This window comes from Acidaminobacter sp. JC074 (genome assembly GCF_022496765.1).
Classification (GTDB): Bacteria; Bacillota; Clostridia; order Peptostreptococcales; family Acidaminobacteraceae; genus JABXKX01.
The window spans coordinates 1-57,671 of sequence record NZ_VANV01000011.1 but is presented as its reverse complement, the minus strand read 5'-3'; the positions used below and the strand labels follow the sequence as shown (position 1 = coordinate 57,671).

General features: G+C 35.1%; 50 protein-coding genes and 1 riboswitch (1 of these 51 running past the window's edge). Of the genes, 10 read left to right on the top strand and 40 right to left on the bottom strand.

Translation table 11 applies throughout. The features are described 5' to 3' along the window. Window positions 1-304: the end of an elongation factor G gene (fusA, locus tag EZV73_RS13480; protein WP_240840859.1), read on the top strand. 1,751 nt of this gene lie to the left of the window's left edge; 304 of the gene's 2,055 nt are visible here — the last part of the coding sequence; its start codon lies off the left edge, out of view; the stop codon is at window positions 302-304. Between the two features lie 68 nt (window positions 305-372). Here fusA and EZV73_RS13475 read toward each other — a convergent pair whose 3' ends face one another. The 9 genes from EZV73_RS13475 to EZV73_RS13435 form a co-directional block, all read right to left on the bottom strand. Continuing rightward, the gene (locus EZV73_RS13475; RefSeq protein ID WP_240840858.1) at window positions 373-792 is read right to left on the bottom strand and encodes a YecA family protein; all 420 of its coding nucleotides are present in this window, start codon (window positions 790-792) and stop codon (window positions 373-375) included. Window positions 793-808: 16 nt separating this feature from the next. Further along, window positions 809-1,912 (bottom strand): plasmid pRiA4b ORF-3 family protein, encoded by a 1,104-nt coding sequence (locus tag EZV73_RS13470; RefSeq protein ID WP_240840857.1) that lies wholly within the window; start codon window positions 1,910-1,912, stop codon window positions 809-811. Window positions 1,913-2,069: 157 nt separating this feature from the next. Further along, window positions 2,070-3,128 carry a galactose/methyl galactoside ABC transporter permease MglC gene (gene mglC / locus EZV73_RS13465; protein ID WP_240840856.1) on the bottom strand — a complete coding sequence of 353 codons (1,059 nt, stop codon included), beginning with the start codon at window positions 3,126-3,128 and terminating at the stop codon, window positions 2,070-2,072. A gap of 12 nt (window positions 3,129-3,140) precedes the next feature. Beyond that, window positions 3,141-4,637, bottom strand: coding sequence for a galactose/methyl galactoside ABC transporter ATP-binding protein MglA (mglA, locus tag EZV73_RS13460; RefSeq protein WP_240840855.1), 1,497 nt, complete (start codon window positions 4,635-4,637; stop codon window positions 3,141-3,143). A gap of 57 nt (window positions 4,638-4,694) precedes the next feature. Then, window positions 4,695-5,741 (bottom strand): galactose/glucose ABC transporter substrate-binding protein MglB, encoded by a 1,047-nt coding sequence (gene mglB, locus EZV73_RS13455; RefSeq protein WP_240840854.1) that lies wholly within the window; start codon window positions 5,739-5,741, stop codon window positions 4,695-4,697. Window positions 5,742-5,983: 242 nt separating this feature from the next. Beyond that, window positions 5,984-6,865: an Rpn family recombination-promoting nuclease/putative transposase gene (locus EZV73_RS13450; RefSeq protein ID WP_240840853.1), complete on the bottom strand. Its 882-nt coding sequence runs from the start codon at window positions 6,863-6,865 to the stop codon at window positions 5,984-5,986. A gap of 71 nt (window positions 6,866-6,936) precedes the next feature. Beyond that, window positions 6,937-7,899 (bottom strand): substrate-binding domain-containing protein, encoded by a 963-nt coding sequence (locus EZV73_RS13445; RefSeq protein ID WP_240840852.1) that lies wholly within the window; start codon window positions 7,897-7,899, stop codon window positions 6,937-6,939. Continuing rightward, window positions 7,896-9,629 carry a sensor histidine kinase gene (locus EZV73_RS13440; RefSeq protein WP_240840851.1) on the bottom strand — a complete coding sequence of 578 codons (1,734 nt, stop codon included), beginning with the start codon at window positions 9,627-9,629 and terminating at the stop codon, window positions 7,896-7,898. The genes EZV73_RS13445 and EZV73_RS13440 overlap by 4 nt, the downstream gene beginning before the upstream one ends. After that, complete coding sequence (locus tag EZV73_RS13435) at window positions 9,626-11,209, bottom strand: response regulator (protein ID WP_240840850.1); 1,584 nt, start codon at window positions 11,207-11,209, stop codon at window positions 9,626-9,628. The genes EZV73_RS13440 and EZV73_RS13435 overlap by 4 nt, the downstream gene beginning before the upstream one ends. A gap of 153 nt (window positions 11,210-11,362) precedes the next feature. Then, window positions 11,363-11,464, top strand: a riboswitch (purine riboswitch). On the opposite strand from EZV73_RS13435, the gene EZV73_RS13430 reads away from it, so the two are divergent. Then, window positions 11,464-12,858 carry an NAD(P)/FAD-dependent oxidoreductase gene (locus EZV73_RS13430; protein ID WP_240840849.1) on the top strand — a complete coding sequence of 465 codons (1,395 nt, stop codon included), beginning with the start codon at window positions 11,464-11,466 and terminating at the stop codon, window positions 12,856-12,858. It overlaps the preceding riboswitch by 1 nt. Window positions 12,859-12,865: 7 nt before the next feature. Then, a complete protein-coding gene (locus tag EZV73_RS13425) occupies window positions 12,866-13,564 on the top strand; it encodes an alpha/beta hydrolase (protein ID WP_240840848.1) in 699 nt (232 codons plus the stop codon). On the opposite strand, the gene EZV73_RS13420 is transcribed toward EZV73_RS13425, so the two are convergent. Further along, a complete protein-coding gene (locus tag EZV73_RS13420) occupies window positions 13,561-14,418 on the bottom strand; it encodes an AraC family transcriptional regulator (protein ID WP_240840847.1) in 858 nt (285 codons plus the stop codon). The genes EZV73_RS13425 and EZV73_RS13420 overlap by 4 nt on opposite strands. Before the next feature lie 124 nt (window positions 14,419-14,542). On the opposite strand from EZV73_RS13420, the gene deoC reads away from it, so the two are divergent. Together deoC and EZV73_RS13410 are read left to right on the top strand one after the other, a co-directional pair. Next, window positions 14,543-15,190: a deoxyribose-phosphate aldolase gene (gene deoC / locus EZV73_RS13415; protein ID WP_240840846.1), complete on the top strand. Its 648-nt coding sequence runs from the start codon at window positions 14,543-14,545 to the stop codon at window positions 15,188-15,190. Next, entirely contained in the window at window positions 15,177-15,713 is a 537-nt protein-coding gene (locus EZV73_RS13410; RefSeq protein ID WP_240840845.1) for a chromate transporter, read from the top strand. Before deoC ends, EZV73_RS13410 begins: the two co-directional genes overlap by 14 nt. Window positions 15,714-15,730: 17 nt before the next feature. Here the strand turns inward: EZV73_RS13410 and EZV73_RS13405 are convergent, their stop codons facing one another. From EZV73_RS13405 to EZV73_RS13390, 4 genes are all read right to left on the bottom strand, one after another. Continuing rightward, on the bottom strand, window positions 15,731-15,925 hold the full coding sequence (locus EZV73_RS13405) for a hypothetical protein (RefSeq protein WP_240840844.1): 195 nt from the start codon (window positions 15,923-15,925) through the stop codon (window positions 15,731-15,733). Window positions 15,926-15,979: 54 nt separating this feature from the next. Next, window positions 15,980-16,843 (bottom strand): ATP-binding protein, encoded by an 864-nt coding sequence (locus tag EZV73_RS13400; protein WP_240840843.1) that lies wholly within the window; start codon window positions 16,841-16,843, stop codon window positions 15,980-15,982. Window positions 16,844-16,924: 81 nt separating this feature from the next. Further along, window positions 16,925-18,898 (bottom strand): methyl-accepting chemotaxis protein, encoded by a 1,974-nt coding sequence (locus EZV73_RS13395; protein ID WP_240840842.1) that lies wholly within the window; start codon window positions 18,896-18,898, stop codon window positions 16,925-16,927. Between the two features lie 110 nt (window positions 18,899-19,008). Continuing rightward, complete coding sequence (locus tag EZV73_RS13390) at window positions 19,009-19,842, bottom strand: DegV family protein (RefSeq protein ID WP_240840841.1); 834 nt, start codon at window positions 19,840-19,842, stop codon at window positions 19,009-19,011. Between the two features lie 127 nt (window positions 19,843-19,969). On the opposite strand from EZV73_RS13390, the gene EZV73_RS13385 reads away from it, so the two are divergent. From EZV73_RS13385 to EZV73_RS13375, 3 genes are read left to right on the top strand one after another with little or no spacing between them, the layout of a single operon-like run. After that, complete coding sequence (locus tag EZV73_RS13385) at window positions 19,970-21,214, top strand: hypothetical protein (RefSeq protein WP_240840840.1); 1,245 nt, start codon at window positions 19,970-19,972, stop codon at window positions 21,212-21,214. 7 nt (window positions 21,215-21,221) lie between these two features. After that, entirely contained in the window at window positions 21,222-21,557 is a 336-nt protein-coding gene (locus EZV73_RS13380; RefSeq protein WP_240840839.1) for a type II secretion system protein J, read from the top strand. A gap of 11 nt (window positions 21,558-21,568) precedes the next feature. Further along, window positions 21,569-22,114: a hypothetical protein gene (locus tag EZV73_RS13375; RefSeq protein ID WP_240840838.1), complete on the top strand. Its 546-nt coding sequence runs from the start codon at window positions 21,569-21,571 to the stop codon at window positions 22,112-22,114. A 133-nt stretch (window positions 22,115-22,247) separates the two neighbouring features. On the opposite strand, the gene EZV73_RS13370 is transcribed toward EZV73_RS13375, so the two are convergent. From EZV73_RS13370 to EZV73_RS13290, 17 genes are all read right to left on the bottom strand, one after another. Continuing rightward, on the bottom strand, window positions 22,248-22,661 hold the full coding sequence (locus EZV73_RS13370) for an Hsp20 family protein (protein WP_240840837.1): 414 nt from the start codon (window positions 22,659-22,661) through the stop codon (window positions 22,248-22,250). Between the two features lie 180 nt (window positions 22,662-22,841). Then, the gene (locus EZV73_RS13365) at window positions 22,842-24,065 is read right to left on the bottom strand and encodes an S-layer homology domain-containing protein (RefSeq protein ID WP_240840836.1); all 1,224 of its coding nucleotides are present in this window, start codon (window positions 24,063-24,065) and stop codon (window positions 22,842-22,844) included. Then, window positions 24,055-24,645 (bottom strand): PilN domain-containing protein, encoded by a 591-nt coding sequence (locus EZV73_RS13360; protein WP_240840835.1) that lies wholly within the window; start codon window positions 24,643-24,645, stop codon window positions 24,055-24,057. The genes EZV73_RS13365 and EZV73_RS13360 overlap by 11 nt, the downstream gene beginning before the upstream one ends. An 11-nt stretch (window positions 24,646-24,656) precedes the next feature. Further along, window positions 24,657-25,694 (bottom strand): type IV pilus assembly protein PilM, encoded by a 1,038-nt coding sequence (pilM, locus tag EZV73_RS13355; RefSeq protein ID WP_240840834.1) that lies wholly within the window; start codon window positions 25,692-25,694, stop codon window positions 24,657-24,659. 630 nt (window positions 25,695-26,324) lie between these two features. Beyond that, window positions 26,325-26,765, bottom strand: coding sequence for a prepilin-type N-terminal cleavage/methylation domain-containing protein (locus tag EZV73_RS13350; protein ID WP_240840833.1), 441 nt, complete (start codon window positions 26,763-26,765; stop codon window positions 26,325-26,327). Between the two features lie 15 nt (window positions 26,766-26,780). Then, a complete protein-coding gene (locus EZV73_RS13345; RefSeq protein ID WP_240840832.1) occupies window positions 26,781-27,983 on the bottom strand; it encodes a type II secretion system F family protein in 1,203 nt (400 codons plus the stop codon). 10 nt (window positions 27,984-27,993) lie between these two features. Continuing rightward, window positions 27,994-29,676, bottom strand: coding sequence for a GspE/PulE family protein (locus tag EZV73_RS13340; RefSeq protein ID WP_240840831.1), 1,683 nt, complete (start codon window positions 29,674-29,676; stop codon window positions 27,994-27,996). A gap of 162 nt (window positions 29,677-29,838) precedes the next feature. After that, the gene (mnmA, locus tag EZV73_RS13335) at window positions 29,839-30,924 is read right to left on the bottom strand and encodes a tRNA 2-thiouridine(34) synthase MnmA (protein ID WP_240840830.1); all 1,086 of its coding nucleotides are present in this window, start codon (window positions 30,922-30,924) and stop codon (window positions 29,839-29,841) included. 2 nt (window positions 30,925-30,926) lie between these two features. Then, window positions 30,927-32,051, bottom strand: a complete 1,125-nt coding sequence (locus tag EZV73_RS13330; protein WP_240840829.1) for a cysteine desulfurase family protein — start codon at window positions 32,049-32,051, stop codon at window positions 30,927-30,929. Window positions 32,052-32,543: 492 nt separating this feature from the next. Then, window positions 32,544-33,725, bottom strand: coding sequence for a sugar ABC transporter permease (locus tag EZV73_RS13325; protein ID WP_240840828.1), 1,182 nt, complete (start codon window positions 33,723-33,725; stop codon window positions 32,544-32,546). Between the two features lie 8 nt (window positions 33,726-33,733). Further along, entirely contained in the window at window positions 33,734-35,251 is a 1,518-nt protein-coding gene (locus tag EZV73_RS13320) for an ATP-binding cassette domain-containing protein (protein ID WP_255813363.1), read from the bottom strand. Between the two features lie 61 nt (window positions 35,252-35,312). Continuing rightward, the gene (locus EZV73_RS13315) at window positions 35,313-36,422 is read right to left on the bottom strand and encodes a sugar ABC transporter substrate-binding protein (RefSeq protein WP_240840827.1); all 1,110 of its coding nucleotides are present in this window, start codon (window positions 36,420-36,422) and stop codon (window positions 35,313-35,315) included. 169 nt (window positions 36,423-36,591) lie between these two features. Next, window positions 36,592-37,086: a nitroreductase family protein gene (locus EZV73_RS13310; protein ID WP_240840826.1), complete on the bottom strand. Its 495-nt coding sequence runs from the start codon at window positions 37,084-37,086 to the stop codon at window positions 36,592-36,594. A gap of 65 nt (window positions 37,087-37,151) precedes the next feature. Continuing rightward, window positions 37,152-38,171, bottom strand: coding sequence for a sugar ABC transporter substrate-binding protein (locus tag EZV73_RS13305; protein WP_240840825.1), 1,020 nt, complete (start codon window positions 38,169-38,171; stop codon window positions 37,152-37,154). A gap of 11 nt (window positions 38,172-38,182) precedes the next feature. Next, window positions 38,183-39,739, bottom strand: coding sequence for a response regulator (locus tag EZV73_RS13300; RefSeq protein WP_240840824.1), 1,557 nt, complete (start codon window positions 39,737-39,739; stop codon window positions 38,183-38,185). Further along, window positions 39,732-41,180 (bottom strand): sensor histidine kinase, encoded by a 1,449-nt coding sequence (locus EZV73_RS13295; RefSeq protein WP_240840823.1) that lies wholly within the window; start codon window positions 41,178-41,180, stop codon window positions 39,732-39,734. Before EZV73_RS13295 ends, EZV73_RS13300 begins: the two co-directional genes overlap by 8 nt. Continuing rightward, window positions 41,170-42,192, bottom strand: coding sequence for a substrate-binding domain-containing protein (locus EZV73_RS13290; protein WP_240840822.1), 1,023 nt, complete (start codon window positions 42,190-42,192; stop codon window positions 41,170-41,172). Before EZV73_RS13290 ends, EZV73_RS13295 begins: the two co-directional genes overlap by 11 nt. 227 nt (window positions 42,193-42,419) lie before the next feature. Here EZV73_RS13290 and EZV73_RS13285 point away from each other — a divergent pair, with 227 nt between their 5' ends. Continuing rightward, complete coding sequence (locus tag EZV73_RS13285; protein ID WP_240840821.1) at window positions 42,420-43,697, top strand: bifunctional diguanylate cyclase/phosphodiesterase; 1,278 nt, start codon at window positions 42,420-42,422, stop codon at window positions 43,695-43,697. Between the two features lie 46 nt (window positions 43,698-43,743). Here EZV73_RS13285 and EZV73_RS13280 read toward each other — a convergent pair whose 3' ends face one another. Further along, window positions 43,744-44,427, bottom strand: a complete 684-nt coding sequence (locus EZV73_RS13280; protein WP_240840820.1) for a GTP pyrophosphokinase family protein — start codon at window positions 44,425-44,427, stop codon at window positions 43,744-43,746. A 79-nt stretch (window positions 44,428-44,506) separates the two neighbouring features. Further along, window positions 44,507-46,099 (bottom strand): tetratricopeptide repeat-containing diguanylate cyclase, encoded by a 1,593-nt coding sequence (locus EZV73_RS13275; protein WP_240840819.1) that lies wholly within the window; start codon window positions 46,097-46,099, stop codon window positions 44,507-44,509. Between the two features lie 259 nt (window positions 46,100-46,358). Between EZV73_RS13275 and EZV73_RS13270 the strand changes: the two genes are divergently transcribed. Further along, window positions 46,359-47,474: an Ig domain-containing protein gene (locus EZV73_RS13270; RefSeq protein WP_240840818.1), complete on the top strand. Its 1,116-nt coding sequence runs from the start codon at window positions 46,359-46,361 to the stop codon at window positions 47,472-47,474. A gap of 196 nt (window positions 47,475-47,670) precedes the next feature. Here the strand turns inward: EZV73_RS13270 and EZV73_RS13265 are convergent, their stop codons facing one another. The 7 genes from EZV73_RS13265 to EZV73_RS13235 form a co-directional block, all read right to left on the bottom strand. After that, the gene (locus EZV73_RS13265) at window positions 47,671-50,403 is read right to left on the bottom strand and encodes an S-layer homology domain-containing protein (RefSeq protein ID WP_240840817.1); all 2,733 of its coding nucleotides are present in this window, start codon (window positions 50,401-50,403) and stop codon (window positions 47,671-47,673) included. Window positions 50,404-50,552: 149 nt separating this feature from the next. After that, window positions 50,553-51,377, bottom strand: a complete 825-nt coding sequence (locus EZV73_RS13260; RefSeq protein WP_240840816.1) for an NPCBM/NEW2 domain-containing protein — start codon at window positions 51,375-51,377, stop codon at window positions 50,553-50,555. Window positions 51,378-51,591: 214 nt separating this feature from the next. Further along, window positions 51,592-52,458, bottom strand: a complete 867-nt coding sequence (locus EZV73_RS13255; RefSeq protein WP_240840815.1) for a helix-turn-helix transcriptional regulator — start codon at window positions 52,456-52,458, stop codon at window positions 51,592-51,594. A gap of 709 nt (window positions 52,459-53,167) precedes the next feature. Next, window positions 53,168-54,268 carry a hypothetical protein gene (locus EZV73_RS13250; protein WP_240840814.1) on the bottom strand — a complete coding sequence of 367 codons (1,101 nt, stop codon included), beginning with the start codon at window positions 54,266-54,268 and terminating at the stop codon, window positions 53,168-53,170. A 40-nt stretch (window positions 54,269-54,308) separates the two neighbouring features. Further along, a complete protein-coding gene (grdB, locus tag EZV73_RS13245) occupies window positions 54,309-55,619 on the bottom strand; it encodes a glycine reductase complex selenoprotein B (RefSeq protein ID WP_240840813.1) in 1,311 nt (436 codons plus the stop codon). Window positions 55,620-55,629: 10 nt separating this feature from the next. Continuing rightward, window positions 55,630-56,919, bottom strand: a complete 1,290-nt coding sequence (locus EZV73_RS13240) for a glycine/sarcosine/betaine reductase component B subunit (RefSeq protein WP_240840812.1) — start codon at window positions 56,917-56,919, stop codon at window positions 55,630-55,632. Window positions 56,920-56,930: 11 nt separating this feature from the next. Then, complete coding sequence (locus EZV73_RS13235) at window positions 56,931-57,293, bottom strand: GrdX family protein (RefSeq protein ID WP_330637117.1); 363 nt, start codon at window positions 57,291-57,293, stop codon at window positions 56,931-56,933. Window positions 57,294-57,671: the final 378 nt, after the last annotated feature.

Sequence of the window (57,671 nt, the reverse complement as noted above, 5' to 3'; positions counted from 1 at the left end):
CTTACTAGAAGCCTTAAAAACTGGTCACTCTATTTTGCTAGAACCAATCTTCAAGGTAGAAATTGTCGTTCCTGAAGAATACGTTGGTGATGTCATCGGTGACATAGCATCAAGAAATGGATCGTTAGACGGTATGGAGTTAGTCTCTGGTAAAAACCTTCTAAGAGCAACCATTCCTTTATCTAATATGTTTGGCTATGCGACAGATCTTAGGTCTAAAACTCAAGGACGAGGCTATTACAGCATGATTTTTGATCACTTCAGTCAAGTACCACAGTCTGTACTCGATAAATTTATTTACTAAAAAACTTCCTGGCAATTACTATTGCTGGGAAGTTTTCAACTTTATTTCCTACTTATTATTATAATATGCTATAAGTTCAGACAACACTTCTTATATTTTTTCCCACTTCCACAAAGACATGGATCATTCCTGCCAACTTTAACTTCTTTAGGAAGTTCAACTTCAGAACCAACAACATCTAAATGTAAACCACCATCAACAGCTCCCTTAACAATTGTATCCATAATCATCCTGTTGTCATTTTTATGATACATAAGTTTCATATCTCTAAACTTGTTAATTAAGTAAGTCAATTCTTCCTTATCATCATTTCCTTCTTCTAGCTCAAGATCCTCCAATACTTTATTAAAACTATCTGTATGGCCTGTTTGCTCCATAATAGCTGCGTTCCATCCAATTGCCGCTTGTTTAACAAGCGCTTCAACCTCGCTTAAATCATTATAATAAGGATCAATCATTTCCAGTATAATCTCAGACATTTTTCTCATAGCTACTCGCTTTCTTTTACCAGAGGTGGATAACCTTCTCCTTTTTATGCCATTCACTCAGTTCTATACGCCATAATGGTGCCCATCTCTTATAGCCTTTATGATCTGGATGTTTATCATCTAACATAACTTTTCTAAACTCAATAAAACCACCTACACCGCCTACATTTTCTGGTGGTGTTTGTCCTGAAGCTTCAAGGAGATAAGGAAGTTCTTTATCATAAGCTTCTAATACGTTAGTAAGTTCAATTTTATGTTGCCAACAATCCCCCAAATCATAGGTATAAATAACTTCCTTATTATTAGAAAAAATCTCTGACAACTTATGTCTTTTGTGTATATTCATGAGTTCATAATAACCCAGTTCATATTGGTCTTCTTTATCCACGAAAAGCATTGGAGGATAGAATTCTCCATTCGCAATGGCAAACTCAAATAGATGTTCGTCATTCCACTTATACACATTTTGTATAACTTGATGTAAAGTAAAGAAATCCATCTCAGCAGGTACAATAATTTTTCTTATAGCTTTATACACTTCTAGGTCAAGGGTCACTGTCAACTCATAAGCTTTATTCTTATATGGCTTATGACCTGTCAACTCCGATAATGCATCGGCCATGGCTTTGTAAGGCATAAACTCACCGCTTCCTGAAGTAAAATTAACATACATATAATTGTTGTTTCTTGCAATCATATCATCATAAACATTATCTACGCCATTATAAGTTCTGCCGATATATGCAGTTAACTCTTGTCCAGATTTACTCACCCAAGATGAAGCTTTTCTATCACTGTTTTTAACGAAAGTGATTTGACCGGCTTGATCCATATACTTATCAACCATATCCGGATTAAAACTCATACTCAAAAGAGTGTTTTTAATGGCCTTCATGATTATTGCTTCTACATCTTTTAAGTTTTTTCTTTTAACTTCATACACTGCTACTGTAAAGCGTGTTTTATTGTTTACAAGAACCAGCATATCATTTGCTGATCTATTTGACCAAACACATATCCAGTTAGCTGTCCATGTAAAAATCGGATCAATAGTTTCATCTGCTGCTGGAGGTTTTAACTTTAAACCATCAGCCAGTTTCTTTGTTAAAGCTATTTGCATATCTTTTCTCCTAATATAAATAATTGAACTAACCTCAATCCTCTAATACCATAAATCCATTATACATGAACCTTGCATTATTGATAAGCTTTTCACCATTTTAACGTTTAATCAAAACAAAGAAAAGAGCATGCTTTCGCATACTCATAGGTGGGGACTATTTCTTTTTAATGAATTTTCTATTATCGATTGCTACTGCAGAGATGATAATTAAACCTTTGATGATGAACTGCCAATATGGGTTGACACCAATAAAAGTTAAACCATATGCAATAACTTGGAATATTAAAACACCTGTTACAATGCCTGGTACTGTACCTCTACCACCTGAGAAGGACAGACCACCAACAATACATGCACTGATGGCATCTAACTCATAGTTCATACCGGTATTATTTGTTGCAGAACCGATTCTCGCAGCTTCTAAAGCTCCACCAAAACCATATAATAAACCTGCAAACATGTAAACGAGTAGCAAGTATTTAACAACATTAACACCCGATACAATGGCAGCTTCCTGGTTACCACCGATGGCAAATATGTTTTTACCGAACTTAGTCTTATTCCATAAGACCCAGACCAGGACGGTGACAATGGTTGCATAGATCATCAGAAGTGGTATGTTTAGTCCAAATATTTCTACTGAGTCCTGGGCAAATCTTGTAAATCTCTCATCTAAACCACCAATCGGTTGAGCCCCATAAGGCGGTCTATCAAAGTATATAGAGTTGACACCATATACAATAACCATCATACCTAATGTTGCAATAAAGGGATCTACCTTAAACTTAGCTACTACAATACCATTGATGAGTGAGAAACCTGCTGTAATTAACATAACAAGTATAATCGGTACTATGATTGGTAATACGGGTAAGTCTGGATACATCTTATATGCATAATCAGCCTTTTGCAAAAGTGAAGCAGATACAACAGCCGCTAAACCAACTTGTCTACCAAGTGATAGGTCTGTTCCTTTTGCAACAATGATACCACCAACACCAAGTGCCATAATGATTCTTGTAGATGATTGTGACAGTATATTTTTAAAGTTATTAATCGATATAAAATCAGGATCTATGATAACAATTGCTACTAGGAGACCAAGTAAAACTATAAAAATAGCTTTTTGCATCATGTAATCCATAACATCTGAGAAAGTTAGATTTTTAAGTCTATCCCTTCTTGATATCATATTTTTTTGTAATCTAGTCATCTCGACCTCCTATTACAGATACTTCGCTGATAATCTTAAAATTTCTTCCTGAGTCGTTTCAGCGGTATTAACAATACCCGCCATACGACCATTACTCATAACTAGAATTCTATCGGTTACCCCTAGCAGTTCAGGCATTTCCGATGAAACCATCATGACTGCCTTTTTTCTTTCTGCCAGTTCAATCATTAACTGATAGATCTCAAACTTGGCACCAACATCAATACCTCTTGTCGGTTCATCAAGTAATAGTATTTCTGGTTCTGTTAAAAGCCATCTACCAATAATTACTTTCTGCTGGTTACCACCAGAGAGTGATTCAATTCTGGTTTTCTGATGTGGCGTTTTAACATTCATGCTCTCTATAACCCACTGGGTATCTTGTTGAATCATTCTTTCATTGATCCACTGGTACCATGGGATATACTTGTCTATATTGGCTATGACGGAGTTAAACTGTATGTCCAGTTCCGCAAAGATACCTGTTGCTCTTCTTTCTTCTGTTACAAGAGCAAAACCATTTTTTATGGCATAGTAAGGTGATTTATTATCAATTTCTTTGCCATGCAGAATAAGTTTGCCTTCGGTTTTCTTTCTTTCACCAAATATAGTTTCTACTAGCTCTGTTCTTCTTGCACCAACTAAGCCTGCAACACCAAGAATTTCACCCTGTCTAAGTTCAAAAGACACATCAATAATAGATGGTTGATACTTAGCCGTTAAGCCTTCCACCTTTAAGATGGATTCACCTGGCGTATTGGTTTTGTGTGGAAAACGATGGGTCAAATCACGACCGACCATTAAGTTAATGATTTCATCCGTGGTGATATTATTAACCGATTCTGTTGCAATCCATTTACCGTCTCTCATAATGGTGACTTCATCAGCAATCTGATCAATTTCCTCCATCTTATGAGAAATGTAAATAACAGCAACGCCTTGTTCTTTTAGAGACTTTATAATTCTAAATAAATGCTGGACTTCATTTTCTGTTAAAGAAGATGTTGGTTCGTCCATAACAATGATCTTAGAATTATAAGAAACCGCCTTAGCAATTTCAACCATCTGACTTTCTGAAACAGGTAGAGTTTCTACCTTTTGTCTAGGATCTAGCTTAATCTCTAAAGACCTAAATATTTCTCTAGTATCTTGATATATTTTATTTTCATCAATGAACAAGCCTTTATGAGGAAATCTTCCTAACCAGATATTGTCCATGATTCTAGTTGTTTGTACTTGATTCAACTCCTGATGAACCATAGATACACCATGATCTAATGCATCTCTTGAAGAAGTAAACTTAATTTCTTGTCCATCCAACAGTATGCGACCGTTGTCTTTTCTATAAATACCAAATAAGCACTTCATCAAGGTTGATTTACCAGCACCATTTTCACCCATTAAGGCATGTACCGTACCCGGCTTTACACGTAAACAGACTTCATCGAGTGCCTTTACACCAGGAAATTCCTTTGTGATGTCAATCATTTCTAGAATGTAGTCATTCATAAAGTTACCTCCATTAGACTTGTAAAATCGAGATGCATAAGCATCTCGATATAAATACTACTTGTATGCTTCTTCAGCAAAATCAATGTTATCAATTGTTACTGCAACGTATGGAACACGAACAGCCTTGTTACCGTCTAATTCCCAATCAGTACCTTCTAGTGGCTCTTTACCCATTGCTACATTGTATGCTAATTCAAATGTTGCTTTACCTTGGTTTTTAGCATCGTTTAATACTGTACCAGCCATGTAGTTTGATTTGATTTGCTCTAAAGCATCTGGAATCGCATCAACACCAACTACTGGCATGTAAGTACCGTCACCGAAGTAACCATTACCTTTAAGAGATTCTATAGCACCTAAAGCCATACCATCATTGTTACAAATAACAAACTCAATTTCGTCGCCATGCTTAGCTAACCAAGCATCCATTAACTCTTTACCTTTTACAGAGTCCCACATACCTGTTTGTAATTCTAACTCATTCATTTCGATTCCAGCTTCTTTAACGACGTCTACAGCGTACTTAGTTCTAGCTTCTGCATCTGGATGACCTGGTTCACCTTTCATTAATACATAATTTAAGACACCGTCACCATTTCTATCCCACTCAGGATTTGCTTTCCACATTTCAGCAATCATTTCACCTTGGATGATACCAGCTTCACTTGATGCAGTACCTACATACCATGCTTTGTCATAGCTCTTAAGTACAGATGCTTCAGGCTCCTTGTTAAAGAAGATTACTGGTAAACCAGCTTGTTCAGCTTTTGTGATGATTGTTGGAGCAGCTTGAGGATCAACTAAGTTGATAGCTAAAGACTTAACACCTTTAGAAATCATCATATCTACTTGATCATTTTGAGTTGCCTGTGAGTTGTTTGAGTCATTTAAGATAAGTTCTGCAGAACCTTCTGCTGCAGTACCGATTGCTCTTCTTACAAATGACATAAAGTTATCATCAAACTTATAGATTGTTACACCAATTTTTACAGCTTCGTCTTTAGCTTCAGTAGTTGTTTCACTGGCTTCATTTGAACCACCACATGCAACCATAGAGAATACCATTACTAACGATAGTAATAAAACGAATAATTTTTTCATCATACCCCTCCTGTATGTAAACGCTTTCCTTCGCCTGATTAAAGATTATCAAATTTAAAGAAAATTAAGAATTCGATAATTTGACAGAAATCTTAGAAATTTTGACCAAATGTATTTTCTATAAATAATGCTTGTTTTAGGCAATAAAAAATACCCCATCATATGAGGTATAAGTAATATCACTAAGTTGATTAAAATATGAGTTGATTGAATTTGAAAGTATTATGACTTAGTAAATCCGTTTATTTTTTTATTTTTAGTAATTCCTCAATCCCTTTGACATCTTTCTTTAGAACCAATCTCATTACTTGATCTGCTAAATCCAAATCGTTTATAACTTCTATAAGTGGTATTAAACCCTTCGCTTCTGGTATGATACTATTTAATATCATTATGATATTATGCACTCTTTCTTCTAATCGTCCTTGTTTCAATGCTTTCTCTTTTATAGCCTCTTCATTGCTACGCTTATCCATCAAATACTTTTCTCTGAGTTCAGCAAGGCGTTTAGTTTCAGGATTACCAGAAATTTCTTTTAGTTGATCATAGGCTTCCTTGATGTTTTCATCTTTACCTGCGAGCATTTCAAACACCTCCTCCTTATGAGACTTTAAAAATTGTAACCATAAACTTTTATGCGAATCCGATTCTTCTAACTTTGACAACTGAATAAAATGAAATCTCAATAAATCATAAGCAGGTAAGGTCCTCCCCTTCTGATCTACTAATCTTAAACTAGCATGATAGTCATCAAACTCATTTAGACTCTGTCCAAGTATGAAAATAGAGATTAATTGTCTTACATGTTTATAAGTCTGACCAGCTTCTATGTCACTCTGCAGCTTTTCAGCATAAAAGATCGCTCTTTTGTAAATATTATACTCCCAATACATTTGCATTTCAATGTTTACGATTTCTTTGCTTTCTAAAACAGCCTTGATATCAATTATGCCTAGCTTATCATCTGCATAAACTCTTTTTAAGTACTCATCTGATCGTATCTCAATAACTTTAATCTTTCTATCTAAAACTGCCGATAAAAAAGCTTCCAACAAATGTTTGTTCTTTTTGTCACCAAATATCGACTTAAAAACAAAGTCATTGGTCATTTTTAAAAGTTCCATATATTACCTCCTCATTTAACTTATCACAACTCTAAACAAATTACAATATATGGAAAATAAGATAACGCCGATTAATCGACGTTAAATGGAAAGACCAACTTTTGATTTTCTTTTAGAAACATATTGTCTGGTGTAATAACAAAGGTATCTATCTTATTGTCTTTATCGAGATAGTCATCATCGTCTAAGACTGCATACTTGGTACCAAGATAACCCATACCATAAGGATTTTGAACAATGGTTTTATCTAAAAAGCCCTGATCCATCAAGGTCACTTCTTCATTGGTTGAATCAAAGCCAAGGCCAAAAGCGATGTCATTGTTACTAATAGCTCTTCCAACACCAGTGGCTGCAATTGCATTCAAACCAACAATGGCGTCTACTTCCTTGTCTAAATAAACCATGGCCAGAGTTTCTGCTAGCTCAATACTGGACATACAGTACATGGTATCAATAATTTCTATATTGGTGTCTTGCAAAACAGACTTTAAGCCTCTTTCTCTTTGGATGGCATTTTCTGAACCTTTAACAAAGCTGACGATACCGATTCTACCATCATTTCCAACCAGTTCTAATATAGCCTCCCCTGCTTGTACACCAGCATCGAAGTTGTCTGTTGAAAAACTCTTATAGTACTTTTGTGTATTAACATGCGAATCTATAAGGATAACACGTATGCCATAGTCTGTGGCTTTTTCTACAACAGGCACCAATGCTTCATAGTCGCTCGCCGCAAGTACAATAGCATCTACAGAGTCATTGATGTATTTTTCAACAAGTTCTATCTGACCTTCTATGTCATCTTCTTCATTAGGTGCATCATATACAAGGTTAAAGCCAAATTCCTTTTCAGCAGCTTCCGCTCCCTTTACAACCGTTTCCCAATAATCACCGTCTCTCATCTTAGTAATTAAAACAACGGTCTTCTGCTTGTCGTCTAGTTTGCTCACAGGTGGGTTTATCTCTTGAAACCATAAGAAGCCAAGTACTATTGAAAAGATGGTGAGTATGATTATAATGATCACTCGCTTCATGATTTCACCTCATTTCTTGGTAACTTAAAGATAATCTTTGTCCCTTCTTCTATTTCACTTTCAATTTCAAGACCGTATGTTTTACCATACATCAGTTGGATACGTTCATGAACATTGTTAAGACCAACCCCTTGTTCATCTGATTTCTCATATAAGACGCTTTGAAGGACAGAATCTGTCATGCCAAGCCCATCATCTTCAACTTCAAAGTAAAGATAGTCGTCTTTTAAATAGCCTCGAATGATGATTTGTCCTTCATCTACCATATGTCTGATGCCATGATAAATGGCATTTTCTATAATAGGCTGTAAAATCAACTTAAGTACCTCGTACTTATAAATCTCTTGATCAATCTCAAACTCAAAAGAAAACTTATCTTTATATCGCATTTTTTGTATGGTCAAATAATGTTTGGCATGATCAATTTCTTTACTTACAGGTATGATCATCTGGCCCTTTGAGATAGAAATTCTAAATAAAGATGCTAGAGACGAAGTCATCAGGATAACGTCTTCGTGTTTTTCATGTTCTGCCATCCAAACAATGGAATCTAAGGTATTGTATAAAAAGTGAGGGTTGATTTGAGCCTGTAAGGAAGAGAGTTCAGACTTTCTCTTAGCCTCTTGTTCAATAACAACCTGATCCATTAAATTTCGGATTTTTCTAATCATAACATTGTATGACTTGGTCAGCTGGACAAGCTCATACTCACCTTTTGTTTCTAGTTGTATATCAAAGTTACCTTCCTGAACCACTTCCATGGAAGCTTCAAGTTCCTTGATAGGCTGGGTAATCCTTGAGGACATGAAAAATGAAAAGAAAACAAATATAACAACACCTGTTAAGATAACAATCTGAATGTAGTTTCTGATGCTTTCTTGGGAATCAGCAATATCACTGACAAAGTAGACACCAACCAATTTCCAGTTGACGTTGTTAAGCACCTTAGTCGTCAGATATCTTTCCTCATCCTTTTGCAGAAAACTTTCATTGTAGGCTTCAGACACGCCTTCTAGGTTTTCTTCTTTGATACCAGCATAGATCAGTTGCTGTTGGGTATGATAAACCAAATTATCGGTTTCATCTACAATAAACACATAACCTTGGTCGGCTAAGTTAACAGATTCCAGTAGATCTTCTATAACTGAAAAGTTCATGTCTATCAGAAGAATACCATCTCTGAACTCACCCCCTTGACGGTATGTGACCTTTCTTGAAACGGATAAGACCCATGGATACTCTCCCACATAGAGCTGCTGAACATGGGGTTCAGAGATATGAAGATAATGTCTATCCACTTTGATTTTCTCAAACCACTCTTGAGATGTAATAACAGATTGGTCTTGCATGACCTTGTCGTCTATAGAGCTCATCTGATGGCCTTCGTCATCAAAAAGGGCTATGGTTATAACATCTCTTCTAGTTCCTATTGTAGACTCAATTACAGAATCCAGTGTCTTCGGATCAAAATCGGTTTTACCGGACATCTTGATGGTTAAAAGATCGGATAGGTCAATCATATTGTATAGGTAGTTATCTAGGTTGATTTTTACCTGTTCTAAGATTTCCTCACTGTTTTCTGTCGTGTTTTTTACAAGTGTCTTGTTAAACTCATTACTCAGAGCAACACCTACAAACATCATGGCAGATACGGCGATGACTGCAAAAGCAAGACTCAGTATAAATCTTAGAGAGGATATTCTAAAATTCTCTTTTATTCTTTTTATCATAAGGATCCTTTGATAGATTTTCTATATTTTGATGGTGATATACCGTATCTCTTTTTAAAAACATAAGAGAAATAGTTAGGCTCATTGTAGCCCACTTTTTCTGCCACTTCAAAATTCTTTAACTGTGTATCTTCAATAAGTCTCTTAGCAGCTTCTAAGCGTAGTGTGGTCAAGTAGTGAATAAAGGTCTTTGTGGTCTCCTTCTTAAAAAGTCTGCTTAAGTATTCAGGTGATATGTGAAGATAGTCTGCAACAGATTCAAGGGATATCTCCTCTGAGAAATGTTTTTCTAAATAATCAATTGCTGTATCAATCATGACCTTTATATTGGTCTTTCTAGTATCACCAATGGCTTCAATCATTTGACTACCGATGTCTCTAATTAAAGATTTAAGAGCATCTATATCCTTATAATCCTGAAGCGCCTTATACAAGTCCTGATTATCCATGAACCACTTTAGCTGAATTTGATACTCATGGTAGAGTCTCAACAAGAAAAGTAAAAGCTCCATCATAAACATGCTGAGTGATTCTAATGTCATCTTACTGTTAACAACTTCATTAAACATGGAATCAACAAGCATATCAAAACCAGCTTGATCGCATGAGCGAATGATCTGGTTGAAGTCATTTTCATAGTCAATAAAAGACATGACCTTTAATCGGTTGGGTTCTAGATCCTTAATCCAGATGACTTTGTTGTCACCCTCTATGAGTTTATAACCTAAAGCCTGAACTGCACCTTGATAGGAGTGGTGAAGTTGGTCGATAGTCTGAACTCTTTCTCCTAGGCCTATGGTGACAGTTTGTAAATGCGTCTTTTCTACAACCGCCCTTATTTCTTCTAATGTATGCATCCACTCTGAAGCATGAGTATTTGGAATAATTAAAACTGTGTCACCTGCATGGTTGTGAAAGTTGCTGATCAACTTGTCTTCAACTAAAGTCTTACAGGTTTCATAGATACCATATGCATATATATCAAAAACCTCGTCTTGAATGGCCTTGGATTGATCGGGTCTTACAATAGCTACTATATAGGGTTCCTTTCCAATGGAGATATTATACTTGGAAAGCTTCTCATTTAAATTTTTTATACCATGTTTCTCAAGGACCAAGGCATTTAAGAATCTTTCACGTATGATAGGTAAAGACTCTAAATAATGTTTCTCCAAGTGCATCAAATCTCTTTTTTTCGATTTTTCCTCATCCAGCTTTAACTTGGTGCTTTGTAATAATTCTACAATATCATTTGAAGACACTGGTTTTAGTACATAATCCATCACATTATAACGAATGGCTTGTCTTGCAAACTCAAAATCATCAAAACCTGAAAGTATAATCACCTTAAGTGCAGGATAATTTTTATGAATTTCTCTTGCAAGTTCCAGCCCGTCCATATAGGGCATCTTAATATCAATGATAGCTAAATCAGGATTTTCAGCCTCTATGACCTCTAAAGCTTCAACGCCATTTTCTGCTTCTCCAACAAACTCATAGCCCAGTTTGTTGAAATCAAGCTTATTTATCATACCTTTTCTTACATCTATTTCGTCATCAACAATTATGATTTTATACATAGTTCCCCCTCAATTCATTATAGACATAGGAGGCTAGACTATGCAAATAAGACTTGAAAATTAGTAAATATACCACAATGTATTTCCGAACAATTTTATTGTTAATCAAAATAACATACGGTATACTTTTGTTGTATACGAATATTTTTATAATAAACACTAAGAACATTCGCTTATATAGTTCCGATAATATGGGTCGGACGTCTCTACCGGATTACCTTAAATAATCTGACTATAAGCCAGAGGAGGAAGAAATGCATTACGATGTTGTTATAGTTGGTGCTGGACCAGCTGGAATCTTTACCGCTTTAGAGATGATTAGAAAAGACAGCAAGAAGAAGATACTCATCATTGAAAAAGGTGCCCCTGTAGACAAGAGACATTGCCCTAAAGAAGAAACTAAAGTCTGTGTAAACTGTAAGCCTTATTGCCATATTACAACAGGTTTTTCTGGCGCAGGTGCTTTTTCTGATGGCAAGTTATCTTTAAGCTATGAAGTTGGTGGCGACCTACCAGAAATGATCGGTAAAAATAAGGCTCAAGACTACATTGACTATACCGATAAGATTTACCTGGAATTTGGTGCTGACGAACATGTTGAGGGCCTAGAAAACACTGGTGCTATTAAGGATATCAGAAAACATGCTATTCAAGGTGGTTTGAAACTTGTTGATTGCCCTATCAGACATTTGGGTACTGAAAAAGCACAGGAGATTTATTTTAAGATCCAAGAATACATTCTTGAACATGGGGTAGAAATCAGATTTCACTGCAAGGCAAAAGATTTATTAATTGAAGACAACAAAGTTAAGGCCGTTGAATTTGAAGATATGAAAACAAAAGAGCAAATGACGGTATCAGCTGATGATATTGTCATCGCAGCAGGAAGAAAAGGTGCAGATTGGTTAAAATCTCTTTGTACAAAACACGACATTAACCATAGAGCTGGTACAGTGGATATTGGTGTAAGAGTAGAAGTACGTAACGAAGTTATGGAAGAAGTGAATAATGTATTATATGAATCAAAGTTAATCGGTTATGTAGAACCATATAGAGATAAAGTTCGTACTTTCTGTCAAAATCCTGGTGGATTTGTAAGTCAAGAAAATTACGACAATGACCTGGCTGTTGTTAATGGTCATTCCTATAAAGAGAGAAAATCAAACAATACAAACTTGGCCATTCTTTCTTCACACAACTTCTGTGCACCATTTAATCAACCAATTGAATATGGTAAAAAAGTCTCAGAACTTGTAAATATGCTGGGAAATGGTAAAATATTAGTGCAGCGTTATGGAGATATTTTAAACGGCAAGCGTACATGGGATAAGGAATTATCAAGATCAAACGTTGAACCATCACTCGTTGATGCAGTGGCAGGTGATTTAACTGCAGCCATTCCTTATAGACCAATGACTAATATTTTAAATTTCATTGCTGCTTTAGACTCAGTTGTACCTGGCTTTGCCAGTCCAGAAACACTACTTTATGGACCAGAAGTCAAATTCTACAGCAACAAGATTATTCTTGATGAACATTTTGAAACAAGTGTTAAAAACCTTTACTGCTTAGGAGATTCTAGTGGTTGGACAAGAGGTTTGATGATGGCATCCTTAATGGGTGTTATTATGGGACAACACTTATCTTAGGAGAAACATGAAAAAGAAGTTACTATGGTTAATTCCAATTATAATCGTACTCTTATTGTATCAATTTATATTCAACAGCTCTTATAAGCCGACCATTGAGGCAATGGCTACCATGCGTGAAGGCATCTTAGAGGATGGCTATGTTTCGTTCATCCCACCTGACGCTGATCAAATTGGTATCATCATATACCCAGGTGGTAAGGTCTCTTATGAAGCTTATGCGCCTTTTGCCAAAGATCTATCAGAACAAGGCTATGCAACCTTTGTCGTTGAAATGCCGCTAGATCTAGCCATTTTCGGCTCTGACAATGCAAGTAAGGTGATTGAAAGTAATCCAACCATTACAGAGTGGTATATATTAGGACACTCTCTTGGTGGCGTTATGGCAGCTGAATATGCATATGAGAATGATATAAAGGGTTTGGTATTACTGGCTTCTTATCCTCAAGATAAACACGACTTTAAAGATAAAGATATAAAGGTACTTTCCATCATCGGGTCAAATGATGGTTTAGTCGATAAAAATACATTCAACCAATCTAAGATGATCATGCCACTTGATGCAATGTATAAAACAATACCAGGTGGTAATCATGCACAGATGGGTTCTTATGGCAAACAAAAAAATGACTTGGATGCAACTATTACAGAAGAAGAACAGCGTTATCAAGTCATCGAAACAATTGTAAAATGGTTAAACGATTAGGAGCTTATGCTCCTTTTTTTGTAGTCTGAAGGTGTCATCAGCATATGTTTTTTAAAGTATTTGGTATATTGGCTTGGACTGTTATAACCAACCATATGGGCAATTTCTGAAAGCCTTATGCCATCTTTAATAAGCGAAAGACTCCTGTCTATCCTATACTTTATCAAATAGTCATAGGCAGTGACCTTTAAAATAGATTTAAAAATACGGTTACACTCTGAAACACTGGTAAAACCTGCACCTGCTATATCATTTATAGATATTGTTTTAGAAAAGTTCACATGTATATAATCCAAATACTTCATCAATGTATCCCCCTTTTCTTTTCTTGACTTATGAATATAGAGTTCTTCTAAGTCAAGACTCTCAACAAACAAGGCCCACACTTTATGAAGAGACGACAATAATAAGTGATCATTCCCAGCTTTTGAAACAGATGATACTTGTTCTAAAGCTTCTAATATAAGCTGTTCATCTTTACCTATGTGTACAACATCTAAGAGAGGATTATCGGTATAAAGACGCATGTCTTCATAGAGTTTTTCATAAGACTTGGGTACTAAGAGTTCATCAGGAAATAGGTAGCCTTTACATACACACCGACCACCCGTTTTGAGTATATGGAGTTTGTTCTTAGGAATAAATACACCCTCCCCCTCTTTAACCACGACTTCCGACATGGTTGTTTGAATATGAAGTTCATGTTTTTCTACAATAATAAACTCAATTTCCTCATGTTTATGTAAGAGTGGAAAGACAGACCTATAAGGTCTTATGGAATTACCATCAATATGTATTTCTAAAAAAGGTAAAACGGATTTTGATACTATTTCCTCACCAACTAAATAAGTCATAGGACCTCCTGACGATATTGTTATAGATTATACGGCATTATGCTTATTATCTGCTATTTCCAATCTAGATCTCATGATATTATTCTAGTGTAATATGACAAACAAATCAAGAAGTGAGGTGTTTATGAATATCAACAAGAAAATCGATCATACCATTCTAAAGGCAAATGCTACTGAGAAAGAACTGAAACAGTATTGCAAGGAAGCCATTGAATATGGTTTTGCATCTGTTGTCGTTAACAGCTACAATATCCCTATTATAACTGGAGAACTTGAAGGTACAGATGTGAGTCCTGTGGCAGTTGTAGGTTTTCCTCTAGGCGCAACATTGACTCAAGTAAAGGCCTTTGAAGCTAAAGAAGCTGTCAGAATGGGCGCAAAGGAAATTGATATGGTCATCAATATCGGCAAACTAAAAGAAGGCGACTATAAAGCCGTTCATGATGATATCAAGGCTGTTGTACAAGCATCGAAGCCTGCTATCGTCAAAGTTATCATCGAAACATCTGAACTTACAGACACAGAGAAAATAGTTGCAAGTGAACTGACAGTTAAAGCAGGTGGTCACTATGTAAAAACATCTACAGGCTTTTCTAGATCAGGCGCATGTAGTCACGATGTTAGACTCATGACAATCGCAGTAGCCGGCAAAGCTAAGATTAAGGCCAGTGGTGGCATAAGAAGATTAGGAGACGCTATGGTGCTGATTAAGGCCGGAGCTGACAGACTAGGTGTAGGTGATGGCAAGCTATTAAGTAATGATATATATTAGAATCTTTATCGTCTTCTTTAAATGTGGTCTTTTTGCCATTGGCGGTGGTTCGGCTTCTGTACCACTCATTGAAAACGAGGTCGTTAATAATTTTAAACTCATGACCTTTGAGGAATATACGGCTGCATATGGACTTGGTCAAACACTACCAGGACCAATTGCAACCAAGTTATCAGCCCTCGCAGGTTATGAAATCGGTGGCGTAATAGGAATGGTACTGGCTGTTCTAGGATTGGTGTTACCATCCTCAATCGGCATCATTCTATTATACAGGTTCTATTCTAACAATCATGAAGCCAAGTGGCTTCAAACAATTATGAAATCCATCCAACCAATTGTATGCGCACTTATAATGAATCTCCTCTTAAAGACAATTGCCTTCACTGCAAAAAACATAAACAGCGATATAGAAAAACTATTCTCGCTGTCGATTTTCATTATAGGTTGTTATTTGATATCCATTGTTAAAATGAACCCATTAATAGTGATGTTATTAGCTGTTACATTAGGCTTTATAGTATAAAGAGGTCTTTGACCTCTTTAGCCACCACCTCTTATACGAACCACCTTTAACCTATCCAAAGGTCTTAAGATATAAGAAAACTCATCTAACATCAAATGTTTGCCATTTAGCCATACTGCTTTATGTTCAACGTCTTCATAAGAAGATACAACTTCTAAAATAGACACACCTTCATCAATCTGTATTTTTTCATTATTATAATAGATTTCCATAAGATCCTCCTAATAAAATAATACCCAAAAAAGAAGAAAAACACCAATATGGTGTTAGTCATTAAAGTTATCTAAAAAGGAATGTCTACCTTCATCGTCCTTCCATCCTAAAATGGCATCTGTGTGGACACAGTTGGCAGAGTTGAAGATATTCTTCTCTACATTATCAAAGGTCTCTCCTAATTTTTCAATCAACTCTTTTACTTCTCTACGCTTAGACGAAGTTTTCTTTGCAGCAACTATACAGCCGCAGTCCATTGGATTTAAGCCATTGTATGATGAAAACTTCTTAATGTCCGCTTCTCTAATTAGATACATTGGACGAATCAATTCCATGTTGTCAAAATTGGTTGATTTTAACTTTGGCATCATTGTCTTGTATTGGCCTGAACATAATACATTCATCATGATTGTTTCGATTGTATCATCAAAGTGATGACCAAGTGCGATTTTGTTACAACCATGTTCTTGAGCGAAATTGTAAAGTGCCCCTCTACGCATTCTGGCACATAAATAACATGGGTAATCATTGGCAATCTCATCTACCACTTTGAAGACCTGCTTATCAAAGATTTTAATTGGAATATTTAAATGCTCACAATTCTTTTCTAACTGGACTCTATTGGCTTCATTAAAACCAGGATCCATACACATAAACTCTAAGTCAAAGTTCTTTAACCCATGCTTTTGAAGCTCCTGAAAAAGCTTGGCTAATATTAAACTGTCTTTACCACCTGATATGGCTACAGCTATTTTGTCTCCCGACTGAATTAAATCGTACTTTTTTATGGCTTTTACAAATGGAGACCATAACTGCTTTCTATACTTTTTTATAAGATTCTTTTCGATTTCTTTTAATGGTTTTAGATCATTTTCAGGAATGAAAATCTCGCAACCACTGCCTGATAAACCTGACATTCTACACCTCTTTCGTATGCATTCCTTACTAATATATCATAGTTAGGAAAAAAATCAAGAAAAGAAGTGCAGATGCACTTCTTAGATCTTAAACTTTTCAATTTCTGTACTTAATTGATGTGACAATCGACTAAGCTCGTCAGCAGCAGAAGCAACAGCTTCTACAGCAGCATTTTGCTGTTCCATGTTAGCAGAAACCTGCTCACTCGATGCAGCAGTCTCTTCACTAACAGCTGATATATTAGATATAGATGCAACAATCTGATCCTTATCATCGATGATTTCATTGATGAAACTATCGATGTTTTGAATCTGTACTGTAATACCTTCAATGGCCTGAGAAATAGATCTGAAACTCATATCCATTTCACCAACTGAATCATATTGTTCTTTGGCATTGACTTTAACATCATCCATGATAGATACAGCATTTTTAGTTGTTCCTTGAATGACTTTGACTATATCAGAAATTTGATCTGCAGAGTTTGCAGATTCCTCAGCAAGCTTACGAATCTCTTCAGCAACTACTGCAAAACCTCTTCCATGTTCTCCAGCACGAGCAGCCTCAATGGATGCATTTAGTGCCAGCAAGTTGGTTTGCTCTGCTATAGAAGAAATGGTTACCAAGATATTATCTATATTGGCTGTCTTTTGTTCCAGATCAATCACTGCTTCGGCTATACGTTCAGTAGATTGACTATTCTTATCAGTAGCCTCTCTTAAGTTATTTAAGATGATTTCTCCTTGATTATTAACCTCTTTAACATTATCAGCATTACCTGAGATATCTTGTGAATTCTCATGTAGTTGTGTTAGTTTATGGTCTAGTTGAGCTGTCAATTGTGACGCGTTTTCAGCATCATTAGCTTGCTCTCCAGCACCAGAAGCAATTTCATCCACAGTCCTAGATACCTCATCAGCACTTGCAGATGTCTCCTCAGCTGATGCAGCCAAGTTTTGTGCAGCATCTGCCACTTGTACTGTTACGTCTGCAGCATTACCTAATAGGACATTAACATTTGAAACCATTTGATTAAAGCTCTTTGCCAATTGTCCAGTCTCATCTCTAGTTCTAATATCACTCTTAACAGTCATATCACCATTTTCGACAAGTTTCATTGATGCAACAATTGAATTTATGGGTTTTGTAATTCTACTTGCAAAAATCAATGCAAAGAAAACACCTACAGCGATTGCTATTGCACCAATGACGAAGGTATTCATCCAAATGCCAGTAGTCTTTTCTTCTATATCATCTGTATAAATTGAAGTCATAATGTACCATCTAGTCTCTGGTAAATAAATATACTCAGCTATCTTTTCTCTCTCATCCCATTCATAGTATACAACACCTTGTTCCTTGCCTAATGCAATTTCAGCTTGAATTTCTTCCACTGGCAGAATATTACCAATTTCATTTGGGTCAGGGTGAAAAACAACTGTTCCATTACTATCTAGTACAAATACATAACCCGTCTTACCTACCTTAATCTTGCCTATTTCTTCTGACATATGCGACAAATCTAGACTTGTTGCAACAGCACCAATAAACTCGCCATCTTTAATGACGGGAGCATAACCAGAAATAGAATTATTACCTGTAACTGCATCAGTATACATATCAGTCCATCCAGATGTCATATTTTCTTTTGCACCAATATACCATCCACGTTTGGTATTATCATATGAATCCGGGAAGTCAAAATGTGGTTCTATAAACATATCTCTATTTTTAGTACCTAAATACATCTGGAAAGCAGATGGATACTTCGTTACATAATTTTTTAGTAAGCTTCTTAAAAAAGGTTCATACTCAGGCTTTTCAATTATATCTGTAGCATCCACATTGATAGCAACAGCTTCTACTCCATGAATATAACCATTAAGTTCTTTTCTAATACCATCTGCGATCTTATTATTAAGTTCAGCAGTGTTTTCTTCAAATGTCACTTCTAGTACTTCTACAGATTTTGAATATGTAGAAAAAGCAAGTACAGTCACCGCAACTAAAATTAAGATACTTATCATGCTCGTCACTTTAAGTTTTATGCTCATATTTTCCTCCCTAATCACGATTATCGTCTTATTGATTATACCCGTCATTAATACGAATAAACTTAAAGCTCCACAAAATTAGTATGTAAAAAAAAAGACTGCTGAGCAGTCTAAGTTCTAATCCAACCAACACCAATGGTCTTAGGTCCAGTATGAACACTAATTACTGGTGACAATGGGTCAATGCCAATATTTAAATTAGGATATATCTTAAGTATTTCTGACTTTACTGCTTCTGCATATTCAATGCCATCAGCATGAGCAATCATTAATAGATCATCATCAGAAAGATTGGCTTCTTTGGCTAAGTCAATTAAAGCTTGATGCGCTTTTTTAGCACTTCTTACCTTCTTAAACAACTCAATTTTACCATCAGCAAACTGTAAAATAGGCTTTATCTTAAGCATTGAACCAATCTGAGCCGATGTTGTACTGACTCGACCAGTTCTAGATAAATGCTTTAAATCATCTACAACTAGATAAATTTCAGCCTTATTTCTATAAGCCTCTAAATGAGAAACAATTTCCTCAACTGATTTACCTTCATCTATAAACTTAAGTGTATCCAAAGTCATTAACTTCTGAATAATAGATGTACCCAGTGTATCAAATACGGTAATTCTATTTTCATCCACAAGATTTCTAGCCATCATACCAGAGTCGAATGTACCACTGATTCCTGACGAAATCGTCAAATAAATAATATGATCATAAATTTCTAATAAGTCCGTAAACATCTTTTCTACTTCACCAATCGAAGGTTGAGAAGTAGTCGGCAATTCGGTTTTAGTTTTTAGTAAGTTAAAGAATGTTTCCTGTGTTAAGTCAATGCCATCTTCATAGCTTTCGTGCTCAAATATAATTTTTAGTGGTACTGAATATAAGTGGTCATGTGTTACATTACCCATAACGGCTGTACTATCTGCAATTACTGCTATTTTCATGATTACCTCCTTTCTACATTTATTATACACGATTTTTGAATATAAACCAGTTGATATCAATTATTCGGTTTAAAAGATGCAATAATGCCGTATATATATAATAGGCTTACATTTTAAGGAGGACACCATGAAACATCTGAGAGATTCAAAAGGCTACATCATGGTCGGTGTCATTTTCACATTAGCATTTGCAGCATTATTCGGCCTCTTAGCTTTACACATTTACTCTACCAATAAAAATGAAACCATACGGTCAGAAAGCAAGATACAGGCCCACTATATTGCAGAATCTGGTGCACGTATGGTTTCTAAATATCTGATAGACAACCCGACAGAACTAGAAAATATTTTGGGAGAGAGTGAGTCTTTTCAACTAGATTCGAATCCCAATAATACCTGTATCGTCACAGTATCGCAAGATGCTCAATATATCTACATTAAGGCAAAGGGTTCTGTTGAAAAAGATAGAACCTATGAAGAAGAAGTAGAACTTGTAATGGAAAAACCTAGTAACTTTGGTTTTGATAGTGCTATATATGTAAAAGAATCTCTACTAGCCAAAAATGAAATGAAAATCTATGGCTATATCTCTACCGAAGGTGCAGCTGATACCGCAGAAATTGTTGATGACAATCAAGAAGTTCCTGAAGATATGGTCATACCAGACAAACCACTTATAACTGAATATGCTACTATTCCAGAAATTCAAGCTGTTTTTGTAGAATCTCCAGATACACCAACAATTAATCCTATGAGTTATTTAGACTCTAGCGGAGATTATGAAATAAAAGAAGATTATATGATTATCGGTGGTACACATTCATTCAATTATTCAGGTGGTGATTTCCATGCAGTATTCAATCAATTACAAATAGAGAATGCAACTATTACCTTTGACCTTGATGAAGGTAGAAAGGCTTATCTATATGTAGGTGATAAGAACTCATTCAAGTTCAGTGGCGTTGATTTCAACATGGATGGGGAGCACAGTGATGTAGTTATCTATTATACTTCAACTGACAAGGAGCTTCTGATTCAAAATGAATCAAATGTAAAGGCTGACATCCATATACAAGATGCTTCAAAGGTCACTATCCAAAGTGCAAATACCACTTATGATGGACACCTTGTTTATGAGGGCGAAAATGAAATGGACATTCAGAATGGTACAAGTTGGACTAACGGACTTTTGTACGCACCAAAGTCAAAAGTGAACTTTAAGAATAATGGTGTTATGTACGGTGTTATGATAGCTTATGAAATCATAGCAGATGGAAATGAAGGTAGTTTTATAGAATATCAAGCCATTGAAGAAAGCACCATTATTAGTGGCAGTGGCGGTAAACCAAAACTTTATCAATGGAGAAAGTAGTGATTTTATGAATAAAGATGGATTCACTTTAATAGAAGTCATTGTGTCAATTGCACTCTTATCAATAGTGGTATTAGGTGGTATAAGTGTTTTAACCAACTCTTATGTTACAACAATACTTATTGGTGATAGCAACACAACTTTTTACCAAGCAGAATCTGCTGCAGAAACCTTGTTTAACGGTGGTTCTGTCACCGATTCTGTTGAGATAGAAGATAGCATTTTCATTGTATTTCCTGATAAAACGATTCAAATAGAAGGTAGAAGTATTGAAATTAGAATTCCTTCTGTAGAACTGCATGGAAAAAACACTTCAAATATTAGAATTTTTATCCCAGATTAGGATGTGTTTGTATGAATAAAAAAGGTATAACTATTTATGAAGTGATTATTGTAACAGCATTGCTATCCATTATTGTATTACTGACATTTTCATTAATCTTATATGTTTCTAGATCTATTGGTAATGTCCAAGACCAATACGAAACTCAGACTGATGCTAGATTGGTACTTGATACCACTGTAGATAAAATAAGACTAGCCACCTCTATGGAAATAATAACAGTGGATCAAGCTGAAGCAGATATCATAGCGAAAGAAGCTTTCGATTATATCTATGTCAAAGAGGATACACTTTATTACTATGAGTACAACAGCACAAAAGATGATAAGTATGATATAATGCTCATTCCCTTTTATCATGATGATACCAACAAAGTATTTACTGAAGCTGATGTCAGGGAACTTAAAATTACAATAACCACCAGTCGCAATGCTACCAGTCAAATGAATGAGGTCATCATTCACTTAAAGAACCTTGAAATCACAGAAACCAAAGGCACAATCAATGATACAAGTGACGGTACTGGTTACAATGCAATTAGGTTTACCAAACCATAAGAATAACCACTTGGATTTCCAAGTGGTCTATTTTAATGAAGCAAGACACCTATTACTGATCCTAGTATCATACTCATCATAATCATATAAAGTATTATTCTGTTCTTCTTTTGTGTCTTGTTCATATTTACTCCTACTGCACTTCAATGCGCTTTTTAGTATCCACTAACTCAACTTTTGGTAAAATTACTTTTAAAATGCCATTTTCTAGTTTTGCTTGGATATTTTCTGGATCTACATCTTTAAATCTAAGAACTCTCTCCATTGAGTACATTTTTCTTTCACGATGAACATAATTCTTCTCTTCTACATTTTCTTCAGATGTTTGTTCAACAGAAATCTTAAGTAGGTTGTTTTCGAAATCTATATTAATGTTATCTCTTTGAATACCTGGTAATTCACCTTCTACAACAAATTCCTTATCATTTTCTAAAACATCTAATCTAAAGCCACGCTTCATTTCCTTTTGCGGTACACTGTTAAAGAACTCATCCATCATATTAAACATATTGTTCATTTCATCGTTTCTATAAGTAACCAATTTCATAACTAAGCTCCTCTCAATCTATATCAATATATTTGTTAGCACTCATAACTAACGAGTGCTAATTACAACTTAATAATATACCTCTACAAGATATTTGTAAAGGTTCTTTATAATTGTTTAAGTGTCTTTTATACTTTCTTAATAAAAGAAAATAGCGACGCCTCATGACGTCGCCCAAATCTAGTCAACTAATCTATCATTTATATAAGAAAGGAAATAAATGATCTCAGCTCTTGTTGCTGGTGCTGTAGGTGTTTGAATCCCCACAGATTCATAACCAAAGTTCTCACTGATTTCACTGGCTACATCAGCCCATGTAATCTCAGAACCTAATAAGTTGTTACCTAAGAATCCAAGTTCTTCATAAGATATGTTATTATAAGGTCTTAAAGTATTGTCTTCATATCCAAATAGATAACCTGAATTGTATCCTTTTAATAAAGCTTTCTTTTCAATATCAGATAAAGCATCGATGGTATCATAATCTGCAAAAGACTGAAGTTCTACAAAGTCATCTTGAAGTTCCCATCTAAATACTAAATCCAGTAGTAAAACAGTTTCAAGTCTAGTCATCGGTTCATCCGGTCTAGCATTACCAGATTCATCTCCAATGATGTAACCATTTCTACCAAAGAAGTTAATCACCTCTTCAGCCCAATGTCCAGCTGTATCGTTAAAACCTTCGAATGGTTCATTATAAAAAGCAACATCTGTACCTGTATAGAAGTAATTAGGATCAAATAGATAAGAAAAGTCTTCACGAGTAAATGGATCTTCCTTATCATAATAAACATCATTATACCATTCAAATAGAGTTACATCTGATGCATATTCGTTGTTCACTCTAACAAATGCTATAGTTACACTACCAGTTATGTTATCTGGATTAATTGTCTGTTCTTCCACATCGCTCTCTTGTTCGCCAACTCTTTCCAAATTGAAACCCTTAACATATATGTTATGATCAAATCTCCAAAACGAACTTATTAAGTTAATTATATCTGCATATGTTCCATTAACATCAACTGTCATAGTCATTTCATCGTAATCTAAAGCTGATAACAAAATATTATTAAAATCAGAAAAATTTAATGCATCAACTTCAACATTGGATCTAACCAGAATCTCATTAACCAACAATATTAGTTCTTCTTGTTCTATATCTTGTAGAAAATCCCTATAAAACTCACTTAAAGATAGTTCTAAGTCTTCTTTCTGACTTCTAACGTTTTTTAAATTCGCCTTTGCCAAACGATGAGCCTGTATTGCTGATTCATTAGCAGCAATTTGACTATCATAAGAATCTAAATCATCTAATTGATGTTGCATAAAGAAATAATAAAATCCAAATATAACGACTACTATAAACAATACTACTAAAAACCCTTTTTCTCTATTCGTCATTTGGCTCACCTCCTTGAGTCATCTCAAGCATGAAATCCTCTAAGGTTATTTCAATGGTGAAGACATAATGCTCACTTTCATCATTGTAACTAACAGAAGGTACAAAAACATTATCAAACATACTTAAGTCACGAAGATTGTTTTCTAACTCAGCAACGTCAACTCGCTCTATAGCCTCTCCTGATATTGTTATATTCCTCTCATTAATTACATATGAAGTGAAAAATACATTTCTTGGAACAGAATTTAGAAGTGCACTAGTCATTTCTTCAGTTACCCGATAATCAAGCTGAAGGATTAAATCAAATAGTTCTATTTCCTCACCTAGTAAATTTAAATAGGTAACTTCTTCTCCAAGCACCTCTAACTCTTGCTTTGTCTTAACAACCTCATCAGAGTTTAAGAACGATTCTTGTTCTGCTATTAAATCTTCTTTTTCAGATAATTTCCACTCTAAGTAAAAGAAACTTCCAAGAACACCTGCAACAACAATAATCAAAAGTATAGGCACAATCAATTTTTTTGGTCTTAGCTTGCTTTCTGTATAGACATACTCACTAAAAAAATTATAGTCTCTCATCGTAACACCTCCTACAGCCTAACCATTGCACCGAGTACTGGAAAATAACTCGCTACATCAGTCGTTATCGGGGTATTAGTAATTATATTTTCTAATGATTCAAACTCAAAAGTTGGCAAATCTAACCTTTCAATAAGTAAATCTTTAATTTCAGGTTGATTTATGATTCCACCTGTAATATAAATATTATCAACACTATTTGAGCTATCCCTAGACAAGTGATATCTAATGACATTTGATATTTCATCAACAAGAGGCGTAAGTACATCATTAATCCTGTGAGAAAATTGCTCCCCATCTTTTATAATCAATCGTCTAATCTGTCCATTCTCGAAATCTACATTGAACTCTTCTTTTAACATATGTTCCATAGAGTTAGATCCAAGCATTATAGTACGACTCATATTAAAAGTTCCGCCAGAAATAATTGATATATCAGAACTATTATATCCTATATCGATAACAGCAACTGTATTCTCCATAGCAACAACATTATCGTTATATAATCTAAAAAATTTGTTAATCGAGTTGAAGTGTACATCTAAAGCATAAGGTTTCAAATGTAAAGATTTTAGTAAGTTATAATAAGTGTCTACTAGTTCACGATTAACAGCGGTGACTAATACTTTCATCATTTTAACTTTTTCATCATAATACTCATCAATAATTTGATACTGAGTAACATACTCATCTAGTTTAATTGTCAAAAATTGTTTCATCTCATAATGAATAATCCTATCTAACGCACTTAAATCGTCATTATAAGGTAGTGATAGCTCACGGTTTATAATACCTGAACTCTTAATCGTCACTACTGTGTATTTTCCTTTCAATTTATAATCATGGACTATCTTACTTAATACTTCCTTTATAGCATTTAGATCTCGAATATAACCATTTGATAAACACTTCTCAGGTGTTTGAACAGCAATCATTTCCTTTACAATTATTTTTCCACCTTGTCTTTTCCCTACAACTACTTTGATATTACTAGTACCAATATCAAGTGTAACAAGGATCTTTTTCTTAACTCTCTTATCATTTTTCATAACAACCTCACTTGGTCTCATCTAAACTATAACTCGCCCTGAATACGTAGTATTTGTTCTTCTATAATCAAAATGTACCGTATAGAATACGTCATCTTTGTTATTATCAATAGTAACTCTAATGGTGTAAGTGACATTGTTGCTCTTGGTACCAATGTTTACATAGGGATAGGGGATTTATCTCTATAACTACTCATTATAATATAATAGTAAATATGCTCACTGTAGATGCAATAATCAACAATAAAACACCTACAATCTAGCTCCTATTGATAGGTTATTAACTTAAACTGAGTAACTATTACAATTACACCAAAAGACATTTCCATATCTATTTCAATATACTATTTATCTCTCTTTCAGTCACATCCAGAAAATGAATCAACTCGTATACAACAACTCTACAGTAGATCTAACAACATAATTAGACTGTATATTATCATCCTGCTACACTACAAGTTTTGAATCTATAACAGATAGAGTAAACAATTCAAATGTAAACACTGACATTAGAATCACTACAAAGATAACCCCTACTAAAGTAGAACCTTTCTTATCCATAAAACCTCTCTTCACACAATAAGTTTTATTATGTGAAGAGAAGGCTGAACCAAATGGCTCAGCTAATTATTACTTAATTTGTCCCGCTGTTGTTGTGTCAAACTTAAACTCCACACCTTCCGAAACTGTCACTGTATCATTATCATATGTTCCTCCATTAACAACCCAAGTCACTTGGTAATTTGTACCATCATAAGTTAAATTATATGCATCATCATCAGCACTTTGAGGATGATCTGGTACTACCATATAATCACCATCTAGTGCATTATTAGGTAAATCTACACCAGTTCCATCTGTAACAGCAGTCCCTGTGTCAGCATGTTGTACTCTTGCAGCATTAATTATCTCAGCTGCAGTAGTTGCATCAGCTTTTATTGTTGATCTATCTTGAATACCTGCAAATCTAGGTATTGCAACAGCTGCAATAATTGCTAAGATAGCGATTACTACGATTAACTCTATTAAAGAGAATCCTTTTTTGTTTAGTTTTTTTCTCATAAATTTCATTTCAATCCTTCCTTTCTAAACCACATTTGCCATTTCAAACATTGGAATAACCATCGATAGAACTACTGTACCTACAACCACCCCCATTACTAAAATCATCAATGGTTCAAACAATTGTGTCATTCTCTTGATGGTGTGTTCCAACTCATCATCGAAATAACTAGTTGTTTTGATTAATATATCATCTAAAGATCCCGATTCTTCACCAATATTAATCATAGAATCTACCATTCTAGGAAAGACTTTCATCTTTTTAATTGGTGTGGCTAAATCAGAACCACGACGCACTTCTTTGGTTACTTCCACAATCTTCTCGCTAACTATAATATTCCCTACAGATCTTGATATGTTCTCTAAAGACTGTAAAAGCGGTACACCACTAAATAACATAGTAGCAAGAGTTCTTGTAAATCTAGTGGTAATTAGGAGTTGATTATACTTTTTAAATCCAGGTATGTTAAGTTTTACTTTATCCATCCATCTTCTAATTGATGGCTCTCTCCTAAGGAGTTTTACTACAGCAGCAATTGCTATTACAACAATTAAGTAAACATACCAGAAACTCTTTATTGATTCACTAAGACCTATCACTTGCCTTGTTAACCAAGGCAAATCTACACCTGCATTATCAAACATGTATATGAATCTAGGTAAAATAAATACCATCATAAACACTACCAATGCAATAGTTGCTAGAATTAAGAGTGCTGGATAAACCAGTGCACTGTTTATCTTGTTTCTAATCTTGGCTTCATTTTCAAAGTCAATTGCTAACCTATCTAATATTGTATCGATTGCACCAGACATTTCTCCAGCTTCTATAAGAAATATCATATTCTCAGGAAAAATGTCTCTACGCCGAGCTAAGGCTTCTGAAAATGTAAGTCCCTTTTGCAAGTCCTCAAAGATTTTATGAAGGGCTCTTTTTATTCTAGAGTTTACTGTTTGATCCCTTAGAATATCTATGGCTGTAACAATAGGCAAACCTGAATCTATCATGGCATGTAGTTTTCTACAAAATATGGATAAATCCTTTGCCCTAACCTTACTCTTTACATTGACATTAAAAATATCAGTTTGCTTAGCAGGCTTTATTTCAATGATGAAATATTCCTTTTCCTTAAGGTAACCCTGTACTTCATATTCAGATTTTCTGTTTAACTCACCAGTGATGGTTTCACCACTTGGCTTCATTACTTTGTACTTATAAATAGCCAATGGTTACCTCCTAATCTACCTTAAATGTAATTCTTAATAGTTCATCTAAAGATGTGATACCTGCTAGAACCAATCTTTTTGCATCCTCTCTAAGGGTGATCATGCCTTCTTCAATGGCTTCTGTCTTAATGTCATCTGAAGTCTTTCGCTCATTTACAAGTGTTCTGATTTTCTTGGTTATAGGAAGCACTTCATGTACTGCTGTTCTACCCAGATAGCCCGTATAGTTGCAGTGTGGGCATCCCTTAGAATGATAAAGCGCATGTCCAACTTCTATACCTAAAAGTTCAGCTTCTGTAATATTGGCTTTGTATTCATATCTACATTTTGTGCAGAGCTTCTTAACCAATCTTTGAGCGATTACACCAATCAGTGAACTTGATAACAAGAAGGGTTCTATTCCCATATCTACTAGTCTTGCAACAGTACTAGAGGTATCATTGGTATGGACAGTTGAGAATACCAAGTGACCTGTAATTGCTGCTCTTACAGCAATTTCAGCAGTTTCATTATCACGTATCTCACCTATCATAATCACGTCAGGGTCTTGTCTAAGAATAGATCTTAAACCAGATGCAAAAGTCACCCCAGCCTTGTTATTAATCTGAGTCTGATTAATGCCTCGCATCCTGTACTCAACTGGATCCTCTATGGTAATGATATTCTTAGAAATTTCATTTATACTCATCAAGGCTGCATAGAGTGTTGTTGTTTTACCAGAACCAGTAGGTCCTGTCATCAAGATAATACCGTTTGGATATTTTAAGAGCTTATCAAACACACTAATGTTGTACTCTGAAAAACCAATATCATCTTTCTTGTGGACTCTTGAAGATCTATCTAATAGTCTGATTACAACTTTCTCACCATGGATGGTTGATATGATTGAAATACGAAGGTCTACAATCCTACCATCTACTTCTATTTCAACCTTGCCATCTTGTGGCACTCTCTTCTCAGCTATATTAAGCTTAGCCATAATCTTAATCCTAGTTACTATAGCCGAGTGGACTCTCTTAGAAGGTGTCAGCATTTCTATCAAGTCACCATCCACTCTGTACCTAACTCTAATTTGGCTCTCAAAAGGTTCTATGTGAATATCACTAGCTTTTAGTTTGACTGCTTGTTCCAAGATTGAGTTTAAGAGTTTTACAACTGGCGCATTGTTGATCTCTGCTAAAGATGATTCATCAATGTCATCACTGTAATGATCAAGATTGTAGTTTTCATTCAGTTCTTCATAGAGTTCTTCTGAAACGCTACTAGCATAAAACTTGTCTATTGCATTGACCACTTCGTGTCTAAGTGACATAACGGGCTGGATTTCATACCCAGTAATCAGTCCGATATCTTCTCTTGCAAAAAAATTAATCGGGTCTGTCATTGCAATAGTCAAGACAGACCCGTCAAGTTTGATGGGAATAAGTTCGTATCTTCGTGCGATTTTTTCTGTGATTAAATTTGGAATATCTGGTGTGATGTCTAGTTCGGAAATCTTAACATACTCAATATTTAACTGTTTCTCCAAAACTTTTAAAATGTCTAATTCTGTAACGTATCCTTTGTTGATTAAAACCTCGCCAAGCCGCTTTTTTTCTTCCATTTGGATTCTTAAAGCTTCATCTAACTCATGTTGGCTAAGGAGATTATTCTCTAAAAGGATATTACCTAGTCTTTTATATTGTGTATTCATTTTCTTTCTCCTTATAGACATACTACCCATATTTTCAAGAAAACAACAAAAATATAAAAAAATGCTATGTGTAATTTTACATAACATTAAATCTTATTTAATCTATACCACCTAAAAAAAGAATTAATCACAATCGATTAATTCTTTTATATGATACCTTAGCTATTCTATTACGCCGCCACCTAACAAAAGGTCTCCATCATAGAATACAACGGATTGTCCAGGTGTTACAGCTCTCTGCGGTTGATCAAAGACTGCTTTGATTCTATCACCTTCTAAAGGATAAATAGTACATGGTGCTGTCTTTGATGAGTATCTTACCTTACCATCACACTGAAGCGGTTCAGTTAATTCTTTTTTAGTGATGATATTGAACTCTTTTGCTGTTAGTTCTGTCTTAAAGACATCATCATTATCACCTAAAACCACTTCATTGGTTTTTGGTCTTATTTCTACAACATACATTGGTTTTCCAAAGGTTACACCTAGACCTTTTCTCTGTCCGATGGTGTAATGGATAATACCCTTATGGTCACCTAAAACATTGCCTTCTAGGTCTACAAACTTACCTTTTGGAATTTTCTTTTTAGAATGCTCTTTTACAAATCTAGCATAGTCATCATCTATAACAAAACAAATCTCCTGAGAATCATTCTTTCTAGCAACTATTAAATCTTCTCTTTCAGCAATTTGTCTTACTTCTTCTTTTGATTCAAATACACCTAATGGCATTAATGTGTGTTTGATTTGGTCTTGTGATAAAGAATACATCATATAGGTCTGGTCTTTTCTAAGCTCTTTTGACTTAGAAATGGTATATCTGTCTAAGTCTTCATTATAGCCGATGATACCATAATGACCTGTAGCCACATAATAAGCACCTAAACCATGAGCCGTCTTTAATAGCTCATCAAATTTGATGTACTTGTTACATCTGATACATGGACTCGGTGTATGACCATTTAAATACTCATCAATAAAGTTATCAACAACGGTCTCAATAAAACGCTCATTGTAGTTGATGACGTAAAAAGGAATATCTAACTTTTCACATACCAGTCTGGCGTCTTCTACTGATGACAAAGAACAACAACCACCATAATCTTCTGCATAGTTTTCTTCATCTTCTTCCCAAAGCTTCATGGTAATACCGATTACCTCATAGCCTTGTTCCTTTAAGACATAAGCAGCTACAGCACTATCAACGCCACCACTCATGCCAACAACGACTTTCTTTTTGTCTAACATAGTTACCTCAATCTTGTAATAATCTCCGTCATCTTTTCAATGACATAGTCAAGCTCTTCATAGCTTGTGCTATCTCCTACTGTCATCCTAAGCGATGCTTTTGCTTCTTGAGTTGAAAGTCCAATACTCAAAAGCACATGCGAAGGATTAACTGAACCTGAAGAACAAGCCGAACCAGATGATACAGCTATACCTGCTAAATCCAGATTCATTAGAAGTGTATCACCTTTGACGTGATTAAACAAGATGTTTAAAGAGCCAGGATGTCTATTTTCTGAACCATTTAAACGGATATCTAAATCTTTTAAACCTTCGTAGAGATAATCTCTCTTCTTCTTTAGCTCAAATGTGATATTTTCTAGATCATCGTATCTTATACTAGCTGCCTTAGAAAAGCCGACAGCCCCAGAAACATTAGAGGTACCAGCCCTTCTTTTTCTTTCCTGAGCCCCACCATCAATAATGGGTTTAATCTTAATACCTTTTCTTATATAAAGACCACCTATACCAATTGGTCCATAAATTTTGTGGGCAGACAGGCTCATCATATCGATGTTCATTTCTTTTACATCAATATCCAAATAACCAAAGGCTTGTACAGCGTCAGTATGGAAAATTACATCATTTTCTCTACAGATACTGCCGATAGTTTTTACATCCTGTATGGTGCCAATTTCATTGTTGACAAACATAATACTAACAAGAATGGTATCCTTTTTAATAGCCTTCTTTACATCCTCAGGCTTAATATGGCCTTGACTGTCAGGCTTAATATAAGTGACTTCATAGCCCTTCTTTTCTAAAGCTTTAGCAGCATTTAAAACAGCTGGATGTTCAAACTCTGATATAATGATGTGTTTGCCCTTATCTGAATAAGATTCAGCAATACCTTTTAATGCCCAGTTGTCTGACTCAGTACCGCCGCCTGTGAAATAAAACTCATCGTAAGAAGCACCTATCAACTTAGCAAGGTTTCTTCTCGACTGATCAAGCCCCTTATGCATATTTCTACCAAAGGCATGGATACTCGATGCATTACCAAAAGTCTGAGTCATATATGGAAGCATTTCATCTAAAACTTCTTTTTTCAGTGGCGTAGATGCCGCATAATCTAAATAAACTTGCATGATTCCCTCTTTCTATACAATATTAGTAGTATAATAGTTTTTACGACTATATTCAAGTTCTATTATACTTATTTAAGTCGAACACATATCCAAAACAAGATTTCCATATATTGTAAAATCGGATTTTACTTGATATAATATCCTTACTGAGATTCGGTTGGTTCTATACAACACTTGCTTTTACAAATTATTGTTTTAGGTGGTGGTGCATATGAACATTTTCATTCTAACCTTGTTGGCAACAGTTCTGGGTACAATCCTAGCAACATTTGCTATTAGATACATCGACAAAATGAAAAACAACCGCTAAACTTTTCCCAAAAGACCACGGTTGTTTTTACCAAAGCAAGTGTTGTCCGAGTAGGACCACATCTCAGTTATAGTTATGAGTCTAACTTGTTAGGCTCATTTCTATTATACTACATTCAAAAGTACATTAAAAGTAAAATTATGTAAGAAAAGTAGAGCATCACTGCTCTACTTCTAGGGGGTCTAAGCTTTTTTAGAACGCATATTTCTTGTTTTTACATCAAATACAACTGCTGCTACCAGCACAAGCGCTCTGATGATATATTGATACGATACACCTACGTTCATAAGGTCCATACCCTTCGTTAATGATGCCATTACTAAAGCACCGATAATTGATCCTGTTACTTTACCTACACCACCTGAAGCCGATACACCACCAACATAAGCTGCTGCGATTGCATCTAGTTCAAATAAGGTACCTGCAGTCGGTGTTGCAGACTGAAGTCTTGCTGTAAATAGGATACCCGATAAGGCTGATAACATGGTCATAGAACCAAATACGATATAAGTGATTTTATGAACACTGATACCCGAAAGTTCTGCTGCTTCTGGATTACCACCAACAGCATATATATGACGACCTAGAGTCGTTTGTGTCGTAACAAAATGATATACAATGACTACAATACCAACGATTAAAAGAGTCCATGAGAAACCTTTAAAGCTTGCTAATTGGTATACGAAGTATGAGATAATGCCAGATACAAATACAAGCTTTGCAATAAATAAGCCCATTGAAGATACATGTAAACCATAAGATGCTTGTTTGTTTCTATTTCTCACTTCATTAACAATATAAAGCACAATACCCACTAGACCCAGTAAAAGGGTTAAAACATGTAAGCCTTCTATATTCATGAAGTCAGGTATATAACCATTACCGATTGCATTGAATGTATCATTACCTGTAAAGATTGTTTCTGAGTTGGTGATTCTTATAAGAGCACCTCTAAATAGAAGCATACCAGCTAAAGTAACAACGAATGCAGGTACACCCATATTGGCTACTAAGAAACCATTCCAAGTACCGATTGAGATACCAATTAACATAACAATAGGTATGATTAAAAAGACTGGCATACCTAGTTTTGATGACAGTATAGCTGCTACTGCACCTAAAAATCCCGCTACAAAACCTACCGATAAGTCAATGTGTCTGATAACAATTACCAGGGTCATACCAACAGCAAGTACCGCTATATAACCTGTCATGTCAATCAAGTCAGATATTACTCTAGGTGTTAAAAAGAGTCCATCTGTTAATGTGTTAAATATCAAGATGATAAGACCAAGTGCCATAAACATACCGTAATCTCTGATGTTTTCTTTTAATGCACCTGGAATCATATTTTTAGTATTCATAATTCCCCCTATACCGTTGCCATTTCCATGATTTTTTCTTGTGTCGCCTCTTCAATTGGCAGTTCACCAACCATTTTGCCTTCCGCCATTACATAAACCCTATCACTCATACCAAGTACTTCTGGCAGTTCTGAGGAAATCATAATAACACTGAGTCCCTGTTTGATAAGATCATTCATAATGGTATAAATCTCATATTTTGCACCAACATCAATACCTCTTGTCGGTTCATCCAATATTAGAATATTTGGTTCAACAAAGAGCCATTTGGCAATAGCAACCTTTTGCTGATTACCACCACTTAGATTTTTCACCTTCTGTTCTATAGACGGCGTTTTAATGTTAAGTGATTGTTTGTAGTGTTCTGCAATCTTAATTTCTTCTTGTTTGTTGACAACTGAAGACTCAGCTATTTTACTAAGATTGGCTAAGGTGATGTTTTGCTTGATGTCTTGATCAAGTATCAGACCATTACCTTTTCTATCTTCAGATACATAAGCAAGTCCAGCTTGAATGGCATGACTAGGTGATTTAAACTTAACCTTCTTACCCTTGATAAAGATCTCACCAGACAACTGATAACCTTTATAGTTGCCAAATACACTGTGGGCAAACTCCGTTCTGCCTGCACCCATTAGACCAGCTATACCAACTATTTCACCCGCTCTGACATTGAAATCAACGTTCTTAACAACATCTCTTCCTAACTTCTTGTCAAAGGCAGTTAAGTTCTTAACTTCTAATAAAATATCTCCAATATTCTTTTCTAATCTCTTAGGGAAAATATCATCGATTTCTCTACCAACCATATGCTTGATAATGTCTTTTTCATTGATTTCATTTTTCTCTTTATCCAAAGAGCATATTGTTTGACCATCCCTTAAAATGGTTACAGTATCAGCTACCTTGAGGACTTCCTTCAACTTATGAGAAATCATAATACAAGTCACACCAAGTTTTTTTAGCTCTAAAAGCAGGTCCAGCAAGTTATCACTGTCGTCTTCATTTAAGGCTGCAGTCGGTTCATCTAGAATCAAAAGCTTTACTTCTTTACTTAAGGCTTTTGCAATTTCTACAAGTTGCTGTTTACCAACACCTAAGTCAATGACTTTTGTATTTGGGTGTACATCCAGCTTTACTTTTTTAAGCATCTCAACAGCTTCTACTCTTGTTTTATGCCAGTCAATCACACCACCTGACTCTATTTCATGACCCAGATAAATGTTTTCATACACTGACATTTCAGGAATAAGTGCAAGTTCTTGATAAATAATTGAAATACCCTTGTTTTCACTATCATTTATCCTAGAAAACTTTTGTACCTCTCCTTCGAATACGATATCACCAGAATAATGACCATCCCCATAAACACCACCCAGCACCTTCATCAGCGTTGATTTTCCAGCACCGTTTTCGCCCACTAGACAGTGTATTTCACCTTCTTTTACTTGGAAATTAACTTGATCTAATGCTTTTACGCCTGGAAATTCCTTGGTGATATTTCTCATCTCTAAAATGTTCTTCATGATTAACTCCTAAACATAAGTGATTAACACGACCAGCTAACTGGTCGTGTTAAATGTATGATTATTCTAAACCTGTGAATTCTTTAGCATCATAGTAACCAGACTCGATAATTGTGTTTTTAACGTTGTCTTGAGTTACAGTAATAACTTGAATATCTTTAGCTTTAACATCTACAGAACCATTGTTGTAAGAACCATTTGTTTCAACAGCTTTACCTTCAAGTGTATCTACAGCTGCACCAATTGCACCCTTAACTAGGTCTCTAACATCCTTAAGAACTGTCATTGATTGTTTACCATCGATTACATATTGTATTGAAGGCATTTCAGCATCTTGACCTGTAATGAAGATTGTTAAACCTTCTTCTTTAGCAAATTGATCAAAGATTGATCTTGCAGTACCATCGTTTGGTGCTAATACAAATGTGTTACCAGCAGGAGGTGCTGCAGTAATGTGTGATTCAGCTTTAGACTTAGCAACTTCTGGTTTCCAGTCAGTTGTAATTTGCTCGATGATTTCACCCATTTCTTCTCTTGATAATGTTGCTTTGTTCATGTATTCAACAGCCTTTGAAGAGTTTTGAACTTCAAATGTACCGTCAGCAATCTTCGGTTGTAATACGTTCCATGCACCTTCAAAGAATAAGAATGCATTGTTATCAGTAGCAGCACCAGCATATAAGTATAACTTGTTACCAGTACCTTCAGCATTGTCTACTAAGTATTGACCTTGAGCAGCACCAACTGAAACTGAGTTGAATGTTACATAGTAATCTACAGCATCTGTATTAGTTACTAATCTGTCGTAAGAAATTACTGTGATGCCTTCTTCTTTAGCTGCTTCTACTGCTGCTGCAGCTGCTGCACCATCATGTGGTGTGATGATTAAAACTTTGATTCCTTTAGCAATTAAAGTTTCAACATTTTGCTTTTCTCTAGCAGAGTCACCTTGTGAGAATAAGATTTCTACATTGTGATCAGAATCTTTTAAAGCATCCTTGAATCTTGTTTCATCTTGAACCCATCTAGGTTCTTCCTTTGTAGGTAATACAATACCAATTTCTACTGATGAAGAGCTCTTAGAACCACCCTCATCTGATGAGTTTTGACAACCAGCAAAGATTCCTACTACCATAACAAGAATCAATAGCATTGATAATAATTTTTTCATGTTTCCCCTCCGTTTTTCTTATCTTAATTACAAACCTAGTATATGAAAAAAAACGTTTTCACTCCATGGAATAAAAAATGACCTAATAGGACATTTTTAAGACAATTCGGGAAAACGTTTCTTTACTAGTAGAATTTTAAGATTAAAAAAATACTAGCAGATTTATCTGCTAGTCTAAATAAGTTACTCTATCTTCTTCATATCTGTCGATATAAGTTTGCTCTTTGTCTGTATAGCCAAAAGGCACTACAGCAAAAGGCATACCTTCTTTTAAGCTAAGTGTTTCTTTTACATACTGCATTCTGTCATCTTGACTTGCAACACCTAGCCATACACCACCCATACCTTGTTCTACGATTTCAAGTAAAAGGTTTTGTGTACAGGCTCCCATATCTTGCGTCCAGAATTCTTCAAACATTAAGTCCTTTTCTTTTCCTAAAAGGACAATTGCCACTGGTGCACTTGCAACCATCTTAGAATAAGGACTCATTTCAGATAACTTTTGTAGAAGGGTCTTATTTCTAACAACTACAAATTCCCATGGTCTTTGGTTACCAGCTGATGGTGCTTGCATAGCTGCTCTTAAGATTTTTTCAATCTTCTCTTGTTCTACAGGTTTATCTAAATAAGATCTAACACTTCTTCTATTGTCTATAATTTTCATAATATACCTCCGTCAATGTGAAATATACACCTTATATACTCATATGTCAATATGGTAATATGACTTTATTCTCGGAAAACGTCTTCATATTTATGAAAACCATCTTTAACAACCGTTTCCAAGATATTGTCTTCTGTTACAGAAATAACATCTAATTTTACATAAGGGACGTCATAACCATTATAAATGGTGTCATGACTTTCTATGGATTGACCTGTGGCCAAACGGATGGCAATATCTACTGCCTCTGAAGCAATGGTATCAATAGGCTTATAAATGGTCACATGTTGGGTGCCTTCTACGATTCTTTGACAGGCAGAAACATCAGCATCATGACCTGCTACAAAGACTTTACCAGCAAGACCTCTTTCAGATAAGGCCCTGATAGCAGCATCTGCCAAATGATCATTGGCACCTATAATGGCATCCACCTCAGTTCCCTCGTTAAGTACATCTACAACCGCTTCATAAGCTGGTGCTTCACGCCAGTCATCGGCCCATACCTCTTTGACGACATTTACCTCATTTGAGTCAATAAAAGGCTGAAGGGTTTCTATATAGCCATCTCTAAACATAGATGAATTGTTGTCCTCAGGCGACCCGTTTATAATGATATAATTGCCTTTGGTTTCTGATAAAAGCTCAGAAGCCATGGACTCACCAACCTTATAGTTGTCAAAAGATAAATAGACATCTACAGGGGCATTAGAAATGAGCCGGTCATAAGATATAACCTTGATGCCCTTATCAATAGCTGTGTTCACAACATCTGATATACCATCCTTATCATAAGGAATGATGACTAGTACATCAACGTCATCTTCTATTAAACTCTTAATTTGTGAGACCTGTGTATCATTGTTTTCATTGGCATTATGGAAAATAACCTGAATGCCTTCAGCCTCGGCTTTTTGTTTAAAAAGCTCACGGTCTCTTTTCCATCTTTCAATAACTAAAGTATCTGCTGAGTAACCTACTTTGATGATACCATCATCTTTTTTAGGTAAGTTCATTAGTATAAAGCCAGCCACTATAATAATTAATAGAACCATTGAAACATAGATTTTGATAGATCCTTTTTTCATATAACACTCCATTACTTAAACTCCGTAGGTGATACGCCGACTAACTTTTTAAACAAACGGCTAAAATAATTGGGATCATTATAGCCAACTTTATAACATATTTCCTTTACAGAAAACTTTTTATCTCTTAATAATTCTTTAGCTACTTCCACACGTTTGTTTCTTAAATACTCAATAAAGTTTAATCCCAGTTCTTCTTTAAAGATAGTTGAGAAATACTGAGGACTGATAGAAACTTCCTTAGAAACATCGTTTAAACCAATATCCTTGTCAAAATTTTCATCAATATAAGTCTTGGCCTTTAAAATAACATTGGATACATGACTGGTCTTACTGCTTTGTATGGTTTCTGCTACCAGGATGATTTTTCTATAAGACCAAGAAGTCAATTGATTCTGACTCGTAATACGCCTAAACTCTGAGATATAGGTAGAATATCCGACTTCTGCTTCACTCAGTTCATGTTTATAGGATGTAGATAAAACCATTACAATCAGTTCCATCAAGACATTTCTAAAAGATACCTCATCAAAGTTTCTTGAGATTTTATCAAAGAATACATGAAGTTGTTCTCTCAGTTTATCAATCTGACCTGATTCCACCAATAAAAGAATAGCCTCCTGGTCGTCTTTAACTTCCATATAGGAGTAGTCACTTGACGTGGACACCATAACATCGTTATGGTGAAGTACAGCTTCCGTAGCCATTTTTGACAGGGCATAACTAGCCTGCTCTAAAGAATGTCTTAACCTTTCTAGCTTGAGACATGCGCCAACACCAATTTTCACTTGAACATCCGACTTTTCAAGTGAAGCTGTAATCGATTCAGCCAGTGATACCGCCTCTACCCTTTGGTCATACTCATCAGACAAGGCACCTGAAAAAACAACCACGGTCACCCTGTTGATGATCAAAGGACCTACAGCACACTTACATTTATATTTAATGGTATCTTGAATTTTCTTGTATAAGGCATCCCCTTGTATACTGATGGCTTCTTCTGAATCCTTTATTTCAAGAGTCATCACATAAGCATCTTCATTATGAATTTCCATGATGTCACAGTACTTTTTAACCTCATGTTTAAAGTTACCGTGCATCAAGAGAGAGTAAATAAAACCTTTTTCTAGTACAGGCATCATCTTCTCAAGTTTTTCACGATTTTTAATCAGCCTAGACCTTTGCTCTCTTTCTTCAAGAATCTTGTCCATGGCCTTATTTAAAACTTCTACAAGCTTGTTTTGATTAATGGGCTTTAAAATATAATCAACCACCCCTAGCTCTACGGCTTGCTTGGCATAATCAAACTGCTCGTAAGCTGAAATAATGACAAACTTTGTTTGGCTAAAGCGGCCTCTTATGGTTTGAATGGCTTCTATACCATTGATACCAGGCATCTTGATATCCATTAGAATGATATCTGGATGTTTAGCCGCATTCATTTCAATGGCTTCACGTCCAGAAGACACCATGCCTACAATCTCAATATTGTCAAAGTGATTTTCAAGGGTAACTTTTATACCTTCCTGAACCAGCCACTCATCATCTACAATCATTATTTTAAACATGTAACACCTCTATAGGTAGTCTAATGGTCACAGTTACCCCTTCCTTACTCGTAATGGTCATAAGATTCTCCAAATGATAGAAAAGTTCTAATCTATCCTTTACATTCTTCATGCCAATGTTTTCTGAATCCTCACTATTTAAAATCTTTTCTATGGTTGATGCGTCCATACCAATACCATTATCCGAAACGGCGATATCAATAAACCCTTCTCTTCTTATACATGATATGAAGATGGTACCACCAGCCTCAAGACTTGATAGGCCATGAATATATGAGTTCTCAACCAGAGGTTGCAAGATCATTGGCGGCATAGACAAGGTCAGCAAATCCTCATCTACATCAAATTCAAACTTAATACGGTCTCTAAATCTCACCTTTAAAAGCTCGTAATAGTCTTTTATGTTCTGGAGCTCATCTTTAAGTGTACAGTGGTCTTGCTGCATTTTCATATTGTATCTAAAAAGTCTAGACATGGTCTCTAAAAACTCACCAGTCTTAGAAGCATTTTCAATAACCGACAATTGAACACCTGCATTGATGGTGTTAAAAAGAAAATGAGGATTGATCTGAGACTGTAAAGCGCTCAACTTGGCATTATCTAAAAGATAGGCCATCTTAAGGTTTTTCATCTGTTCATCTTGTAATCTAGCCTCAATTTCAGCCTGAAGCTTAACATCATCAATGTGCTTTACAATGTTATTTTTCATCTGATTAAAGGCCTCAGCTAGCATCCTATATTCATCATTTGATTCAATGATAACATCTTGAGTTTCAAAGTTACCTGATGATATTTCCTCAGCCGATTGGTACAAGGCATTGATTGGTCGAATCATCTTTAAAATAAGCATATAAACAATCAAAGTTGAAAAGACAATCAAGTCAACTATTATAACATTTGTAATAATCTGAAGAATCTGAGTCTGCTTTAAAAGTACTGTATAAGCCACAGAGTTGGTTTCAATTTGCTGCCTGTTTAATCTATCAATATACTCGAATATAAAACCCTTGATCTTGTTTGATTTTTCATAGTGCTTGTAATACTCTATAACATTTCTCTGTCTCTTATAGGTTATAGCAAGATCCGATTCTGTCTTGTACTGCTGTATCAAGTTGGTGACGTTTTTCATCATCAACTCATTATGAGAAATACCCTTCTTATAAAAATCATCTAGGGTTTCATCAAGTGCATCTAGACCTATTAAAAAGTCGTTCAGCCTTGTTGAAGACTTGGTACTCAAATAACCTAGGAGATTTTCATCTAATGTGGTCATCTTCTCTTCAATGTCGTTTAGGTATATATGATTTTCAAACATGGTAGACACTTGGTCCTTGTACCTATTCATAATACCTAATGAGTAGAGACTCAGTAAAGTCATAAGGACAATAATAGAAGCTGAAAATAAAATAAGAGACCTTTTTATGGAAGCCCTAGTTTTCATCATCGACCTCCAATTCTCTTATGTAGGCATCTAAATTAGACTGATCAATCATCATAATGGATGGTAGGAAGTCTGATTTGGCAATGCCTGTTTCTACATAATCGTGAAAAGCGACAATGGATGCAATACCAACAGCCTCATTATCCGTCACAATGGTGCCTTTTATAACACCACTTCTTATATACTGGAGTATTTCATCATCATCACCAAAACCGATAACAGTAAAATCATTCACTCGGTTTCTGTCAATTAAGACCTGGACAATACCTAAAGTAGACTTGCTGTCACTGCAGTAGATACCATCTATTTCAGGATAATCATCAAGGATTTCAGTGGCGATGGTCTCTGCACTTAAAACCCCTTGCTCGGTTTGTCTTATAAGCCCTATTTTTAAATCACTATAGTTATCAAAGACTTCGTTCATGCCAAGAGATAACAAGCTTTCTGCACCAGAAGAAAAAGAATAATCCAGTCTGTTGATAACGGCAATACGGCCCCTACCACTTGTTATATCTGCAATCGTTTTCCCAACATTTAAACCGATAGAGTATCTATTATTACCTGCAAAAGAAATTCTTTTTGTCTCACCAAGATTTTCATTTAAGGTGATGACAGGTATGTTCATTTCACTTGCTTGGTTGATTTTATCGATGATGTCCTGGTTGTTGTAGGCGTGTACAATGATGCCATCTACTCTTGCATACATGGCCATGTCCATTCGGTCCACCACTTCTTTGAGGTATTCATCTTCACCAATGAGTATGGTTTCAACCGAAATATGGTTGGTGGATGCTGCAGTTTCAACGCCAGCATAAAAAGACTCTGAATAAGTTTCATCATCCTCATTTAAAATCATCATGATATGGTACTTTATGTCTTCATTATTTATCTGATTCATGCTTTCTGACCGGTTCTTAATATCATTGGCTGTGTATAAACCTATGCCTAATGAGCCAATTAAGAGAAGTCCAGAAAGAATGGTTAAAATCATTATATATTTTGGTGTTTTCATATTATGCCTCTATTTTTCTATCTACACTTTAATTTTACACGATATGTGTATGACTTTCTTAAGATATCATAGCATTATTTTAAGATTACCCTCATTATATCATTATATTCCTCATGACACATGAAAAAGAAAGTTTGGTGTAAAAACAGTTATTGCAATCAATGCAAGGCCAATGATTCTATCATATTTTTTTGGGTATATTCTTAAGTAGAGGAAAGGGATATACTATGAGACATGTCAAAGACTATAAGAGACTTGGTGAAATTCCAGGACTAACAGAGCTAAAAAAAGAACTGACTAAGCTGGTGAAAAAAGAAAATAAGTTCGCCTTATTTTACATCAACATTGACGACTTTGCCCAGATTAACGAATCTCTTGGTTACGATGTTGGTGATAAAGTCTTGATTGAAATTGTCAACAGGATCAGAAAGAACATGAGACTTCATGATTTCTTATCACGCCAAAAAGGAGATGAATTTACACTTTTGATTACTGAACTGGATACATTTGATTACTTGGGTCAAATCGTAGAACGCTTTATGGCTCTCTTTAAATCACCTGTTCAAGTCAATGGCCATGTCATAGAAGTATCCATAAGTATTGGTGTTTCCCTCTACCCCGACCATAGTGATAACCCTGACGACTTATTGCAGTATGCCAATATCGCCATGTATTTTTCTAAATCTACAGGTAAAAGAACCTGTACAACCTTTAATCAACATATGGATTCAAGTCTCAATGTCAAACAGGATCTAATAAAAGAAATTAGAAATGCCATCAATGAAAAGCAGTTTAGAATCTATTATCAACCACATGTCAACTCTGATACAGGGGGTATTATCGGCGCTGAAGCCCTTTTAAGATGGCACCATCCAAATAAGGTTATGGTACTTCCAAATGACTATCTACAAGTGGCGGAGGAAACAGGTCTAATAGTCGAAATTGAAAACTGGATTATTTCTGAAGTCTTTCAGCAAATCCATTTATGGAAGACCATGATGAATTGGGACATACCTATTTCAATCAACTTATCCATCAGTCATCTTAGACGTATAGATTTTATAGCCAAACTTGAAAAAATGATGGAACTCTATGATATCAGACCAATTCTAGTGGTCTTTGAGATTCCAGAAAATGCCCTATATTCTCTTAACAAGCAGATACATGTGTCTATCAGTAAGTTGGTAGAACTCGGTTTTTCTATATGTATTGACAACTTTTCAGTTGCACCTTCAGCCCTCAAGTATATCAAGGAAAATACAGTTAACCAAATAAAAATCAATCGGAACATCATTAATGGTATCTTTTCAAATCATAAAGACGAAGCCATCATAAATTCTATGATGACTCTGAGTAATGAACTCGGTATCAGTCTAATCGCCAAAGGGGTTGAACATGAAGACCAAATCAACTACCTGGCTGAAATTGGCTGCCATGTCATTCAAGGCTACTACTACTCTAAGCCTCTTGATATCGGTGATTTTGAAAACTATGTAAAAAAATAACCAGTTGATTTTATCAACTGGTTTGCTTTTTATTTAAAAGAGCTGTTCATTCTTTACCGAGTTCTACCTCTGATATAACAAGTTTATCAAGTGTATCCTCATTGTCATGAAGTGATGTGATTTCATTTTTGATCTCTAACATTCTCTCATCTAAAATAGAGATCATATTGGCACACACCTTTAGTCTGTCTGTAATAGATGATGGTGCTTCATTTCTATACTTGTAATAGATTTTATGTTCAAGGCTTGCCCAGAAATCCATGGCAATGGTTCTGATTTGTATTTCAATTCTAGTCGGGACAACACCAGATGATAAGTATACTGGTATGTCTACGAGTAAGTGAAGACTCTTGTAACCATTGGCCTTTGGATTTTCAATATAATCCTTAATCTGTACAATATTTATGTCATCTTGTTTCTTTAGTAAATCAAATACCTTATAAATATCTGTCGTAAATGAACATATAATGCGTATGCCAGCTATATCAGATAAGTGTTTTCTGGCATTTTCAATGGTCGGCTCATAGCCAAGTCTAATCAGCTTTTCAGTGATACTGTTAGGCTTTTTTACACGATATCTAATATGTTCTATAGGATTGTAATCGTGAATATTGCGAAACTCTTCGTCTAGTATTTGTAACTTAGTCTTAATTTCATTAACCGCGAAGTTATGAACCAGTAGCAAGTCTCTCCACGGCTTCATCTCTTCGGTCATTAGGGCTTCGTACATTGATCCTCCTTAATCATCATATTAAGTATATCATTTTTTTTATCAATTCATGAGTTTTCTAACAAATCTTTAGAATTAATTAGTATTCTTTAATTTTGCATAAGTTTCTTCCCGATTCTTTTGCAAGATAAAGCTGCTGGTCTGCTTCATCTAAGACAGACATTAGGGGATGTTTGTCTAAATGTGTTATTACAGCACCTATACTGACGGTTATGAATTTTTCACCTTCTGAGTAATAAACTTTCTTTAGAGACTGACATTTTTCTCGTATGAGCTCTAAAGTATTTCTAGCCTCATCTATATCATCAGCTTTAAAATAACAGATAAACTCTTCGCCGCCATATCTACCGACAGCAAAATCTTCAAAGTTATGGCTAGATATGCAGTTTACCATATCTACCAAACAGGCATCACCTTTTAAATGTCCCCATGAATCATTGTATTTCTTGAAATAATCGATGTCTAATATCAAAAGCACATCCTTTTTATCAGTCTTTTCAACTTCTTCTAGATACTTGAACATACCTCTTCTATTGTATACCTTAGTCAGTTCATCGTATAAACTGACTTCTAAGAGCGCCTTATTTTCAAGTTTAATGGCTTCAAGTTCTTCTTTTACAGACTCAATTTCTCTTTTCAGTCGACGACCCATGAGCTTTAAGTCTTCACCTTCATCCTTTTGTCTCGAGGCGTTTAATTCTATGGACATGATCTCTAATCTAACCGATAGATTGGAGGCTTCTATTTCTTTATCCTTTAGATGATAGGCCTTCATATAAGCAAATGCTTCTCTAAAGTCATTGTTTCTTTCATAATACTCAGACAGTAGTTTATAGATGGTACATACCTTGTTTTCAAGCTTGGTCTGTATCGAGCAGTTCAAGGCTTCAATGAGATATTTTCTAGGTGGCTTGCCCTTAGCTTCTAATAAAGCCGCATAGTTAATTAAAAGATCAATCAGATAATACTTATTGTTTACTTTGTTAAACTTTTCAAGTGCTGATTTATAATATTTTTCGGCTAAGTCATACTTTCTATTTCTAAACATAGACCTTCCAAGCTTGGTTTCAGCTTCACCTTGAACAACAAGATCACCATGCAAAACTCCAAGTTCATAAGCTCTTTGTACAAAGTCATCTGACTTTTCATTTTCAGTGATATAATAGACTTCTCCAATATTAAGGCTGATTGCAGCAACATGGTCCATCAGCTTATTTTTATCTGATATGTCCATGGCTTCATGAAAGTAATCTAGAGCCTTGTCATGGTTGCCTGCTTCTCTATAGACTTCACCTATATTATTTAAAACAGATGATAAGAGTTTTGCATCCATCAAGTCTCTATGGACCAAGATCTTAGAAAAATACTCAAGAGCCGTCTTGTAGTTGCCATAATAAAAGTAAACGATACCAATGATGTTTCTGGTCCTTAAGATCCAGTATTCATCACTGGCTTTCTCAAATAGATCCAAAGCATACATAGCATGTTTAAGACCTTCCGTATAGTTTGACATGACTCTGCAAGCATAGGCCATATGAAAGTAACACCTAGCAACTTCATGGTCATTTACTGTAAGAGCCAGTGAGCTTTTTGCAATTTCATATGATTTTTCTGGATTCCTTAGTGATAGCTTCTTGGCTTCTAATAATTTATCATCTACAATTTTATTCATAATTATTCTCCCGTACTTTAATTATACTGGAAGATACTTTTGAATCAAACTAATTCTCCTTTTATTTAGATAAAATCATCCAACACATTTCCATAAATGACCTTAATTTATACCCCATTATGCAGTTTCTAAACTGCATAATGCCAATTTAGTTTAACCATAAAATCATTGGGTAGTATAGTCATATAACTATGTTTATTAGGACATTCTTTCCCTATGAGGCTTCAAATTTGATTGAAATGATTGGGAAGTGATTTTTGTGACTCGAAATAAGAATAAGATTAGGAAAAATCTATTCATCACCTATTTTCTAATTTTGAGTTTGATATTTGCAGCCTCAGTATATGGACTACAAGTCTCAGACACTGAAGTGTTCTTTCAAATGAACACCAGTTACGTCGAATTGACATATGGCGAAAGCTTTAACTTTGATGTAAAGGTCAAAGGATTAAGCTGCTGCGATGTGTATTGGACACTCGATGATGATAGATATTTGTCAGTAAGTAGTGAGGGTATTGTAAAAGTTAAAGATGATATTGCTGGTAGTGGATATGGTGAAAAAGTGGTCACTCTTACTGCTACATCGGTATTAGGAGACTATAGCGATGAAGCTAAGATTTTATTAATTGAACCACCTAAAAGTGCTATTCTACCATGGTCTGACAGATCTTTTAACACAGCTGTTCACATTGAGTTAAACTCAAACTATGTGACACTTGCTGTAAATGAAACATTTGATTTCAATGCTAAGGTTAAAGGATTAGAATGCTGTGATTTATATTGGTCTTTAAGTGATAACAGTTTATTAACTGTAAACGACAAGGGTTTAGTGTCTTTCAGAGAAGACATTGACAAGGCTAAGATCAACGAAACAATCGTTACCTTAACAGCTCGTTCAGAACTAGGTAATTATTTTGATACTGCATCCATTGAGATAAGCCAGGTACCACTGGGCCAGGTGAATGTCTTTAGTAAACATTTAATGGACAAGCTTAGAACAATCGATACAATGGAAAAGTTTGTAGTAAGTAAGTACGATAAGCATCAAAGGATTTACGATAAGCTTAGATTTATCGATATCTACGAGGCACCTAGTGTACCTACAGATTTTAAATATCAAAGACTCTATGACAAACTAAGAGATATTGATATCAATGAAGCACCTTATGTGCCTGTAAATCCTAAAGATCAATGGCTTTACAACAAACTTAAAGAGATCGATATTAATGAAGCACCTGTAGTTCCTGTTGATATAAAAGACCAAAGAATTTATGACAAACTAAGAGATATAGACATCAATGAAGCACCTTATGTACCTGTAAGTTTTTATGTTAAACCTCTTCAGGAAAAGCTCAAGGTATATGATTTTCTTTAATTATAACTAAGAGACCTCATAGCTTAAGAATTGTCCTATAGGCCAGCATGTGCTGGCTTTTTTTATTTAATAACTCCATATAGACAGACTTACATATATACTTATTATAACTATATGTCATGAATATAAAGATAGTATAGTGCATACCAAAATGAAAAGTGCTCCTTGAGGAAAATCTACAAGAAGCACTTTATATTTATTCATGAATGACTGTATATTTTTCAAGACCATGATCTTTAGCCATTTCATCTGGTGTCATGTTGAAGTACTTATTTCTGATAGGCACGACATTTGACCAAAATGACTCATCTGAGTTAATGCTTCTAAACCATTCAGGACTTTCTACGTCGTTCCATGTTGCATCAAACTCTCGCCATTTACCATTTATCTTGACCCTTGACCATGCATGGTTGATATCACTGTTCTCTACATATTCGGCTTCAAGATCTGCCATGCCAGCTAGTGCATTTAATGTATGAGCATAACCAGCACAAACCATTTTCTTTGTTGATACTAAACCATATGGGGAATACGAAGAAGGATGATTCGATGATGTATTAGCATAGAAATTATCGTAATCATACTCAACAGTATCAATCAAGTACTCATTTAAAACTGTTATCTTATTTAAATCACTCATTGAACTGTTTGTCTTACTATCTACTACTTTTCTCATTTCTTTATAGGCAATTATTAGATTGTTTAAGTCAATATCATAAATAAAGTTAAAAGTATCTAAATCAAGTCCTTCTAATTTATCAAAATCATGAATGTTGTATTCATATAACGCCAAGTACTTTAAATTACTAAGCCCAGCTAAAGCTTCTATGCTGTTGATACTATTGCCACTTAAAAGGAGTTCGTCTAGATGACTTAACTGTGATAAGACTGAAATATCCTTTACTTGTGTATCAATCAAGTTAAACTCTTCTAACTTAGATAAATGAGACAATACATTGATATCCTTAACAGGTGAACGTCTTATGTGTAATATCTTAAGATTCTCAAAGTACTTCAAATCCTCTAAATCACCACTAATCAAATCTTCTAAATAAAGTCTATCATAACTTGATAAAATAGCTTGAGTTATTATATCATTAGGATCTGATAAGTTTTGTCTTACATAAGCCTCAATATCCTTGTTCTTAAAAGCAATCTCTATCTTATCATTTGGATCTTCACTTGGTTTTGTAACCTTTACATCTGCAAATATTTCAGGATTAAAAGCATCTGCTTCATCTACTAGTTTAAAAGAAATCTGTGACATATAATCACCAGAAAGTACATAATAAAATGCAACTGTTTTATCTTGGCCATATTCTTCTCTAGCTTTTTCGGTGATATGAAAAGAAGCACTGTTAAACTCTTTTTGCGTCATCTCGAATTCTTTTACATCCAACGTAGTAACCTGATCTGCATTTAAGGATGTCCAAATCTTTTGAAAACCCTTAACACTTTCATCAATTGCCGGTGGCGTAACAACAACTTCAACAGGCTTTTCAGGTGTAGTTATACCTTCATGTTCGTCTATAATAGCCAATTGCTTCTCAAGGTAGTTTTCTCCTTCACTATAAGTTAACATAACTCTAACGACATTCTTACCCGATTTCTTATCTATACTAAGTCCATGAAATTGGTTCATTTGTGTTACAAACTCTCTATCAAAATAAAGCTTATGAAATGCCTCAGTTACTTCATCAACAGTCATAGAATCTCTTCCAATATTAAGATATGCATCCCTATTTAAGAAAGCTTTTCTCAACCTTTCTGCAAAGTCGTTGACAATCTCATTTCTTGTCTTTTCTTTAACTTCTACAGAATCTAAGACAATAAATTTTTCTTGCTCGCCTTCATTGTATAAGTCTATTTCTAAAGGCATTGTAGCAGTAGAGCTGGTTACTAAGCCGTATTTATCTTCAAAGGCTTCTATCAGCTGAAAGTGATCTTCTAAAAATTCTAAGTCATTTTCTTTACCATAATGAACTTTGATAACATAGCCATAGTCCTCATCTCTTTTTACATACTCAAGTTCAAAGTCACGCCCCAATGCTTGCATAAAATTTTTCTCATAGTACAAAGATCTATAAATACTTCTCATGCTCTTAATTGACATGGGATTGTCAGTAAAGTCAAACGTTTCAACGCCTGATAACAAACCTTCTCTAAAATACTTATGAAAGTAAAACTGACTCGGTACCCCAATATTAGCATACTCATCACCATGGATAAGGTAATCCAATCTGTCATAAACAAGCCTACTTGGTACGTCTACATCATCAAAAAAGGCAGCACAATTTAAGTTTTCTTTCATACCCAATTCCTCATTGGACATAATATTTTTTATAATCGTCAAGGCTTGTTCAACTGTTGCTTGTCCTTGAGGATTGAACATATCTTGACCAACACCACCAATAATCCCATTTGCCTTTGCCTTGTAGACATATTTTCTTGCCCAGTAGCTGATTTCTGAATGGTCATTAAAGACATAAGAATCAGCTTCCTTAAGTGGTACACGTGATAATTCTAATGTTTTTACGATAAATGTAGCCAATTGTTCACGAGTCAACAGTTGATCAGGTCCAAATTTACCTTCTTCGACTCCCTTCGTTATACCAAGTCTGGCACCTTTTATAGCATATGAATCGTCTGTATCAATAAACTCAATATCATTTAGCTGCCCATTAGCCATTCCTGTTGTTAGCTCATAAAGCCTTACTGCAAGATAAATAAAATTTTCTCTAGTGATTGGTTCTTTATAATCTCCAAAAGCTTCTTGTCTGAACTTTTCTGATTCTTTCAGTAGATTCAAACCCTCTTCAGCCCAACCAGATGGTTCATCTTCACCTGCAAACACACTTAAACTTGTCATCAACAAAACAAGCGATATAAGCATAAATGATCTAAACCATTCAAATATTCTTAATTTCATACATCCCCCTTCTCCTCAACCTGATAAATTAACCACAAATACTCAAATTATAATCCATAACTAAAAAGATGTTTCGTCTAATTTGAAACATCTTCTAAGTCAACAATATACTAAAACGCATTCCTAAAAAATTGTTCTATAACAATATCTTAGTTTTCAAATCTTGCATCTTCTAAGATTAAACCACTCGAAGCTGCACCAGATCCACTTACAACTAATTTAACAAATGTTGCACCCTTTACGTCTACTGCAATATCTTCAGCTAATGTTTTGGAATTTATTTCTTTACTATAAACTTCTACATCATCTGCATAAATCTTAAAATTAGTATCATATTTCGAGTGTCGCACAGCCAAGTTAGCCTTGAATGTATCATACTGTCCTTGAAGTACATATGTGATTTGACCTGAAGTTACATAATTACCATTGCTTACACAAGTCATTTTAATGCCACTGGTATACTCATTTCCAATAATGTCCTCAACAGGAGTTGTAACTATCTCTACAAGACTAGATGATCCCTTTAATACAGCAATTGGTGAATCTTCAGGAACATTATATTCATCAGAGACAAATATTGCATCTTTATCTGTAGTAGGAATCTTAATAGAATGCTTCTTCAATAAATCTTTTAAATCATCATTCTCTGCTTCTAACTTCTTATTATTCTCAGTCATTAAATCTAGCATTTCTGAGGCAAGTGGATCACCAGAATTTTCACCTTCAGAAGAAAGTTCAATGGCCCTTAATTCATTGTTCCAATTAACTTCTAATTCTAATGCTTCACTAATTGCTTTTACAGGTAGATATGATGAGCCATCAATGATTACAATTTCCTTATCAACTCTGTCTCCATTTAGAAATAGCTTAATATCTGATATAACAGCTGTTAAACCACTTTCTGCAAATACAAAGTTTGTTGCAAATACCATGACTACAAGAATTGCAATCACTTTGATTCTTTTGTTTTTCATTCCATTCTCCTTTAGATTCAAATACCAAACAACAAACTCTTTATGAATAAAACATCAGATCCAACCAAAGATGTTAGATGATTATCATGAGTTTCATTGACTATAAAGAGTATATTTAGTTTATCATTAACTTAAATTCAAAAACAAAAAAATATTCCTATTAAATAGAAATATTCTACTAACATTACTAAAATCGTATCAATAGATTTCATCTTTATGTAATCCTATAGTTTGACCTAAACTCCCTAGGGGTTTCATCGTATTTTTCCTTAAACTTCATTGTAAAATAAGAGGTATCACTAAAGCCACATTCATAGGCTATCCTATGTATTTTCATTTGATCACTTAATAGAAGTCTCTTTGCTCTTTCTAACCTTATAGCATTTAAGTAGTCCATAGGAGAAGTTTCAAGTTCATCCTTAAATATTTTTGAAAATCTTGATACCGATAAATTTACATCTTCTGCTAGTTCATTTAAAGTTATCTTCTGATGCATATGGTGATACATATACTGAATAGCTTGTTCTATTTCTTTTCTAACTGTTATAGACAGCTTCTTTTCAACTTTACCTAAAACACTTCTTAAAATCTTGTTGATGATGATAGTCTCTAAAGATTTACATATTTCATCATAACCAAACACTTTCTCTTCATATTCATTAACGTACTTACTTACAAGATCAGGCAAGTCACTAATTAACTCTGTGTACTGTCCCCTAAAAATGGGCGTAACTTGTCCTGTCACCTTTTTGTACAACTCATCAAAGTAATTCGATCTTATATTAATGCATACATACCTTGACTGCTGAACAGTGGGTACTTCATAATGTTCTACATAAGGAGATACAGATAGTAAACCGCCTGGTTTTAATGGAATCAACTCATGGTCTATACACACATAAGCACGTTCATGATAGGTATAAGTAAACAAATAAGAAGGTAACACATGCGGGTCCAGTGCAAAATCAAACACACCTCCATTAGGTATGACAATCTGCATATTATCTCCCGTATAGATATCAACGAACTTCAATGCTTCCTTAGGAATTGGTCCAGAATAATCCAAATAGTTTTCTTTCATTATTTCCCCCTATCACAACTCACACCTAAAACAATGAGCTCAGTATTCTACCTATTTAATTCTACCAAATCTATCCACATTAAAGTATAAAAATCTTACTTTTTAATATGATAATCTACCTAATTGAACCATCGCTTTATCCAATATTAAAATCCATATCCAATAATTGGGAGCGAACTCAATTATAGAACATGGAAAACAGCAACAATCTAACATGCACCTAAAAAGAGAAGTTATTCACTGCTCCAAAATACAATCACAATTACTATAATATATTGGATCACATCATCAAAACTACATGCAAGCAATTTCGATTTCTTCAGCTATCAATGATTTTTTACTTAAAGGAAACCTTATGTCTATTGAACTTTCTATCACAGAATTGCTTTCTGGTGATTCAGATCTAAATTTACCATACAACACCTCTTCATAGTTATCCAGTTTTAATTCTGCAACTAAGTCACCTTTTCACCATATCAATTTTTGCTAGTAGGTTCAAGAACTCCACTATGTCAATGCCTTTTTTTTCATTATTAATAGCAACTTGAGTTTCACTACATTTGGTAGTAACTACCAGTGACTAGATTTTCACCAGTATGACTAATGCCATGTCTGGCACAACTGATAAAAGCACACCGAAAACGGTGTGCCTTAAAGTGGTTTATATTCATTGGTGCATGAGTCGGCTAAACTCAGGCCCAACAAAAATCTAAGAAACTTTTTCTAATGGTTGGTCTGACGTCATTTTATTTCTTACTGACTTTAAGACCATGGCAGCTAATAATAGAATACCTACATAACCATTAATGACATAAACGACATTTACAAGCTTGTTAAATGGAATCTCTAAACCTACATAAATACCGATCAATGCTAATACTACTGTTAAAATTCTAAACTTCGTCGTCTTTTCTTCTGTAAATCTAGCAGATACCGACCAAAGAAGTGGTACAGATGTTGTGTATATACCCAGTACAACTATGACTGAAAACACTGTTGCCACAATAGGGTGGATATTTCCTGCTAAAAGTAAAGTTGGAACCATGGCTTTTGAAACCTGCTCAATATTGGCAAGCATGCCAAGAGCCACGATTAATACTGCTAAAGAAAAGCCTGTTGCACCTAATATAGCCCCTCTAGATGCTTCTTTTTTACTGTTTGCTCTTTTGCCTAAGGCAGCCATAAACGACGCCAGCCAGAGCATACAGAAGCCGACATAAGAACCCGCTGCAAACAACCAGTTGCTAGATGCCTTCATTATATCTAACTCTGGAATCAGACTGCCTGCTTCCTTTAAACCTGTGGGATTCATTATAAGGGCTGACAAGCCAAGTCCAATGGATAAAACAACAATAACAGGACCTATTTTACCTATGACATCAACGATTTTTCCAAGTCCAAATATAACTGTCGTCATGGCAAGGATGCCCATAAGGATCCCACCCACTTGTACTGGTAAATGGTACTGTTCTGATACCGTTGCACCTGCACCTGCTATCATTACGACAAATGACATATAGATGAAAACAATTGAGAAATAGTCAAAGAATGTCCCAAGTAGATTGCCACAATAATATTTAAAGATATCACTGGACTTTTCAAACTTTTGTGAAAAACCTACGGTGATAAAGTTTACGCCTACATATAGGAAAAGACCGAAAATAACGACAATCCCCAAAATACCCAGATAGCCATATGAGCAGAAATACTGGAGTACTTCTTGACCTGTGGCAAATCCTGAACCTATTAAGAAGGCAATAAATGCTCCTGCATATTGTATTACATTTTTATTATCAACAACTTGCTTCATAACACTCACTTTCTATAGAAAAGGGGTGCCTTTTAGGCACTTAAGCTTCAAAAACGGTCTGTTCTGTAATGTCAGTTTGAAGCGCCTTAAAAGCACGCTCTACAAGAGATCTTCTCAACTTCTTCTCAGCATGAATGTCTAAGTTTGGATTGCCAAGTGGATATGGAATACCTACAGCTGGGATGATTCTATTAGCACCTACTGTTAAGGCAATTGGTACCACTGTTGCTATATGAGCGACTGGAATACCAGCTCTTTCAATTTCTTTTACCATCGTTGCACCGCAACGTGTACAAGTGCCTCATGTAGAAGTTAGGATAACTGCATCTACACCATCAGCTAAAAGCTTTTTAGAGAATGTTTCACCGAAGGCTCTTGCATTACCTACTGATGTACCCGTACCAGTTGTTGTTACAAAATAGTTTTCCAAAGACCCTATCATACCTTCTTTTTCCATGTCTCTAAGTACGTCTAAAGGTAAGACTCTGTTAATATCTTCTAAAGCATAAGTTCTGTCATAACCACCATGAATGGATGTAAACATTTCCGCTGGCATACTGTCTAAACCCTCTATATCATAAACACCATACTTAGTTGCACTTGATGATTCAATTCTATCAGGATTATCTGTAGGTACAATACCCCCAGATGTCACCATAGCAACTTTTATTTTTGATAAATCCTTAATTGCTGGATTAGGAGCCACATTACCAAAGTCTGGCATGGCATACTCTGTTGTATAATCTAGACCGCCAATCTTCTTTAATAGCATGTCTACAGCTCTTTCTGAGCCACGTTTGTCATTGAAGTAGTTTGTACGAATACCTCTTACATGATAACCTTCTAAATCAGGTCCAAAGATTTCATCTTTTCTTGCCATCTTTAGGAGTAGCTTTGTCATCTTTGGAATAGAGTTTCTCATATCAGATGCTGAGTTACCAGTCTTAATGATATGTAAATCTTTCTTATACATATCTACGCCAGGATTTTCTTCATACATGCCTGTTATAACAGGAATGTTCAGTCTTTCCTCTACAGCCTTAGAAATAGCACCACAAGCCACACCGTATCTACCTGCATTAAAAGCAGGGCCTGCTACAAATAAGTCTGGTTGATGTTTTTCAATCATTGTAAGTAATTCTTCAGTTGCATCACCCAGGTTCTCACCAAAATATGAGTCACCACAAATAACTGTAGCTACTATTTCCGCCTGGTCACCTAAAGCCTTATCTAAAGCTAAACCAGGACCTACTGCCTTTAAAGTTTCCTGTGGTGGTATATCCGCTTTTTCTTCCCCACCAATTCCTGCAAAGAAATTATTTATATAATGAACGACTCTTAACTTCGACATAATATCCTCCTTAGTACATTCTTGCTGATAACTTGTTACAACCAAATGCTGATGTTGCTGAAATGATGATTTGAATCTCTGCTTCGATGCTGCCATCTGCTTTTAAAGATCCATCATAACCACCAATCATGGTTTCAATATCTTCTAAAGTCCCAATAACCTTATCCATAGGAGGCATTGTGATAACAAGGTTACCTTGTCCACATGATACCAAGGCATCTGCTTCTTTAACTGCATCTGCAAGTGACTCACTCTTACCATCTCTACCTGGGAACTCATCTGTGATCAGTACAGTTCTTATACCTTCTTGCTCAACCTTCTTACAGTTCATCATCAAGTCTGTATCAGGGTTACCATAACCTTCTTCAGAAATAATAACACCATCTAAACACATCATTTTAGCCAGTTTAGCAACAGCATCAGAACATCTTTCCTTGTCTGCTAAAAAGACATTTTCGTTGGTAATGATGACACCCATAAAGTTTAATTCTTTACCGTGCTTCTTATATAAATCTTCAATAATTGGGTCATTCTGATGTAGATAAGTAGGAATCTTGTCACACGATGCCACACAGTTACCAGAGATGACTGCACCATCCATAAACTCTGTTGGACTCATGATTGTTGGAATAATGTTTTTAGCATCAACACCATAAACATAAGTATCATGTAAAAGACCTTGAGATTGAAGCATACATACATAGCCTACCTTTGGAAGGTCTGGATACTGATTTGCTTGATCAATAAAGCCTTTTGTCTCAAAAGTTTCTAGTGTATCAGGACTTAAGTTTCTAGCAGTTTCACCGATGTAATTGGTTACCTTTAAACCTGCTTCTCTTGCAGCAGTTTCATAAGCATGTGGCTCAATGTTATCTATTGGCTCTAAAACAAGACACACGTTAAGTGTTTTAGAAAATGGCGTGTATTCAGATCCAATGCCACTCATATCGATGATGCCTTCTTGGAAGCCCATAATCTTACCAACAGTTACAACAGCAGTATTTTCTAATACATGCGTTCTGCCTTTACCAACCTGCTTAACCTTGTTACCAATCACACCTGGGAAGTTAGTACCATGGCCGGAAACCTTTACTCTAGGCTGCAATACATCTTTAACAGGTGTGATTCTTACAGATTCACCTGGTCTTGCTAGTTCAATTTTAGCCGACTTAATACGCTCATCTTCAAGTACAATACTTGTAAGTTCATCATTGTTTACATAAAGTACTTTGTCTTTAACTTCTGTGATATCACCATACCTGATATCATCAATCATGATTTTTCCTAATTCTAATTTCATGTTTTCCTCCACTAATTTTTTAAACCACTTGTAATAATTGTCTTGTCTACATACATGAAGTCATTTAATAAGTCATCCGTATACTGAGGCAGTGACTTATTGTTAAGAAACTTCTTACATGTCTCAATTGCATTTTCAATGATCATCACTTGTTTGATATTCAGTTCCCCTCTCCCCCTAGTGATAATAATTGACTTATAAGGATTCTCATTCGGCTTTAAAGAGCCTGATAAAGGATGTGATATCAACTGATGGCCCTGATGCAAATAGTCTCTTACACGAAGTAGGACCGGCATCATACCAAGTTCCTTTACATTGATCTTGCCGAAGTCTAAAAGGCAATCACTTATAACAATTGGGTTGTTTGTTACAATTAATCTTGAAATAGCTATCCCCCCTTTATTTCAACCTACTATAGAGCAAGAGGCGTGCCAAAATATATTCTTCAAGTGATAAATTGTGAAAAACTTGTCATTCCAACACTTGTAGAGGTCATGTATTATTTTTAGAACTCACTCTTGTTTAAACAAACTTACGATATTATATTCGTTATACGAATGACCATTCGCTTTAAAAATTCTTTTGTGCTATCATTAGGTGACAATTGGTAGTGGAAAGTAATCTATGAAAAAAGTAGGGATCGATGGATAAGCAGATTTTAATCTTTTCAGTCATCGTTTTTGAAATATATACACAAAAATAGCCACTCTAGCGCCTACAGTGGTAGTTAAATCTATGAAATTGGATATTAG

Coding starts and splice junctions, on each gene's coding strand:
- EZV73_RS13475 (WP_240840858.1), bottom strand. CDS start 792: ATGAGAAAAATGTCTGAGATTATACTGGAAATGATTGATCCTTATTAT.
- EZV73_RS13470 (WP_240840857.1), bottom strand. CDS start 1,912: ATGCAAATAGCTTTAACAAAGAAACTGGCTGATGGTTTAAAGTTAAAA.
- mglC (WP_240840856.1), bottom strand. CDS start 3,128: ATGACTAGATTACAAAAAAATATGATATCAAGAAGGGATAGACTTAAA.
- mglA (WP_240840855.1), bottom strand. CDS start 4,637: ATGAATGACTACATTCTAGAAATGATTGACATCACAAAGGAATTTCCT.
- mglB (WP_240840854.1), bottom strand. CDS start 5,741: ATGAAAAAATTATTCGTTTTATTACTATCGTTAGTAATGGTATTCTCT.
- EZV73_RS13450 (WP_240840853.1), bottom strand. CDS start 6,865: ATGGAACTTTTAAAAATGACCAATGACTTTGTTTTTAAGTCGATATTT.
- EZV73_RS13445 (WP_240840852.1), bottom strand. CDS start 7,899: ATGAAGCGAGTGATCATTATAATCATACTCACCATCTTTTCAATAGTA.
- EZV73_RS13440 (WP_240840851.1), bottom strand. CDS start 9,629: ATGATAAAAAGAATAAAAGAGAATTTTAGAATATCCTCTCTAAGATTT.
- EZV73_RS13435 (WP_240840850.1), bottom strand. CDS start 11,209: ATGTATAAAATCATAATTGTTGATGACGAAATAGATGTAAGAAAAGGT.
- EZV73_RS13430 (WP_240840849.1), top strand. CDS start 11,464: ATGCATTACGATGTTGTTATAGTTGGTGCTGGACCAGCTGGAATCTTT.
- EZV73_RS13425 (WP_240840848.1), top strand. CDS start 12,866: ATGAAAAAGAAGTTACTATGGTTAATTCCAATTATAATCGTACTCTTA.
- EZV73_RS13420 (WP_240840847.1), bottom strand. CDS start 14,418: ATGACTTATTTAGTTGGTGAGGAAATAGTATCAAAATCCGTTTTACCT.
- deoC (WP_240840846.1), top strand. CDS start 14,543: ATGAATATCAACAAGAAAATCGATCATACCATTCTAAAGGCAAATGCT.
- EZV73_RS13410 (WP_240840845.1), top strand. CDS start 15,177: ATGATATATATTAGAATCTTTATCGTCTTCTTTAAATGTGGTCTTTTT.
- EZV73_RS13405 (WP_240840844.1), bottom strand. CDS start 15,925: ATGGAAATCTATTATAATAATGAAAAAATACAGATTGATGAAGGTGTG.
- EZV73_RS13400 (WP_240840843.1), bottom strand. CDS start 16,843: ATGTCAGGTTTATCAGGCAGTGGTTGCGAGATTTTCATTCCTGAAAAT.
- EZV73_RS13395 (WP_240840842.1), bottom strand. CDS start 18,898: ATGAGCATAAAACTTAAAGTGACGAGCATGATAAGTATCTTAATTTTA.
- EZV73_RS13390 (WP_240840841.1), bottom strand. CDS start 19,842: ATGAAAATAGCAGTAATTGCAGATAGTACAGCCGTTATGGGTAATGTA.
- EZV73_RS13385 (WP_240840840.1), top strand. CDS start 19,970: ATGAAACATCTGAGAGATTCAAAAGGCTACATCATGGTCGGTGTCATT.
- EZV73_RS13380 (WP_240840839.1), top strand. CDS start 21,222: ATGAATAAAGATGGATTCACTTTAATAGAAGTCATTGTGTCAATTGCA.
- EZV73_RS13375 (WP_240840838.1), top strand. CDS start 21,569: ATGAATAAAAAAGGTATAACTATTTATGAAGTGATTATTGTAACAGCA.
- EZV73_RS13370 (WP_240840837.1), bottom strand. CDS start 22,661: ATGAAATTGGTTACTTATAGAAACGATGAAATGAACAATATGTTTAAT.
- EZV73_RS13365 (WP_240840836.1), bottom strand. CDS start 24,065: ATGACGAATAGAGAAAAAGGGTTTTTAGTAGTATTGTTTATAGTAGTC.
- EZV73_RS13360 (WP_240840835.1), bottom strand. CDS start 24,645: ATGAGAGACTATAATTTTTTTAGTGAGTATGTCTATACAGAAAGCAAG.
- pilM (WP_240840834.1), bottom strand. CDS start 25,694: ATGAAAAATGATAAGAGAGTTAAGAAAAAGATCCTTGTTACACTTGAT.
- EZV73_RS13350 (WP_240840833.1), bottom strand. CDS start 26,765: ATGAAATTTATGAGAAAAAAACTAAACAAAAAAGGATTCTCTTTAATA.
- EZV73_RS13340 (WP_240840831.1), bottom strand. CDS start 29,676: ATGAATACACAATATAAAAGACTAGGTAATATCCTTTTAGAGAATAAT.
- mnmA (WP_240840830.1), bottom strand. CDS start 30,924: ATGTTAGACAAAAAGAAAGTCGTTGTTGGCATGAGTGGTGGCGTTGAT.
- EZV73_RS13330 (WP_240840829.1), bottom strand. CDS start 32,051: ATGCAAGTTTATTTAGATTATGCGGCATCTACGCCACTGAAAAAAGAA.
- EZV73_RS13325 (WP_240840828.1), bottom strand. CDS start 33,725: ATGAATACTAAAAATATGATTCCAGGTGCATTAAAAGAAAACATCAGA.
- EZV73_RS13320 (WP_255813363.1), bottom strand. CDS start 35,251: ATGAAGAACATTTTAGAGATGAGAAATATCACCAAGGAATTTCCAGGC.
- EZV73_RS13315 (WP_240840827.1), bottom strand. CDS start 36,422: ATGAAAAAATTATTATCAATGCTATTGATTCTTGTTATGGTAGTAGGA.
- EZV73_RS13310 (WP_240840826.1), bottom strand. CDS start 37,086: ATGAAAATTATAGACAATAGAAGAAGTGTTAGATCTTATTTAGATAAA.
- EZV73_RS13305 (WP_240840825.1), bottom strand. CDS start 38,171: ATGAAAAAAGGATCTATCAAAATCTATGTTTCAATGGTTCTATTAATT.
- EZV73_RS13300 (WP_240840824.1), bottom strand. CDS start 39,739: ATGTTTAAAATAATGATTGTAGATGATGAGTGGCTGGTTCAGGAAGGT.
- EZV73_RS13295 (WP_240840823.1), bottom strand. CDS start 41,180: ATGAAAACTAGGGCTTCCATAAAAAGGTCTCTTATTTTATTTTCAGCT.
- EZV73_RS13290 (WP_240840822.1), bottom strand. CDS start 42,192: ATGAAAACACCAAAATATATAATGATTTTAACCATTCTTTCTGGACTT.
- EZV73_RS13285 (WP_240840821.1), top strand. CDS start 42,420: ATGAGACATGTCAAAGACTATAAGAGACTTGGTGAAATTCCAGGACTA.
- EZV73_RS13280 (WP_240840820.1), bottom strand. CDS start 44,427: ATGTACGAAGCCCTAATGACCGAAGAGATGAAGCCGTGGAGAGACTTG.
- EZV73_RS13275 (WP_240840819.1), bottom strand. CDS start 46,099: ATGAATAAAATTGTAGATGATAAATTATTAGAAGCCAAGAAGCTATCA.
- EZV73_RS13265 (WP_240840817.1), bottom strand. CDS start 50,403: ATGAAATTAAGAATATTTGAATGGTTTAGATCATTTATGCTTATATCG.
- EZV73_RS13260 (WP_240840816.1), bottom strand. CDS start 51,377: ATGAAAAACAAAAGAATCAAAGTGATTGCAATTCTTGTAGTCATGGTA.
- EZV73_RS13255 (WP_240840815.1), bottom strand. CDS start 52,458: ATGAAAGAAAACTATTTGGATTATTCTGGACCAATTCCTAAGGAAGCA.
- EZV73_RS13250 (WP_240840814.1), bottom strand. CDS start 54,268: ATGAAGCAAGTTGTTGATAATAAAAATGTAATACAATATGCAGGAGCA.
- EZV73_RS13240 (WP_240840812.1), bottom strand. CDS start 56,919: ATGAAATTAGAATTAGGAAAAATCATGATTGATGATATCAGGTATGGT.